Source organism: Bacillus sp. 22446 (assembly GCF_052044955.1).
In the GTDB taxonomy this organism is placed as follows: Bacteria; Bacillota; Bacilli; order Bacillales; family Bacillaceae; genus Bacillus; species Bacillus altitudinis.
Genome location: NZ_JBQEOD010000005.1, coordinates 1 through 57,671 on the forward strand (window position 1 = coordinate 1; position 57,671 = coordinate 57,671).

Consider the following 57,671-nt stretch of genomic DNA (forward strand, 5'->3'; position numbering starts at 1 on the left):
AAAGGTTTTCTATCACGCTGAAAAGAAGACAAAGGGCTAAAATCAAGTTCATTTTAGCCCTTTGTCAACAATCTGGGACGAGTGGTCAACACTCGTCTTTTTTGTGTTTAAATGAACAGTTTTTGAATATGTGTTGATTAATGAACAATGATTGAAAGATTGACAATTGATGATGATGTATCTAGAAAATATAATATAAATAGACAGGTGTTCATAAATGAATAGATGTATAGAAAAAGGTCCAAAGCAGTTAACGGATTCACAAGTTCTTATGTTATGCTTTAGAAAAAGAGAAACCATTCTTTTCCTAGACATTGATTGTCATCATTCTATCTATAGGGGTCGATCGTATGCGAAGTATTCAAAGTTTGTTTGTTGAATGGTTACTTGTACTTACAAAGAAGAAACTGAATGTTGAGGGGTATTTAGAAGAACGAAGAATGGCGAATCAATTACCTTATGTGCTGCCTGAGAAGTTGAAAAAGAAATATCACATCACCAAAAGCAGCACGTTTTCAGTCGATACGTACATGTTGAAATCAGATGTGCAGCCAGATGATCATCAGGTGCTATTTTTACATGGAGGAGGCTATATTGAGCAGCCGCTCGTATGGCATTGGCGTTTCTTGGATCGATTGACGAAGCAATTAAATAGTACGGTGTATGTGCCAGTTTATCCTAAAGCACCGAATCATCAGTATATGGATGCAATCGAGAGTGTTCTCCCAGTTTACCAAGCTCTTTTAGAAAAAGGAACACCAGAAAAAATCGTCATCATGGGTGATTCTGCTGGAGGCGGTTTATCGCTCGCCTTTGCTCAATACTTAGCGAAAAAAGGTCTCCCGCAGCCTGGAAACATTCTTCTATTATCACCATGGCTTGATGTGACATTAAGTAATCCTGATATCGCTAAAATGGTTCCAAAAGAGCCAATGCTCAACCTAGATTTACTAATCGAATCGGGCAAAGCCTATGCAGGTGATACAGATGAAACACATCATTTGATCAGCCCGATCTATGGAGAAATCAAATCGTTAGGACGAATTTCTGTTTTTATTGGCACTCATGAATTCTTTCTCCCAGATGCCCGGAAATTCAAAGAGATGGCAGACAAGCAGGGTGTTCCCATCAACTATATCGAATACCCAAAAATGAATCACGTCTTTCCTGTCTTCCCTATTCCCGAAGCGAACCAAGCGTTAAAACAAATTGTCGCTATTATTGAGAGTAAGACGTTCCCTTTGAGGGATATGACAAAATAGGATGCGAACATGAGGATGGCCAGCAATGCTCTAGCCATTCTCGTGTCTAGTTGGGGGTCAAAAGTTAATTATGAACGAAACAGAACCGTTCTCATTTACAAGTATGCAGGAAGCAGCTCCTGTAGCTATTCCAGAAAGACAGTTCATTCAATCACATGACGGCATACGTCTTGCTTATTATCCGTTTTTATCAGAAACAAACACGCAGACCAATGTGATCATCATTCATGGCGGAGGCGCTCACAGCTTGGCTGGTTATGAGCATATTGCCTATACATTGCAACATGATTTTCACGTGAATGTGTTTCTGCTGGATTTGAGAGGCCACGGATATTCTGAAGGAAAGAAGGGGGATACACCCAAAGTCACTGACGTGTGGCAAGATATTTCGCAAGTTGTGGATGTCATCAAACAGCAGCACGAAGGCGCACTTTATCTTTGTGGTCATTCCTCTGGAGCTGGATTGCTGCTTCAATATCTATCTTGGGATGAAAAAAGAAAAGTAGACGGTTACTTTTTTATTGCTCCTGAATTTGGCTACAAATCTGACACAGCGAAGTCTAATCAAGTCCCTTTTGCCACAGTTCAAGTTTGGAAATTCGTGCTATCTGCGATGACAAAAGGAAGGCTGATGGGGCATTCAGAAGCTGTACGATTTCACTACCCAGCATGGGTGATTGCACAAGATCCACTTCTTTTAACAGGCATTACCATCAATATGTCTCTTGCCTTAACGCCATCTGCACCTCAAAAACAATTTGCAAGGCTGGACCAGCCTTATGGCATGTTTGTTGGAAGCGAGGATGAGTTATACGACGTAGACAAATTTCATCCATATCTGGCGCTTCCAAATCAGCAGGTGAAAAATCAATCTGTTTACCAAGTGATAGAAAACCATACTCATTTGTCCATTTTACTAGAATCGGGAAAAAAGATTGGGCGTACCATCCAAAAGTGGAAAAGTTCCAATTAACCTGAACAACTAGTCAACACTCTACCTTTTTCTTAAAAATTTACATTGACACCATCCTTTTCTATGATAAAATCATAGTGTGATAATGAGAATCGTTATCAAACGATATGACTACATATAGAATGGATAGGTGAGGTACATGTTCAAAAAGTCTTTTTGGTCGCTATTAGTTGTGCTCTCCATCGTATTACTTGCGGCTTGTGGCAGTAATAGCAGTGAAGGCAAGTCAGATAGTAATGAGAAAACAAGAACCGTTGAAAGCGCTATCGGTTCAACTGAAATTAAAGGATCGCCTAAACGTGTGGTGACGTTGTATCAAGGAGCAACAGATGCAGCCGTCGCTATGGGCATTAAACCAGTGGGTGTTGTAGAATCTTGGCTTGAAGCACCTACGTATAAATATTTAAGAGATGATTTAAAGGGTGTCAAAATTGTTGGGCAGGAAACACAACCAAACTTAGAAGAAATTGAAAAGCTGAAGCCAGATTTGATCATTGCATCAAAAATCCGTCACGAGCAAATTTTTGATCAGCTGAAAGAAATTGCTCCAACTGTTGCAACAGAAACAGTGTTCACTTTTAAAGACACAGTGAATTTAATGGGTGAAGCGTTAAACAAGCAAGACAAATCAAAAGAATTGCTGACGAAGTGGGATGACCGTGTCGCTGACTTCAAAGAAAAAGCAAAGAAAGACATTAAAAACTGGCCAATGAGTGTGTCTGTGGTGAACTTCCGTGCAGATCATGCAAGAATCTATCAAACTGGGTTTGCAGGTTCAATTTTAACAGAGCTAGGCTTTGAAGGTCCTAAAAATGTCAAAGATAAAAAGCAAGATATCATTACACTTACAGACAAAGAGAGCATTCCACAAATGGATGCAGATGTGATCTATTACTTCATGGATGATCAGGATAAAGCAGTTGAAAAAGCATATAAAGAGTGGACAAGTCATCCTTTATGGAAGCAGCTTGATGCAGTGAAAGCGAAACAAGTGCATAAAGTTGATGAAATCACTTGGAACATGGCTGGCGGTATCACCGCTGCAAACATGATGCTTGATGATATTTATGATCGTCTAGGGCTTGATAAATAAGTGTAGCAGAGGAGAAAATGTGAAAAACCATTTTCTCCTTTTTCCATAACAGATTGAAAGCGGGAATCAGATGAGAAGTTTATTAAAAAAGGATTCGAGCAAGGCACTGCTATTTGCTGGATTCATCGTGTTGATGTTGGTCTTTTTTATGCTCAGTATTTCTCTTGGGCAAACCTCAATTTCCCTCAAAGCCACCATCCATGCGTTTCTTCAGTTTGATGAGTCAGATCCAAACAGTGTGATTGTCATGACATCCAGATTATCAAGAGCTTTAATTGCGACGGTTGTTGGATCAAGTCTAGCGATTTCAGGTGCACTCATGCAGGCATTGACGAGAAATCCGCTGGCTGCACCAGATCTTTTAGGTATTAATGCAGGTGGACTCTTTTTTATTGTGATTTCGATTGTTTTCTTTTCTACCGAGTCGTTAACAGGTTATATGTGGACGGCCTTTTTAGGCGCTGCCATTGCAGGTATGCTTGTCTTTCTTCTAGGCTCCATTGGAAGAGACGGACTGACACCGGTCAAAATTGTACTCGCAGGTGCTGCGATATCTGCTCTGTTTGCGTCCTTTACTCAAGGACTTTTAATCGTGAATGAACAGTCCATTCAAAGCATCTTGTTCTGGATGGCTGGTTCAGTGTCAGGAAGAAGTATAGATATGCTGCTGCCTGTGTTGCCTTATATTCTTGGGGCGACTGTGGTGGCGCTGCTTCTTGGCCGCTCGATCAATGTCCTTTTATCGGGTGATGATATTGCGAAAGGGCTTGGCCAGCGTACGCTTCTTTTGAAGATGACGATGGGGGTACTTGTCGTCTTTTTAGCAGGAGGTTCCGTCGCTGTTGCAGGATCCATTGGATTTGTTGGTTTTCTTGTGCCGCATATTGTGAAAAAGCTCGTTGGACCTGACCACCGCTGGGTACTGCCGTATTGTGCCGTTGTAGGGGCGTCGCTTTTACTTGTCGCAGACCTTGCCGCTCGTTTTCTGATCATGCCGCAGGAAGTACCGATTGGTGTCATGACGGCGGTAGCAGGAGCGCCTCTATTTGTTTATCTCGTGCGCAAGGGGTTGAAGACAGGTGGCTAAAACATATACAGTGCGTTCAAAGGGCGGACGCATTTCATTTCAATTTTCAAAGCGGACGTTTTTGATTTTACTATTATTGACAGGTATTGCCTTTGGTTTATTTATTCTGAGCCTTTGTATGGGCAGCCGATTTATTCCGCCTACGGATGTGCTGCTGCATATCTTCGGACAAGGCGAGGGAAATACGTTTGTATTAAATACGTTGAGGATTCCAAGGACCCTGCTTGCGGTTTTAGTGGGAGCGGCACTTGCGGTATCGGGGCTTATTTTACAAGGTCTCATTCGAAATCCGCTTGCATCGCCTGACATCATAGGAATTACGAGCGGTGCGTCGTTTGGCGCCATTATGTTCATCGTCTTTTGGATGGGCACTGTGCCTATTGCTTATCAGTCGTTGTGGGCCATTGCAGGCGCTTTTGCGGTATCATGCCTGATTTATTTGCTTTCATGGAAAAAAGGCGTCAAGCCAATCACGCTCGTCTTGATGGGGATTGGGATTTCCGCCATTATGAAGGCGTGTGTGACGTTTACTCTTGTGCTCAGCGATACGATGACCACGACCAAGTCATACATCTGGCTGACGGGCAGTTTATATGGTTCTACAATGAAGGACGTCATCGCAATGCTTCCTTGGGTATTGATGATTTTACCGATTGTCATGGTGCTGGCAAGAACGATGAATGTGAAGGAGCTTGGAGATGATCTTGCAACAGGTCTCGGTGTCAAGGTTCAGGCGAAGCGGTTATTCTTTCTACTGATGAGTGTGACATTAGCCGGTATTGCCGTTGCATTCGCAGGTGGTATTGAATTTGTTGGACTGATGGCGCCGCATGTTGCACGGATGATCATCGGTCGTTCCTTTATTGCGCTTGTTCCAGCATCTGCGCTTGTTGGAAGTATTCTCGTCATGCTGGCAGACTTAGTTGCGAGAACGGCTTTTCTCCCGTTAGATGTCCCGGCAGGTGTGTTTACGGCGGCAATTGGTGCACCGTTCTTTATTTATTTGTTATATCAACAACGAAATCGTTAAACGAAAGATGGGGGTTTTGATATGAAGCCAGAGTGGGTTGAGAGAGAATTACTTGATTTCGGGGTACACATCACAAATGGACCAATGACATCTGATCGCACACTTGCTGCGCTTTTTTCAGAAGCATCTATCAGACGTTTATTAGAAGCTGAAAAGGAAGCGATGCATGCACCGAATATAGCAGTGGCGGCGTCCATGTTTTCAAAACGCTATGCCTATTTAGCTGTTAGTTCTACTTTGTACTTGATGACGATGTATGATGCTGTCTACCGGTTTTCACCAGAGGCGTGTGTCTTTAGAGAAGATCGCAAAATTGAGCTAGATGAAACACTCTGTTCATTTGTTCAGTTAGAAGGAGATCGTCATGAGTGGAGAGAGCAGGTCGTCCGCATGCTATTTACGCAGTGTGTCACACCTCTTTTAGATGTATTGAAACGTACTTCAAGACTTCCGTATTCGATTTTATGGGAAAATGTAGCGGTACGTATCAATTCTCTTTACCGTAGCATGATGCGAGAAACGGAAGAGCCTAAAATGAAAGAGCGCGTACGGGAGGATTATTTGTTTCTGAAGAAGGCATCGGGTGATCTTTTCGGAGCGAAGCAAAATCCTTTTCAGCACAGCTTAAATTTAGAGGAAAGTTTGCTAGACACATCAAATCGAAAGACTTGCTGTATGTATTATAAGCTTGAGAAAAAATCAGAGAGCCTTGATTATTGTCTCGTCTGTCCGCTAAAGTAAAAAAACACCTTATGCAAGGTGTTTTTTTATTAGATTCGATTTTTCTTAAATATTTATACAGTAAATTTAAATATGATATTTATGTTATATTGTTTCATTATATAATCATTTATGGAAGGAACTGATATGAAAAAAATTATCATATATATCATCTTTATTTTCATCATCATCATTGGCTTGTTCTTCATTCAACCACTTAAAAACCACATCTCTTTTCTTAAAGTAAAAAGTACAAATCTTACTGAATTAAAGGTGGGAGAATTGAAGTTGGGATTAATAAAGAGAAACTATAGTGAAAACGAGTGGATTAAAACTTCAAATTCAAATTATTTCAAAGTGAATAATAGAAAAGAAATAGTGGCAATCTCTTTAGAAAATAATCAAAGTAATATAAACAACACAATAAATATTCATTCAACTAAAAAAGATATCTATAATTATCTAGGTGAAAACTATTATCGTAGAAATGACGATCAGGGATATGAAATTTTAGGCTATAAGGATTCAAAGCATGATATCAAAATAGAATTTTTCTGTTTAGATCGCAATGTAGAAAGAATTATTATTAGTAAATTGGGGGAATAAACATAACATAATGATCAGAATCTTTATAAGATGAGAAGTGTGTTTGATGTTGTATGATCATCTTTTATAGAGATAGTAATGGAAAGAGGCACTGCTTGCTCATAGCAGTGCCTCTCTTTTTTATTCCCAAATAGCGCTTACCCATTCAGGGTGATCAATAAAAGGATTGCGATTGTGCTGGTACGTTTGATAGATGATTTCGTTACGATTCCGTTCGATTTGATCGACTGGATCTTGCTTGTGCCATTTCAATAGGACAGACATTTTGCCGTGAAGAGGGGCGCTTCCATTATTCACTTTGTTGTTCAATTCTAAATCTGGGAAACGGTCATCGCCTTCATATCTGACGGCCATATAAAAGAGCATTCTTGCTACATCTCCTTTCACCCGGCTATGAGGTTCAAATGAGTCGCTGTCGTAGAAGTTGCCTGGCGCTCCCTTGTATTCATTTCCGCCTATATCAAAATCTAAATTTCCTCGTGTGCTATTCGTTTGTACGTCTGTTGCCCGAAGGTGATGGAGATCTGTACCAGGTCCCTGGCTCGTCCCAAAATTGCCGTGAGATTTAGCCCACACATGCTCCCGGTTCCACTGTCCCACGTTTCCTCCATTTGCTTGCTTTGACCTAGAGATACCGCTATAGAGCAAGAGCACATTGCTTGGATTTTTTGGATCTTCATCCGTTTTCTTTAATGCATCCCAAACCTGGCTGTAGGATAGCTGCGTATGATCATCAATAATATCGTGTAATGCTTTCTTAAGAGCAGGCCCAGATTTGCCAGCAGCAGATTGGTAGTAGGAATCAATTTGACTTGAAGCGGTTGTTTTCGCATGTTGAGCAGATGTTTCGGTTTGTAGCTGTAACGGGGAAAAGGTGATGGTTTGACTCGGTTCATTCAGTGTAAAGCCTTGAGCATTTGCAGCGGGAGGCAGCGGAGCGGCAAATGTACCGAAAATCATGATTCCGGCGGCCACAGTTCCAAATAAAGATCTTTTCATTCTATTTCCTCCTTCATAGGGAATGTATACTCTTTAGTTCTATCATATTGCCATAAAGAAATAAATGGATTTATCGTAAATTTTATGTAACCAATTCGTAAGAAAAGAGATTGCTATTTTATCAGCATTGCTGTATAAGTGGGCATATAAGGATGGACACAGCAAGGGAGAGGATGGATAACGTGAAAGAACTACACACACCTACTAGAACCATTATGACACCAGGACCTGTCGAAGTAGATCCGAGAGTCCTTCGAGTGATGAGTACACCAATTCTTGGTCAATTTGATCCTGCATTTACAGAGATCATGAATGAAACGATGACCTTATTACGATCACTTTTTCAAACAGAAAATGAATGGGCTTATCCAATTGATGGGACGTCCCGCTCAGGACTTGAAGCTGTGCTTGCCAGTGTGATCGAGCCCGGAGATGTGATGCTTGTTCCGGTCTTTGGACGCTTCGGTCATTTGCTGATTGAAATTGGACAGCGCTATGGTGCTGAGGTACATACAATGGAATGTGAATGGGGAACGGTTTTTAAGCAAGACGACATCATCGCAGAGATGCATCAAGTCAAGCCGAAAATTGTTGCGATGGTTCATGGTGAAACATCTACCGGAAGAATACAGCCGCTTGAGAAAATTGGTGAAGCATGCCGAGCGCTTGATGCGCTTTTTATTGTAGACGCTGTGGCGACAATTGGTGGTGTCGAGGTCAAGGTAGACGAATGGAAAATCGATGCGGCAATTGGGGGCTCGCAGAAATGCTTGTCTGTTCCATCAGGGATGTCACCGATCACATATAATGAACGAGTGGCAGACGTCGTACAATCGAGAAAGAAAGTAGAAAAAGGGATTGCAACACAGGATGAACTGCAAAAACAGGTAGACATTTCTCCAATCAAAAGCAATTACTTTGATCTAAGCCAGCTGCAAGATTATTGGAGCCCGAGGCGGTTAAATCATCATACAGAAGCGACAACGATGCTTTATGCACTGAGAGAAGGGGTTCGACTTGTGCTAGAAGAAGGTCTGGAGGAACGTTTTCAGCGCCACTTGTTTCATGAAAAGGCTTTAATGGCAGGATTTGAAGCGATGGGGCTTGAATTATTTGGTGATCCAGACTGCAAAATGCCGGTCGTGACGTGTATCGTCATTCCAAGTGATATCGACGGAGAAGCGGTCCGGGCTGATCTTCTTCATCATTTTGGAATTGAAATTGCGAGTTCATTTGGGCCGCTTGCAGGACGGATATGGAGAATTGGCTCAATGGGCTATAGCTGCCGAAAGGAAAATATTCTATTTGTTTTAGCAGGCCTTGAAGCCATCTTGATGAAATACGGCGCAGCCATCAATTGTGGCGCTGGGTTACAGGCGGCTCTTTCCATCTATGAACAAGCTGAATAAAAAAGGGATTCTCAAAATACTCGCCACCAGCGGGTATTTTTAATTTGGGAAAAAACGCTGTTTTTTGAAAAACTAGACTTATAGAGAACGATATCGCTATACTGAAGAAGTTCTTATCATTTTTGTCATCATTTTCATTTATTTTGAAGAAAGAGGTTTTAATATGAAAAAAATGGGCAGATTGTACATTTTGATGCTCAATATTTTTATTGCCATGCTTGGATTTGGTCTGATCGTTCCTGTCATGCCAAGTTATATTGAAGCCTTTGGCGCAACTGGGAAAACACTTGGTTTCCTCGTTGCTGCAACTGGCCTCACACAATTTGCTTTATCACCCGTCGCTGGAGCGCTGACTGATCGATTTGGACGCAGAAAATTGATTATTGCCGGGATTGCCGGCTTTACGATTGCCCAGTTTATTTTTGCATTTGCTGATCAGCTTTGGATGCTGTTTGTGTCTCGGTTTTTTGGTGGTGCTGCCGGAGCTTTACTCATGCCCGCCATGTTTGCATACATCGCTGATATCACAAGTGAGAAGGATCGAGGGAAAGGAATGGGGCTATTTAGTGCAGCAATGACGTTAGGCTTTGTCATTGGACCAGGCGTAGGCGGTTATTTGGTTGAGTTTGGGATTGCTTTTCCTTTCCTCATCGCTGGTTCCTTTGCAGCCCTGTCGACGCTGTTGTCTTTCTTGTTCTTACCTGAAACTTTAACAAAGGAAAAGCAGGAAGAAGCACGATTGAATAAAGAGCTTCATTTCAATCCTTTTACGCAGATGATTCAGGCTTTAAAAACACCATACGGTTTTTTGTTTATCTTGGCCTTTGTTTTGAATTTCGGAATCATTCATTTTGAATCGATCTTTGGCTTATATGTGGACCAAAAACATGGCTTTACACCGAAGGATATTGCATTTGTCATTACGGTAGCTGGACTTGCCGGTGTCATCGTTCAAGGGGCTTTAGTAAATACCTTTGTGAAACGATTTGGCGAAATGCGAGTCGTTCGTTATGCCCTTTTAGCTGCGGCATTTATGCTGATTGCCTGCCGCTTTGCCCCTTCCTTTTGGCTAATTTTTACGAGCTCCATTTTATTTTTATCGGCCACCTCGTTTGTTCGTCCAGCTCTCAATACATTACTTTCTAAAATGGCAGGGAATCAGCAGGGGGTAGCAGGCGGTCTCAATACATCCTTTATGAGCCTTGCGAATATCGTCGGGCCAAGTCTTGCGGGTATTTTATTTGATGTGAATATTGAGCTGCCATTTATGTTTGGAACGCTGGTGCTTTGTATGAGTTTCATTGCTTCTATTTTATGGGCGAAAAAAGCGCAGCAACATTCCCATGCCGTATCGTAAAGGCAGCATAGAAAAAACCGATCAGCACACATGGATCGGTTTTTTTTGTCATCGCTCATACTTCACGACTGGTGATTTTTCTTTATGCAGCGCATGAATCAATGCATCGTCTACATGCAAATGCTCCTTCACTAATTGAGGAGGGGTTAAGGCCATCCATTGGTTCAATGAAATATCAGCAAATCGATCGCTTTTAAACATTTCTAGAAACCAAAGGCTCGTTTGCCCAATATTTTGTATGTAATGCCCCATCCCGAAAGGAACATAACCAACATCACCTGCTCTGTAATTAAAGGTGCGAGCTGTCCCGCTTGCTCCAAAAACCGTCATTTTGGCTGTACCGGTTAAATAGTATTGCCACTCATCATTATTCGGGTGCCAGTGCATTTCTCTCATCCCGCCAGGTTTTACCTCTACAAGTGCAGCAGCAATGGTTTTAGATACTGGAAAATTGCGTGAGTCGACGATTCGCACGGTTCCCCCAGAGGTCACGATTGGTTTTTGACGAAGGAGCTGGTGGGTAAATGGCGGTTTGATGCCGCCGTATGGATCAGAGACTGTTTGGCTTTCAATGGATGCCGGTGAAGAGCCTTGAAACATATAGCGCTGTTTATGTGGAATGTGATCAAACAGCTTGATTGGCACGCCGAAATTAGCAGAAAGAATGTCTTTTGGTGTATGAGCAAACCAGTCTGTGATGGTGAACGTATCAAATTCAGAAAAAGCACCATCATCAAACACAAGGAGAAACTCACAGCCATCCTCAAGACCTTGAATGGAGTGCGGAATACCGGGCGGGAAATACCACAAGTCTCCTTCTTCTACATCAGCGATCATATTCCGTCCTTCTGCATCTACAGATGTGATCCGGGCTTTGCCTAAAATCATATATGCCCATTCCGCCTGCTTATGCCAATGAAGCTCACGAACACCTCCGCGCGTAAGCCGCATGTTCACACCAGCAATCGTTGTTGAAACAGGCAGCTCTCGCTCGGTAATTTCCCTCGACCAGCCGCCATGATTCAAGTGCATATGTGTATCAGAATATGAAAATTTTAAATTAGGAATCGTCCCCGCATCCGTTTTAGGGGGAACGAACATATCTGGGTTCTCCATATCGCGCAGAACGTCTCGCGGGCCTAAATCGGTTGCGCCGGCCCCATCGTCTCGAATCGGTTGCGGGATGTGACGAATCTCCTCATCCATTTGACACCACTCCTTGTCATTCACATTTCTCCTCCAAAATATATGAGGCGTAAGAAAAAAAGATTCAATTGGAATCGGATGAAAGGTGCTTTTGAATCCGCAAAGCTAATCGCAAGCGCAATGTTGCATCAGGATCTTTTAGGCTGATCTGGAGCAGTTCTTCACATTTCTCCAGTCGATATATCACGGTGTTGCGATGAACAGATAAACGTTTGGCTGTTTCTGAAATATGGCAATGTGTTTCGACATAAACAGATAAGGTGTGGAGAAGATTTGGATCGACTTGTGATTGTTCATATAATGGGTGGAGGTATCGCTCATAGAATGTTGTTAAATCTTTTGCTGGGATGAGCTTCAGTAAATCTGACACATCTTTTGCTTGATAGAACTGAATATATTCAGCTCGTAATGAGAGCTGGCCTGATTGCAGAGCATGGGCAGCTTCACTGAATCCTTTTGGCAGATCGGTGATAAGATAACCGCTTAAGCTTACACCAAAGGAAATGGTGGTATTCACATGCTGTTTAATAAGGATCTGCATTTGTTTTAAAAAAGAGCAGATCGATTTGTTCATTGCCAGCCAGCCGCCAGTCTCTTCTATAAGGAAGATGCCGATATCACCTTTGACAAAAAGAAAGGCGGGAAATGGACAGTGCGAAAGGGTGCTTTCAAGTAAAGCAAACACATCATCTACAAGGGTTTGCTGCTTAAGGAAACAAGTGAAATGACTGTTCTGATCAAGCTGACAGACGATACATAGATAGGGAATCGTTGTGTTTAATCCAAACATGCGTGCTAGGCGGGTGACATCTTGCTCTGAGGAAATCGTGCCCTCCATCCATTTGCGAAACCATTCATTTTTGGCTCGCTCTGTCGATTGCTTGATGGCATGTTGTTTGATGTGTGAAATGGATATGGCATGTGCAGCTTGTTCAATTATCAAATGCAGCCCCATGTCGTCTTGAGGATGAATGAAGGCTGGAACGACTAAATAATCATAAGCTTGTTCGTTTATATAGATAGGGAAAACAGAAACGCTTTCTTTTGAATGAACCATAGAAAAATAATGCTGCTGCGTACTGTGAAACAAGCGGAGCATTTGTATCCAATCTGGATTTGTCATACCTTGGGGTGAGGTGAAAAGAATACGTCCATACTGATTGATCAAATAGACAGGCTGATGAATTCTTTGGGCCACTTTTTGCAATGCTTCAACATGATGATCGACAATGTTCATATCCACTCATTCTCCTTTTTTTAGAGCTGAAGCCTTTGGTGAAGATGAATAAAAAAATGGACAATCGCTGTCAAAGTCTCTGATATCAATTTTATGTTATCAGCTCCATTCAATTTAGATAGAAAGTTGTGATGTAATATCACAAAAAAGATGGCAGGGCAAAATCACCTCACATCAGTCATCTTCATTCAGAAAAATGGGTAAATATGATATGTTGTAGACAGAAGAATTTCTTTCAGAAAGATGGGTATCCCAAGAAACAAAGACTTTCAATGGGAAAATCCGTTTAGACAAGCAAGTGGCAAGAGGTGAGATAGATGATTTATATCGGATTAACTGGCTGGGGCGATCATGACAGTCTGTACCCACCGAGAATCGGCAGCTCTCAAAAGCTGTTTCACTATGCATCAACGTTTCCCATTGTGGAACTGGATGCAAGCTTTTATGCTGTTCAGCCTGAGCGGAACCATGAAAAATGGATAAAAGATACGCCAGACGCCTTTCAATTTGTTGTGAAAGCATATCAAGGAATGACCGGGCATCAAAGAGGCGAGATCCCGTTTGCTTCAAAGGAAGAAATGTTTGACGCCTTTATTCTTTCACTGACTCCTCTCATTCGAGCAGGGAAACTGGCGATGGTTCTGTTTCAATTTCCACCATGGTTTGATTGCAAAAAGGAGCACGTCCACTATTTAAGATGGTGTAAGGAGAAGATGGGGGACATTCCTTGTGCACTCGAATTCCGAAACCGAACTTGGTTTTCAGACGAGTTTTATGAACAAACCTTATCCTTTATGGAGAAAGAAGGGTGGATTCATTCCGTCTGTGATGAACCGCAAGTCGGAGAAGGGTCTATACCGCCAGTCATAAAAGCCACACACCGTGACAAAACATTGGTCCGTTTCCACGGAAGAAATAAACAAGGCTGGCTTCACCCGGCAGATCATGAGAACTGGCGTGAAGTTCGTTACTTATATTTATATAATGAAGCTGAACTAAAGGAATGGAAAAAGAACCTCGACATCCTGCATCAACAATCGAAAGATGTATTTGTCGTATTTAATAATAACTCAGGCGGAGATGCGGCAGCGAATGGCCAGCAAATGATTGATTTGCTGGATTTGACGTATTCAAGCTTATCCCCGAAGCAGTTAGATTTATTTAGTTAAACGAGAGCTGTGGCTTTCAATTTGAACGATACGGTTCAGTGACAACTTGAGGGAGAGATCAACATGCTGCAGAAGCTATGGTTATATCATACAAACGACTTGCACAGCCACTTTGAAAACTGGCCAAAAATCGCAGCTTATATTGAAGAAAAGCGTCAAGTTCACGATCAGATGCTCTTATTTGATATTGGCGATCATATGGATCGAGTAAACCTTGTATCAGAAGCGGATTATGGAAAAGTGAATGTCAAACTTCTCAATCAGCTTGGCTATGATGGAGTCACAATTGGTAATAATGAAGGCATTACGTTGCCTCATGAGCAGCTCGACCAATTGTACAAAGACGCGCAATTCCCGGTGATTTTATCTAATTTATTTGAAAAAGGCAAAAGACCATCGTGGGCAAAGCCTTATGAAGTGATCACGTTTAACAATGGACTGAAGATCGCCGTCTTAGGGGTGACCATTGCGTATACACCTGTCTATGAAAAGCTGGGCTGGGACATTACAGACCCATTTGAGAGCATACGGGAGATGCTACAAGAAGTGAAAGGACAAGCCGATGTCATTGTTCTTCTTTCCCATCTAGGCATCATCCATGATCGAGAGGTAGCCCATGATTTCCCGGAAATCGACATCATCTTAGGCTCACATACGCATCATCTTTTAGAACAGGGCGAGATGGATAATGGCGTTCTTCTTGCATGTGCTGAAAAGTATGGGCATTATATTGGCTGTGTCGAGCTGACCATTGACACAGCGAGTAGCGAGCTCATCGAGAAAAAAGCGACGGTGCAATCAGTGGACCAGCTGATCAGTGAATCCGATGAAGCGATCACGACTTTACAGAAAGCAGAAAGACGAGCGAAGTCACTCATGCAGGAAAAAGTGACATCCATTAAATCAAAGCTCGAAACAAAGTGGTTTGATGATTCCCAGCTTCCGCAACTTTTAACAGATGCCATTAAAGAATGGTGCGAGGCAGATATCGGCATGATGAATGCTGGGATGGTGCTTGATTCATTAGAGGCTGGCATCGTCACAAGAGAAGACATTCACCGGATATGCCCGCATCCCATTAATCCAATCAGGGTGACACTTACTGGGAAGCAATTGGTCGAAACAGTGTCTCGTGGCTGTGAAGAAAAAATGGAACAGCTACGCATCAAAGGCTTTGGGTTCAGAGGAGAATTAATGGGAAAAATGCTATACAGCGGTTTGACTTATTCATTAGAAGAGGGCGAAGCCAAACGAGTAAAAGAGGTCTATGTAAACGGCGAGCTGATCCAAGAGGACGTGTCCTATACGGTTGGCACAGTGGATATGTATACACTTGGCTCTCTTTTTCCCCATATACGTGACCATGAACACATTGAATATTTCATGCCGGAATTTTTACGTGATGTCCTGAGCTGGCGATTGAAGGACGCAAAGTGAAATCCGCTCCAGCCTAACAACACTTGCCCTCCCTTCACATAGATTGTGTTGAAGGGAGTGAAGGGATATGGTGAATTTAACACCTATTACAATTGATGGCCATTCCTTTACAGCCGTCACCGTCAAACTGCCAAAGACCAATTTCATGGCAGTGACAAATGAGCATGGTTATATTATGTGCGGTGCACTTGATGTCGGGCTCCTAAATGAAAAGCTTGCAGATAGAGGAATCATCGCAGGAAGAGCAGTCGGTGTAAGAACTATCGAGCAATTGCTGGATGCACCTTTAGAATCTGTGACATATGCCGCTGAGTCGCTCGGCATTCATGCTGGCACAATTGGAAGAGATGCATTATTAAAAATGGTGAAATAAAATGAACAGATGATTCCTATCCCCCCGCCTGTCTGCATACACTTGTAATGGAGAAGGGGGGATTTTTTATTGAGATTGAACCGCCGTTATCGCCCCTATAAAAAGGGCCCTCTGCCATTTCGTTATGTCATGCTGCTTGCCATATTATTTTTTGTGCTCTCAACTGTCATTAGCCTATTCTTCATCAATCGTTCCATTAAACCAACGTTGATTCACATTGCTGAACTAGAAACAGAACGAATCGCCAATCATCTTATCCAATATTCTGTTCAGGATTTTGCAGATGATCAGGAGAATATGAAGGATATGGTTGTGATGAATACCAGTGAGAACGGAAAAGTGACAACTATCGACTTCAATGCGCAAGCAACATCGAAAGCAATGGCTGACCTGTCACGTCACCTTCAAAAAAATCTAGAGGACATTGAAAAGGGGAATTTTCAAAAAGAGGCAAAAGAAGCATTAAAGGATCAAACAGATGGACATGATGGCATTATATATAACATTCCGCTTGGGCAAGCGTCCGGAAATGCACTTATCGCCAACCTAGGACCAAAAGTGCCTGTACGATTCAGTGTCATTGGTGACCCGCATACGGACGTTGAAAAAAACATTAAGCCTTATGGCATCAACAATGCCTTGATTGATATTAGTGTGCTCATTGAGGTGAAAGTGAGAGTCATCATCCCATTCGCCTCAGAAACCATCGTCGTCAAAAATTCTGTGCCTGTCTCCATTCAAGCCGTTCAAGGAGATGTCCCAGATTATTATAATGGCAGCGGAACAAATTCAGGCGCTCCATCGATTGTTCTGCCAGAAAAAAAGGAGAAGAAAGAATAACAGCCCAATGGACGACTTGGGCTGTTTTTTTCATACGCTGTGATTGTATATAGTGTTTTTGTGATGAACGTTTTGTTGTTACGAAACAGACAGTCTTGTCCTTGCATCATTTTCATCGGTGATATAGGTCACGTCTTCAAATCCACATTCAACTGCATTCTTGTATAGCCATTCGAGTGTTCCCTTATTTTTGCAATAGATCGTGACATAGGAGCAATCGGCCACTAAAAGAACAAGCTCGCATTGGCTTTCAATAAATTCTTCATAGGTCTTAATATGAGACAATGTCCCTTTTGGATATGCTTGTAAATTGGCGAAAATCATATAATACGTCTTGTTTTCAATGAGGTGTTTGAGTTCTATACCGTCCATTTCTGTTTTACCTTCAGGAAAAAGTTCTTCATCTTTTTGGCCATCAACTAGTATATTCGAGTCTTCGGTATCGATTCGCCAGCTGAATTTGGTGATGTCGATCGGTTTTAGCACTTCTCCAAGGAAGACTCCGTATTCATTTGGAATGGTAAAGGTCATTCCTCTTTTCAAAAAACAACCCCCTAACTCTTTGTGAAGTAATCTTTCATTGGCTGCGATGCTTAGCCTTTTTTTATGTGATCTGTTCATCTTATCCTAATTAACCACTTGATTCCATACGGATCACGTGCCATGATAAATGTTCATTGTTTTCCTTTTCTGAATAGTGGAAGCTATCCTGAAGACTGATTTTTCACGATCGTCAGTTATGAAAGTGAGAGGAGGATTTGATTGATATGAAGAAAATTCAAGTAAGCGGGTTTTGTTTTTTGGTATTTGCCATTGTATTTAGTGCTAAATATATGTCAGCATCGATATTATTAGCTGGGAGTGACAGTTTGAGTGTCGACTTATTTAGAGGGATGTTTGACATGATTCCACTCGAAGTAACAGTTGTGTATCTCCTTTTTTTCATCATGGGTATTCTTTTTTTAGTTTTAGGATTGAAAGAGAAGCATAAGAAGTAACAGTAGACAAGTGATGACCGGGGAAATGTTGATACATATCAAAAGGAGAAGCAAGCGGTATCGCTAAACTTCTCCTTTGATTTAACGACGTTTCCGTTCGGCTCTTTCCCATGCCCTTAAATGAGGGTAAGGATCAAACGACCATTCAGTTCGTCCATTGTCTTTATACATGCCGTAATGAAGGTGTGGCGGAAATTTTCCTGCTGTGCCAGGTGGACCGTAACCGGAGCTTCCGACTGATCCAATGACTTGACCAGGTTCTACAATCTGCCCAGCTTTGAGTCCTTTTGCAAAGCCATTTAAGTGGGCAAAATAATGATAATGATTATGAATATCTCGAATGCCGATTCGCCAGCCGCCAAAGCGGTTCCAGCCTTTCATTTCAATCACGCCGTACGATGTCGCACGAACAGGAAGACCGTAATGAGCAAAAAGATCAGTGCCCTCATGAATTCTTCTGCCTCCAAAGCCTCTCGCATCACCCCATGTACTCCTGTAGCTGTAGTCAGCGCCAACCGGAAGAGGAAACGCATGCTTTCCGAGGTCAAGATGGCCGTAATGCTTATAGAGCTTCATAAAAGATGAAATGATTCCAACGGTTTGATCACGTCCGTAATAATCCCACAGCGCAATTTTTAATTGATCGATGCTGCTGCCGTAATGGAGCAAGTATTGAGCAAACGTGAACAAGACATCTTCATCGTTATCGATTTCCGCTTTTCCATCCCCATTACCATCAAGCCCAATACCGTCGAACACTTTAATACTTAATGGAGAGGTATCCTGCTTATTTGGATTTTCTGGTCCTATCCACATTTCCCGGGGAATGTAGATACCAATCACACCTGTTTGTTTGGGTAAATCTCTTCTGCTTTTGCGTATATTGTGTTCATACTGATCAACCGCAGCAAGTACATACCACGGGACCTGTGTGGTGATGGCGATCTTTTCATACAGTGCCATTCGCTGTTTTAATTCATCAGGCTGTTTGTTTGCCCCTTGTGCTTGGACTGATGCGGGAATCATTGAAAGAGCGATGATGATCGCTAAAACCACTTTCACAAACGTCCATCTCCTTTCTTCGAACATCTCTTCTACCGTTTAGTGTGGTTTGATCACGTTATTTCATAAGAAGAAAATGTTAGTAATTTTCTTCTGTTATTTTAGGAGTCTTTTGGGTATTTTTGCAGCTCATTCCCTTGTTGTTCAATCTGTACTATGTTAAAGTGTCTAAAGAAAAGGCCTTAGGCCGAAGATTCAATTTTTTGCGGCAATAGCTGCATCCATCGTATATAGCAGGAAGATGATTGTATATGCACCTTTAACGAATTCATATGGAGATGATGGAATTGGCAAAGAAGGAAGAGCACGTAAGAAAACCGGACTGGCTTAAAATTAAGCTGAATACGAATGAAAACTATACCGGTTTGAAAAAAATGATGCGGGAAAACAACCTGCATACCGTTTGTGAGGAAGCGAAATGTCCGAATATTCACGAATGCTGGGCAGTGAGAAGAACTGCTACATTTATGATCCTCGGATCTGTTTGTACGCGCGCATGCCGTTTCTGTGCGGTGAAAACCGGACTTCCTACTGAATTAGACTTGCAAGAGCCAGAACGCGTGGCAGATTCAGTGGCTTTGATGAATTTAAAGCACGCTGTGATAACAGCGGTTGCAAGGGATGACCAAAAAGATGGCGGAGCAGGCGTATTTGCTGAAACTGTTCGTGCCATTAGAAGAAAAAGTCCATTCACAACAATTGAAGTTCTCCCTTCAGACATGGGTGGCAATTATGATAATTTGAAAACGTTAATGGATACACGCCCTGATATTTTAAATCACAATATTGAAACAGTACGCAGGTTAACACCAAGAGTTCGTGCACGGGCTACATACGATCGTTCATTGGAATTCTTGCGTCGTGCAAAAGAAATGCAGCCTGACATTCCAACGAAATCAAGCATTATGATTGGACTTGGTGAAACGAAGGAAGAAATCATTGAAGTTATGGATGATCTTCTTGCCAATAACGTTGACATCATGGCAATTGGTCAGTATTTACAACCGTCGAAAAAGCATTTGAAAGTGCAAAAATACTACCATCCAGATGAGTTTGCAGAGCTGAAGGAAATTGCCATGTCAAAAGGCTTTAGCCACTGTGAAGCTGGACCGCTTGTCCGTTCTTCTTATCATGCAGACGAACAAGTAAACGAAGCGTCTAAGAAGCGTCAGGCGCAAGCATAACAAAGAAAACGCCAGAGCTCTCTGGCGTTTTTTCTCGTATTAATTTTGGCCGTAAGGTGCGTTTCGTCTCATGGTCCGATCGGAATTCGTCATGCCATTGGCATCTTCTTTCGTTGAAATATCTCCGCCTTGAGGAGAGTATTTCATTTGTTGAATCGTTTTTGTTAAAATTTGATCAAAATCACGTGAATTGGTTTGAAGACGTGAAAAATTGGCAATGGATTGAAAGTGCTCTGGGTTATCAGAGACGTACACATGATAATAACGAGGGAGAACAGAAACCGCTGTTTTTTTCACTTGATCGGCTGATTCATCTCGGTTTTTGTTGCCTGTTCGATACACAATGAGGGCATCCTCGTCTGTGACAAGTGTTGCTGCATCCTTTATATTTGGCAGCTGGATGGCTAAACTTGTAATCACGTGGGCAAGGTGCTCACGATTTAAAGCAGGGGTTCTTTCCTTTTGATCGGTTACTTGCTGGCGCTGATAACGAACATAGCCTGCTCGATTCGTATCTGCTTCTGGCATGTTGGAATTATTTCCTTCATGACGATCAGACAGGCGGATTGTCTTGCTGGAAGAATCTTCATCCACTTGCCGGTTCATGCCTGATTGAAAGCCGCACCCGCCTAAAAGCATGCATAGGAGAATAGTGGCTGTGAGTTGTTTCATCATAAATGTGACCTCCTTTTTTCTTTAGCTTCGGCTAAATCGGAAAAAACATGCTTTAGCAATTGATGGAGTTGTTCCAATGAATTATCATTAAAGATGGATCGTTTAAAAAGAGGTGAGAAGATGATCGTCATTCAGAATGCTACCTTTGATCTTGTCAGAGAAATCAAAGACGGCTTTGATGAGGAAGAGTTTAAAGCAAGGTACTCAGATATTTTAAATAAGTATGATTATATTGTGGGGGATTGGGGCTACAACCAGCTTAGGCTGAAGGGGTTTTTTGATGACCAAAACCAAAAGGCCACATTCGATACAAAAATCAGTACACTCGATGAATACATTTATGAATACTGTAATTTTGGCTGTGCCTATTTTGTCTTAAAGCGGATTAGAAAATAACGCAAAGGGGAGCGTCATGATGTATTTCGTAGACAGAAAGAAGATTGAAGAGACATTACGTTTTTTTGAGGAGCAATATGATTTGATGCGCAGTCATCAAACATGGTCAAGCCCTTTAGAAAAAAAAGCGCTGGAACGAATTGTTCATTTGCTCGTCGAATGTATTCTTGATACAGGAAATGATATGATTGACGGCTTTATCATGCGGGACCCGGGAAGCTATGACGACATCATGGATATTCTTGTGGACGAAAAGGTTGTACCAACAGAAGAAGGCACTCACCTGAAAAAACTGGTCTCGTGCCGTAAAACACTTGTTCAGCAATACCAAGAAGTGGTTCATCACGATTTGTTGCAGGTCATCAGTGAGGTAGAACAGGCGCTGCAAGTCTTCCCGAATCGAATTCGCACTTACTTGGAGCAGGAGCTTGGACCAGTATCAGCGTTTAAATAAACCATTGGAGTTGTATGCAGCATGAAATACAAAGGCTATTTAATTGATTTAGACGGGACGATGTATAAAGGAACAGAAAAGATTGAAGAGGCGGGGCAATTTGTTCACAAGTTAAATGAGTTGAACATCCCTTATTTGTTTGTCACGAATAACTCTTCACGCACGCCGAAGCAAGTAGCAGAGAAACTGGTTTCATTCGATATTCCAGCAACGGAAGAACAAGTCTTTACAACAAGTATGGCGACGGCAAACTATATCGCAGAACAAAAGAAAGATGCCTCGGTGTATGTGATCGGAGAAGAAGGCATTCAGCAGGCCATCGAAGAAAAAGGCTTGTCGTTTGGTCAAGAAGACGCTGATTTCGTTGTCGTTGGAATAGACCGCGGTATTACATATGAAAAACTAGCAGTAGGAGCCATTGCGATCCGTCAAGGTGCACAATTTGTTTCAACAAATGGAGATATTGCCATTCCGACAGAAAGAGGGCTGTTACCTGGAAATGGATCGTTAACATCTGTGCTGACGGTTACAACAACAGTGCAGCCAACATTTATCGGAAAGCCAGAGTCTATCATTATGGAACAGGCCATGCGGGTGCTCGGGACAGATGTGTCAGAGACGCTCATGGTGGGCGATAATTATGATACCGATATTATGGCAGGGATGAATGCAGGGATGGATACACTGCTTGTCCATACAGGCGTCACGACAAAAGAGCTGCTTCAGAAATATGACAAACAGCCAACCTATGTCATTGATTCATTATCTGAGTGGATTGAACGATTATCTTAATGAAAAGAGGACAAGCGTGAGACGCACGTCCTCTTTTGTGTTTTATTCTGCATTTCTCGCACTATGTGCCAGTCTGCTTGATGCTGCCGCAGCAATAGCACCGACAATGTCATCTAAAAAGGTGTGGCATTCGCCTGAGGATTTATCGTTGAGTTTCCCAAGAATCCCTGGTTTTTCTTTATCGATATATCCGTAATTCGTAAAGCCGATGGAGCCATAAATATTAACGATGGCAAAGGATAAAATCTCATCAACCCCATATAGACTTTCATCTGTTTCAAGAATAGATTGCAGCGGTTCTGTCAGCTTTTTTTGCTCAGCGAGAACATCTAGCTCAACGCCTGTTAAGATGGCATTTTGGACTTCACGTTTTGCGATGACACGTTCCACATTGTGGATGCACTCTGTCATGTCTAAACCAGGATGATATTTTTCCTGTAAAAAGAAGACAAGGTCTGCTATATCTTGAATGGTTACGCCTCGTTCTTGTAAACGGCGTCTTGCTGTTTTTTCTACTTCGTTCATCTCATGATGATGCGGCATGTTCCTCACCCAATCCTCGTAATTTGTCCACAACGTGTGAAAAAGCTTCGGATAGTAAATAGTATTCATAAATCCCTCAACCTGCGACTACGATATGATAAGTGACTGATTTTATGAACGCAGGTGAAATCATGAAAGAAACCATTTATCACACATTTGGTATTGATGTGCGTCAATTTATGCCATATGGCAGTTATCAGAGCTTTCAAACGGCGAAAGCTCTCTTCATCATTGTTCCCGTGTCTCATTTGCGAGAAGAAGAACTCACAGAGCTTTATCATATCAGTCAGTATTTACTGAATGACGGTGACCCATACGTTGCCGTGTTTGAATTAACAAACGAAGAGAAACCGACTTTTACCCATGGAAAAGAACTGTACGCTCTATTAAAGGCAGCACCGCGGGTTACAAGCCGCTCATTTCAGCACGCACCAGAGCTGGCGGCTTTTCATGTCAGAGGGAGAGGGTTTCCTTATGAGGTGTCTGAAACAAAACGTGTCGGAGCTTGGAAGGAATTATGGGCAAAACGGTTAGACCAGCTGGAAGGCTTTTGGATGCAGCAAATGCATCAAAAACCACTTGAACGATTTGAAAAGAAATTCATTGAATCCTTTCCGTATTATCTCGGATTAACGGAAAATGCCATTCAATATTTAGTGGATACAGAGCTTGATGATGAACCGAAAGAATGTGATTCAGGTACTGTTTGTCATCAGCGCTTTTCACGTATGACCTGGCCACACGAGCAGCCGCTTCGTTTACCTGTTGACTGGGTATTTGACCACCCAACAAGAGATATCGCGGAATATTTAAGAGAAACCTTTGTCCAGCATAAGGAGGATTTAATTGAAGAGGGATTCTCCTTTTTGCAGCAATATGAGCAGGTTACGCCTCTTTCATCGTTTTCAAAGCGACTGCTGTACAGCCGTCTTCTGTTTCCGCTTCATTATTTTGAAATTGTCGAAGGTTATTATATGTCAGGAGAAAATGAAAAATCTTATTATGAAGAACGATTAGATTACGTTTTAAATGATGCGAACCGCTACGAATATTTTCTCAAGGTGTTTCAAGAATTGAGTGCCATGCGCAGCGGTGGGCATCTCATTCCTCCTGTTGGATGGATTCATCAATCCGCTGATTTGAAGTTTCAGTGAACAGACGAAACGTCTCTTTTCTCTTGAGGCGTTTTTCGTTATGCTTAAAGAAAGCAACCAAAGGAGTGTTCTTCTTGACGAAACCTTATGTCTATATCACAAGAAAGCTTGATGAAACAACACTTACACCATTAAAAGAAGTCGCTCATATTGACATGTGGACGAGCGAGGATGAGCCGTGTCCAAGAGAAGAGTTAGAAAAACAAGCGGCTCAAGCAGATGGGCTGCTCACGGTGCTGTCAGATCAAGTAGATGAGGCACTTTTATCAAATGCTCCAAATCTAAAAGTGGTCGCGAATCTCGCGGTCGGCTATGACAATATTGATCTAAAGGCAGCTAAAAAGCACAGGATCACGGTATGTCATACACCGGACGTCTTAACAGAATCGACGGCTGATTTAGCCTTTGCGCTTTTGATGGCGTCAGCAAGACGAATTGTCGAAGCGAGTGATTGGATTAAGGATGGGAACTGGACAGGCTGGGGACCGCTTCTTCTAGCTGGTGCTGATGTGCATCATAAAACGTTAGGGATTGTCGGAATGGGCAGTATTGGAACCGCACTGGCCAAGCGGGCAAAAGGTTTTGATATGAATGTTCTGTATCATAACCGTTCAAGAAAGCCAGAAGCAGAAGCGAAGCTAGGTGTGATCTATGCCGCATTTGATGAGCTGCTTGCGCAGTCTGATTTCATCGTTTGTTTGACGCCTTTAACGCCTGAAACGAAAGAAATGTTTAATAAGAAAGCATTTGATCAGATGAAGAACACGGCTTACTTCATCAACGTTTCCAGAGGGCAGACGGTAGACGAAGAGGCTTTATATGATGCTGTCACGACAGGAAAAATTGCAGGAGCAGGTCTGGATGTATTTAGCAAGGAGCCAGTCAGCTCAGATCACCCGTTAACGACATTACCAAATGTGACAGTGCTTCCTCATATCGGAAGTGCGAGTGTTGAAACGAGAAAAAACATGATGCATTTATGTGCTGAAAATATTGCGCTTGTCCTGCAAGATCAGCAAGCCAAAACGCCAGTTCAGGCGTAATCTCAAGCTTCCCGGCTTCGGGAGCTTTTCTTACAAAAATATTTTGAAAATATAGAATCTTGATATAAATAGCTGTTAAGCGGTTTCATTCTCATATTCTCTTATTTTATTACCTTGTCAAAATGAGGATACCCCTTTATAATGTGTGTACATTGAATGTCTGTGTTAGGTTAACAAATGTCTTTTTAGAGAGGACATTTACGGAGAAAGGTGGAATTTCAGGTGAAGGCAATTCGAGTTGGACTACTAGGATTAGGAACAGTGGGGAGCGGTGTCGTTAAGATTATTCAAGATCATCAGGATAAATTAATGCACCAGATCGGCTGTCCGGTATTAATACAAAAAGTGCTTGTGAGCAATCCCGATAAAAAAAGAGATGTGGATGTGGCAAGAGAGGTCTTCACAACTGAAGTATACGATGTGATTCGAGATCCAGAGGTCGACGTCATTATTGAAGTGATGGGCGGCATTGAAGAGACAAAACAATATTTAATAGATGCATTAAATGAGAAGAAGCATGTCATTACAGCCAATAAGGATTTAATGGCGCTATATGGCACAGAGCTTTTACATGTAGCAAAAGAAAACGGCTGTGACCTTTACTATGAAGCAAGTGTCGCAGGTGGGATTCCGATTTTGCGTACACTAGAGGAAGGTTTAGCCTCTGACCGCATCACAAAAATGATGGGAATCGTGAACGGGACAACGAACTTTATTTTAACAAAAATGAATGTCGATAAAAGCGCGTATGAAGATGTATTAAAAGAAGCGCAGGATCTTGGCTTTGCAGAAGCAGATCCGACGGCGGATGTAGAAGGGCTAGATGCGGCAAGAAAGATGGCCATCCTGGCAAGACTCGGCTTTTCCATGAATGTAGACTTAGAGGATGTGAAAGTGAAAGGCATCTCGGACATCTCGGATGAGGACATTAATTTCAGTAAACGTTTTGGCTATACAATGAAGCTGATTGGAATTGCCCAAAGAGACGGAGAGAAAGTGGAGGTCAGCGTACAGCCAACTTTACTTCCTGATCATCACCCGTTATCTTCCGTCAACAATGAATTTAATGCTGTCTATGTTTACGGAAGTGCTGTCGGAGAAACGATGTTTTACGGACCTGGAGCAGGCAGCCTGCCAACGGCAACAGCTGTAGTCTCAGATTTAGTCGCTGTTATGAAAAACATGCGTCTTGGTGTGAATGGCAGTGGATTTATTGCACCGCAATTTGAGAAGAAAATCAAATCATCATCCGAAGTATTTGCTCAGCAATTTTTAAGAATACATGTGAGAGATCAAGTCGGAGCTTTCTCCCGCATTACATCGATTTTTTCTGAAAGAGGCATCAGCTTTGAAAAGATCCTGCAGCTTCCTGTCAAAGGGCATGATGAGCTTGCTGAAATTGTGATTATTACACATCAGACATCAGAAGAAGATTTCTCAAATATCCTGCAAACATTAAACGATCTCGACGTGGTGGTTCAAGTGAAGAGCACGTACCGAGTAGAAGGGAACGGTTTAAGCTGATGAAGTGGAATGGACTCATTGAAGAATTTCAAGAATTCTTACCAGTAAACGAACACACACCTAAACTAACATTAAATGAAGGAAACACACCGCTGATTCATCTCGCAAAGCTATCTGAAAAGCTTGGGATTGAACTTCATGTGAAAACAGAAGGCGTCAACCCTACAGGTTCTTTTAAGGATCGCGGGATGGTCATGGCCGTCGCAAAGGCAAAAGAAGAAGGCAATGATACGATCATGTGTGCATCGACAGGGAATACGTCTGCAGCAGCAGCAGCTTATGCGGCGCGCGCTGATATGAAATGTATTGTCATCATTCCAGATGGAAAAATTGCCTTCGGTAAGCTGGCGCAGGCTGTCATGTACGGAGCAGAGATTATTGCCATTGACGGCAACTTTGATGATGCGCTGAAAATTGTCCGCAGCATCTGTGAAAAAGCTCCGATTGCACTTGTTAACTCCGTCAATCCATACCGAATTGAAGGACAAAAAACAGCGGCATTTGAAATCTGTGAGCAGCTAGGCTCCGCACCGGACGTACTGGCGATTCCTGTTGGAAATGCGGGGAATATTACAGCGTACTGGAAAGGCTTCAAAGAATATCATGAGAAAAAAGGCACGGGACTGCCAGTCATGCGTGGTTTTGAAGCAGAAGGAGCTGCAGCCATCGTTAGAAATGAAGTCATTGAGCAGCCAGAAACAGTCGCAACAGCCATTCGCATCGGAAACCCTGCAAGCTGGAAGCAAGCTGTAGCAGCGGCAGATGAGTCAAACGGGAAAATTGATGAAGTGACAGATGAAGAAATTCTTCATGCCTATCAATTGATCGCACGTGAAGAAGGTGTGTTTGCAGAGCCAGGCTCTTGTGCATCAATTGCAGGTGTACTCAAACAAGTGAAATCTGGAGAAATTAAGCCAGGCAGTAAAGTCGTCGCTGTACTAACAGGAAACGGTTTAAAAGATCCGAATACGGCGATTGATATTTCACACATCAAACCGGTCACACTGGATGCAGATGAAGATCAAATTCTGGAACATTTAGAAAAGGCCGCACGCGTATGAGTAACGCCTCCATGCTTTTTTCAATCACAGTACCGGGAAGCACTGCCAACTTAGGACCAGGCTTTGACTCAGTCGGAATGGCGCTCAGCCGCTATTTGAAGCTATCGGTCTATGACCATGATAGCTGGCTGTTTGAAGCAGAAACAGATGTCGTGTCTGGTATTCCATCAGGCACCGATAACCTGATCTACCAAACAGCTAAAAAGGTCGCAGATGACTTTGGAAAAACACTCCCGCCTGTTCATGTCAAAGTGTGGAGTGATATTCCATTGGCAAGGGGGCTTGGCAGCAGCGCTGCTGCCATTGTCGCCGCTATTGAGCTCGCCAATCAGTTGCTTGAATTAAAGATGACCGATGATCAGAAGCTCTTTTTTGCAAGTGAGGTAGAAGGTCATCCAGATAATGCGGGTGCCTCTTTATTCGGTGGCTTACTCATCGGTCTTCATGAAGAAGACAAGACACATGCCGTTAAAGTACAGCATGTGGATGTAGATGTCGTCGTCGTGATTCCTTTTTATGAAGTGCTCACAAAGGATGCCCGTGATGTCCTGCCAGAGGATTTTTCCTATAAACAGGCCGTGAGTGCGAGTGCAGTGAGTAACGTCCTTGTCGCCGCCTTAATGACGCAGAACTGGCCGCTTGTAGGGGAAATGATGAATAAAGATTTATTTCATCAGCCATACCGCACGATGCTTGTCCCAGAGTTGTCAAAGGTGGAGCACGTTGCTTCATTAAAAGGCGCGTATGGAACGGCATTAAGCGGTGCTGGGCCGACTATTTTGACCTTAGTGGAAAAAGGGAAGGGAGAAGCGCTGAAAAAGCAGCTTGCCCAAAATTTCCCGCATTGTGAAGTGGATGTACTGACGGTGCCGGTAGAAGGTGTCGTCGTCGAGCATCATTCTGTGAATCAAATGAAGAACGTGCTGTGAAGACGCACGTTCTTTTTTTATCCTTGTTTTTCATAACAAAAGCAGGGATTATTATTTAGAGAAGCGAACTATTTTTGATACATAAAAGGAGGAGATCTATTGATGAAGAAATTGATAACAGCAGAGGATTTAACACAAATCGTGTCTATTTCTCATCCAGTTTATTCACCAGATGGAAAGAAGGCTGTTTTTACAAAAGTATCGGTGAATGAAAAAAAGAATGATTACAATATTCATTTATGGGTTCGAGATGAAGAGACAGGGGAGCTGTCTCAATGGACATTTGATGATGGAAAGCATCATCAACCAGCATGGTCAAAAGACGGAAAGCAGCTTGCGTTTATTTTGCAGAAGCCAAAGGAAGTCCCTCAGATCGCACTTATTCAGAGCGATGGCGGCGGAATTCGTACCTTAACGAATATTCCTTACGGCGTCTCTCAACCTGTATTTTCACCGGATGGAGCGTTCATTTATGCAGCGGTCTCATTAAAACAAGAAGAATCTGTTCATGATGAAAAAAAGGAAGAGTGCGATGACTTTGCTCCGGCCGTATATAATGATTTGACTTATAAAGCAGATGGCAGAGGCTTTTTAGACGGGCGTCTGACGCAAATTGTAAAAATCGATGTCCGTTCCGGCGAGGTAGAGATGGTTACGAGTGAGCCCCATCATCATGTGAATCATGTCATCTCTCCTTGCGGGAAGTGGCTTGCGTATATTCAATCAAATCCTCAGACGTTTTACATAAGTGATATCTGTCTCCTTTCCTTAGAGGACGGTACATCCAAGAAAATCACCCAATCAACAGGCGCTTACACGACTGTATCATTTTCTCCAAATGGAGAAAGCCTTTTGTACATTGGACACGAACGTGAATTTGAAAATGCGACCTTCCTGTCATTGTGGCTGCATGACCTGAAGGAGAAAAAGACCGTTCAATTGTCAGAAATGCTCGATATGTATGTAGGAAACTGTATGGCAGGGGATAGTGTTATGGGTGAGGCCAATCAGCTTCCACAATGGACAAAGGATAGTCAGGGGTTTTATGCGCTTGTTTCTGATCAAGGGAGTACCGGAATTTATTATTTCTCTATTGAAGGCTTAGCCTATCCCGTTCGTTTAGAGGCAGAACATGTGACGAATTTCAGTCTTCATCCAGACGAATCAAAAATGCTGATCAGCCGTCTTTCACCTGTCTCGCCTAGTGAGCTGTATGAGCTGACTTTAGGGGAATCCTCACTCAAGCAAATCACGTTTGAGCATGATGACTTTCTAAAGGAACATGTCATATCCGAACCTGAACCAATTTCTTTCCAGTCAAAAGAAGGAGACGTTGTACATGGCTGGTTGATGAAGCCTGCTCAGATGGAAGAGGGGAAGACATATCCACTAATCTTAGAAATTCATGGCGGGCCGCATGCGATGTACGGTCATACGTATTTTCATGAATTTCAAATGCTCGCCGCTGAAGGGTATGCGATTGTGTACATCAATCCTCATGGCAGTCATGGGTACGGACAGATGTTTACGGATCGTGTAAGAGGCAGCTATGGTGACGTTGATTATGAGGATGTCATGATGGCTGTTGATCATGTGCTCGAAGCCTATGACTTCCTTGATGAAACAAGGCTTGGCGTAACAGGCGGCAGCTATGGCGGTTTTATGACCAACTGGATTGTCGGACAGACAGACCGTTTCCGTGCAGCTGTTACACAGCGTTCCATCTCGAACTGGATTAGCTTTTATGGCATCAGTGATATCGGCTATTTCTTTACAAAATGGCAGATTGATGGGGATATTTATGACTCTGTTGATAAGCTATGGGATCGTTCGCCGCTAAAGTATGTAAAACAGGTGAATACACCGCTTCTGATCCTGCACAGTGATGAAGACTACCGCTGCCCAGTTGATCAAGGAGAACAGCTTTTTGTGGCATTAAAGGAGCTTGGAAAAGACACGAGATTAGTCAAATTCCCGAAGGCCTCTCATGATTTATCGAGAAGCGGCCACCCTGGGCAGCGTATTCAAAGACTGACCTTTATTCAAGAATGGTTTAGAGAGAAGTTATCCTAATCAAAAAACGACCCAGTAAGGGTCGTTTTCATGTCATATATGAATTAGAAAACCTGTTCAACTTCTACAACGCCAGGTACTTCTTCTAATAATGCGCGCTCAATACCGGCTTTCAATGTAATGGTTGAACTTGGGCAGCTGCCGCATGCACCAAGAAGGCGTAATTTCACAATGCCATCTTCAATGTCTACAAGCTCACAGTCTCCACCATCACGTAATAGAAATGGACGAAGTTTGTCCAGTACTTCCTGTACTTGGTCTTTCATTTCGACTTCAGTCATTAGATATAATCGCTCCTTTCACAACATATCACCATTATATTCATCTGGACGATAAAAATCTATTGATTGGTTTCAAAGTTTCCTTCTCATTATAGCACAATCTCATCTTGAAACAAAAAGTGATTTTGACTTTTTTCATACAGAAAATTCAGCTAAAATAAAGAAAGAATGGGGGGCTTGTCAAATGAACAAAACCGTTGACCTTTATGTATATGGAAGAGATGTCCTGTGCGCTAGCTGCGTGAATCTGCCTTCTTCAAAAGATACATTTGAGTGGTTAGATGCAGCATTAAAACGAAAATATCCAAATCAGCCGTTTCGCATCACATATATCGATATTGAGCACCCGCCTGAAAACGAACGCCAAAAAGAATTATCTGAACGAATTCTTGATGATGAATTCTTTTATCCGCTTGTCCTTGTTGAGGATCAAATTGTAGGAGAGGGCAATCCGAAATTAAAAGATATTTATCAAGAAATGGAGAAATATGGGTACGAAGAGAGCAGTGAATGAGCTGTTCTTTTTTTAGAAAAATAAATCGAACAAACGTTCCTTTTTAGGTTGATTTAGAACGTTTGTTCGTATATAATGAGATGAAAGGAGCGTGAGCATCATGAATTATTTACTAAAACAATCTCTTCATCAACAAATACCGATTGATATGATTTATATGAAGAAAAATGGAGAGTGCTCGAAACGAAAAATCATTGTACATCGTCAAACTGAACAGTTCATACAAGCTTATTGTTTATCGAAGAAGACGATCAGAACGTTTCGTAAAGACTGCATTCTTGCGCTTGCTCCTATCAAAGTGAACCATCCATTGGCACATGCCGTTTCATAATAAAAGCTCCTTCATTAGAAGGAGCTTTGAGAAAAAATTCACATCATTTTATCCATTGTGATGCTTATACATCCAAAGAAGTCCAGATTTTAAGAGTCTTGGAACACGACCAACAAGCGGGCGATCCGCTACTAAGCCAAAGCCGGCTTTTTTCCCTAAAGAGCCGAGTACGCCTTTTAACTTAAACTGCGGGTAAGCCTCAGGAAGCGGCTCGTTCTTCCAGCGTTTCTGTAGAGATTGCACAATTTGCTCTGCCTGTGCCTCGGCAAGCTGTGCACTTGGTGCGTGCGGCAAGCTTGCGCAGTCACCTACGACATAGACATGCTCATCTCCAGGGAGATTGTGATGAGGAGTTAAGACGACACGGCCTTGGGCGTCTTTTTCAACATCCATATCTCGTACGACTTTACTTGGCTGAATTCCTGCTGTCCACACGATGACATCTGCTTCAATGGCATCGTCATGGTTGTACACAACTCCTTCTTCAACCTTCGTAATATTGGCGCAGTTAATGATCTTTACATCATTTTCTTCAAACCATTTTTGTACATATAAACTTAATCTTTTTGGGAAACTGGATAGAATCAGTTCTCCGCGGTCAAAAAGAATAATGTTTAAATCAGAGCGGCTTTCACGCAGTTCACTGGCTAGCTCTACCCCGCTAAGTCCAGCACCGACAATGCCAACTGTTGCACCTGCGCTCAAATTGTTTAATTTGTTATACGTATGTCTTGACTGATCAATGGTTTGAATGCTGTATGTATGTTCTTTCGCACCAGGGACATTGTGATACTTGTCCTCACAGCCGAGTCCGATTACCGTATCATCATATGGAATCGGTTCACGGTCGCTAAATAAGATCTGTTTGTTTTCAATATCAATTTTTTCTACTTCCCCGTATTGAATATCCAGCTTTGGATGCTCTGGAAAAGATACTCGAATGTGATGATCAGAGATCGTTCCAGCAGCAAGTGCATAATATTCTGTTTTTAAACAGTGGTAAGGGTTTCGATCAATTAATGTGATAGTAACATCATCAGGTAATTGATTTGGCAATAAGCGGTGGAGAACCCGCATATTCCCGTAACCTCCGCCGATCAAGACTAAATTTTTCATGACGATTCTCCTTTTCCCCCTAGACATTGAAAAACACTTATACTAAAAAACTTTAAGTTAAAATACCAAATAAAATTATATCGAATTTACTGTGAAACCACAATAATTGTTTCAAAATAACCTACATATTCATTACTTAGTCCTAAATAGTAAAACATTTTACGGGGAATAGGCGTAACGATTTATTGAAGCTCATGTTTTGACTAATAGAAGGAATTTCGGTAGGATAGTAAGGCAAATGTGAGGTGAAGCACAGTGTTTCCACTGATCGAATTTTGTGTAAGTAATCTTGCACAAGGGTCTCAAGAAGCAAAAGAGAAACTTGAAAAAGACCCAAACTTAGATGTAATGGAATACGGTTGTTTAAGCTACTGCGGCAAATGTATGGACTCCCCATTTGCCCTTGTGAATGGAGAATTTGTTTCTGGAGAAAATGCAGAGCAGCTAGTTGAGCGTATTTATGCTTTTATAGAGGAAAACGACATGTTTTAAATGCACCACATGGGTCATGAGGTGCATTTTTTTCATATATTCAGTTTCCGTTTTTTAGGGGAAAATATAGAAAGCGCATCCAATATGTTATGCTAATAAAATATCATCAAAATGAAGCATCACACGAGAGAAAAAGAGACATATGCATAATAAAAGCCCTTTGCCATGGCAGCAAAGAGCTTCTATGTATGAAAAACGGGGGATGATAAGATTGTCTCCTGAATCGACTCCTTTTATACTATAAAGAAACAACATTTTTGGAGGACGCTCATGACATCATTTCAATTCACGAAAATGCACGGACTAGGAAACAATTATATATACGTCAATCAGATGAAGGAACAGCTTCCAGAAGAGCAGCTGTCAGAGATAGCGATCCGTGTTTCTTCTGTTTATACAGGTATCGGTTCAGACGGAATGATCCTCATTTGCCCATCAGATGTTGCGCCTGTGAAGATGCGCATTTTCAACAATGATGGATCAGAGGGGAAAAACTGCGGTAACGGTCTGCGTTGCGTTGCTAAATATGTATATGAGCATCAAATCGTAACAGACACAACGTTTAAGATTGAGACATTGTCAGGACTTGTTGAGGCGACCGTTCATGTGCAGGATGGTCACGTTCAGTTAGTGACAGTAGATATGGGTAAACCTCGTTTTGAAAAAGAAGCGATGCCAATGCTTGGTGAACCGGCCAGTACAACGATTAATGAACCGCTTGATTTTGGCACGACGACCTTAAATGGAACAGCTGTTTCAATGGGGAATCCCCATATCGTTTTCTATTTAGAAGACATTGAACAGGCGCCGCTCGATTCGCTTGGGCCAATCATTGAAAAGCATGACATGTTTCCAGAAGGCGTCAATGTAGAATTTGTTGAACGAGTCAGTGAAACGGAACTGCATTTCCGCGTGTGGGAAAGAGGATCAGGGATTACGCAAGCGTGCGGAACAGGAGCATGTGCTGCGGCTGTATCAACGATTGTCAATGGACAGGCGAAAAAAGAAACGGATATGACCGTTCATCTAGCTGGCGGAGACCTCATCATTCGCTGGAAAGACAATGACCATGTGCTGATGACAGGACCTGCTGAAACAATTTGTGACGGCACATTCTATCTCTAAACCATTTATTTGAGAAAAGGCAACATCACGTTTATAATTGAAAAGAAACATCCAGTCAAAAGGAGGGATGATCGTGAGTACACCAGTAACGATTACAGAAGCTGCTGCATTGCAGATTAAAGATATGATGAAAGAACATGAAGAAGAAAATGCGTTCCTACGAGTGGGCGTAAAAGGCGGCGGCTGCAGCGGTCTTTCATACGGGATGGGCTTTGACCATGAAGTCTCAGAGAAAGATACGCAGTTCGAACAGCACGGCATAAAGGTTCTTGTTGACTCCGAAAGCCTTGATATCATGAACGGCACCATCATTGATTTCAAACAATCACTAATGGGCGGCGGTTTCACGATTGACAATCCGAACGCGATTGCGTCATGCGGATGCGGTTCTTCGTTCAGAACAGCTACCAATACCGGTACGCCGGAAGAGTGTTAAATTCATAACATTAATAACAAACAACCTTCTCAATTAGAGGAGGTTGTTTGTTATTAATAATGTATATTTGAAATAACACATGGAAAAACACACTTTTTTTCATACAATATTACTATATTTATTTTTACAGTTATTGACTAATGATGAAAATTGTGCGAATCTATAAATAGACACAGAGACTTTCTTCTGGACCTTGAAGTTTTAAAGGTAAGCTAATTTCTTTGGAACATTGATTCTTTAAAAGAATATTAACTATTCAACTTTTTAAAGCTCTGTGTCTAAATAAATTTGGAGAAATAAAAATTATGATAGAGAATATTAAAGAGGACATTGAATCTTTAAAAGACAATAGAATATGGATTACAAAAAAAGCAAGAATGGAAGCTGAAGCAAGATTGAACCGAAATAATCTTTTTGCACAACTCTTAGTTAATTACTATACCTTTGTTGTTTTGGCTTTTTCCATTTGGACTCTAGTTTCACAAGATAAGGTAATGTCTTTATTAACAGTCATTGCTTCAGTAGGGCTTTTTGGAGTATCTATCTTCGTGAGTTCAGCCGGCTTTAGGGAAAAAGCGCTTCAGTTCAAAGACTCTTATTCAAATTTAAATGAACTGGAATTTGAACTAAACAATTTACTGAGAATTTCTGATTCAATCGGAATTTATGAACTTATTAAAAGACTTAAAGAATATGAGATTCAATATAATAATATTTTGAATAAGATAGATAATCATAAAGATGTTGACTATATTAAAGTGCGTTTAAAACATCAGTCAAATATTACTTTTGGGCCGATTGCATATTATTATTTTAACAAGTTTGTATATTATACTTTTATATTATTGTTATTAATTATTCCATTTGTTCTTTCAATAATTTATTTAATCATGAATTTATAAGGAGAAAATTAATTGTCAGCGAGTAGTGAATTTAAAAAATATTATTCTATTTATAAGCTAGAAGAGGTATTTAAACTTTATATTAAACATGATAGTGCACTAGGTATAGATAAGATGACTTATAATAATTTTGTGGAAAATCAAAAACAAATATTTGAAATTATAAATAGGAAAGTCACTCTGGGTACATATAGATTTACTGCTTATAAAGAAAAACTAATATTAAAATCTAGAAATTCATACCCGAGGCTTATTTCAATACCAACTCTTAGAGACAAACTTGTTTTGAAATCGCTACACTTGGTTTTATCTAATACATTTAGTGAAATAAAACAGCCATTACCACAAGAATGTATTCAAGATATAAAAAATTGCAAGGATAAATTCAATAAATTTATTAAATTGGATATTTCTGATTTTTACGGAAATATAAGACATGGAATACTGATTGATAAATTAAAGAAAAAGATTAAGAAAGAAGAAATCTTATCTTTAATTAAAGAAGCAATAACAACACCGACATATTTAGGTGATGGTGGAAAAACTCAGGAGATAATCACCCAGGGGGTACCCCAAGGATTGTCAATATCAAATATTTTGGCAAACTTATATTTGCATAATTTAGATTTAGATTTTCAAGAAAGAGAAGACCTAAAATATATTAGATATGTTGATGACATTATAATTATGTGCACAGAGGAAAACTTTAAAAAAGTTTATAAAGAAATTAAGTATGAATTGGAAGGGATTTACAACCTTCAATTAAATATTGATAAAGAAGAAAAAGGTGATATTAAAGAGAACGGTTTTAATTTTTTAGGCTATGCTTTAAAAAATTCGTCTAATGGTACACCAAAATTAACTGTTAAAGAATCAAATAGTAAACGATTTGAGAATTCAATAGTTAAAATATTCGCGAAATATAAACATTCTAAGAGAATGTCACCTGAACAATTTATCTTTACAATTAATAATAAGATAACAGGCTCTATTAGCAGTAAGGTAAACGGTGATAAAAATAAAGAATTCAGGTATGGTTGGTTATTTTATTTTTCTCAAATGGAGGATACAGAATTTTTATATCATTTAGATTGGTTTGTCAGAAATTTGTTGGATAAATTTCAATTGGATCATATAGATAAAAAGAAGATAAAAAAGTTTTCAAAAGCCTTTAATGAAATAAAATATAATTTTAAAGAGAGTACTTATATACATAGACCTGATGATTTGAATGTTCAAGAAAAAAAAGCACTGTTGGAGAGTATCTTTAAGGTACCCAATAAAGATTTAAATAACGAACGCAACATAGAAAAAATTTATAGTAAATTGGTTTATAAACCTATTTTAGAATATGAAAAAGATATTTCTAGTATTATTTCCTAGAACCTTATTGGATCCCATCTTACTTAGCTTTTAAAATAAATTTAAAGGAAATGAATTTTTAGATTTCAAAATCGCTCAATTTTGTTACAGCTTGTCCTCACAACTGGCTATTTCCACTCGAAAAGAGTATCATGAGAACCAAACATATACTGTCATCAGAAAAGAGGTTGCTGAGGTTTGAGTGAACAAATCAATTGCAGGAACTGTCATGAACTGATTCCGTATCGTTCAAAAACATGTCCGTCTTGCGGGATAGACAAGCCGCTTCCGAAAAAGGAACGTGTGAAGGATCGGGTGATTTTGGTTGTGGCAGGAATTGTTGTGGTGTTACTTGCTGCAATGGTACTTGGAATGGCGAATGCCTATATTGGGATTTTTAAATAAACAAAAAAGGAGTTCCGCAGATGGAACTCCTTTTTTTGATCCGTTCTTATTTATTTTCAAATAAGCTTGTGGAATGAAGAGGCTGTACACGAGCTTTCGGGTCCATGTAAGCTTTCGCGTTGTTCACAGCAGTTGGTGCTTCACCAAATCCGCTTGCGATTAATTTGACTTTTCCTTCATACGTACAGATGTCTCCTGCCGCATAGAAGCCTTCGATGTTTGTTTCCATCGTGGATTTGACCACGATAGAGTTCTTTTCGATTTCAAGGCCCCATTGTTTGATTGGTCCAAGGGAGGAAACAAAACCGAAGTTGACGATCACGTCGTCCACATCTAGTACTTGTTTTTTATCGCCTTTCACTTCTTCAAGCACAATTTGTTCAATGCGGTCTTCCCCAATGAGCTCAGTTGGCACAAATGGTGTCAGCACATTGACTTTCGAGTTGTGCAAGTTTTCTACACTGTGCTCATGTGCACGGAATTTATCACGACGGTGAATAATCGATACTTCTTTTGCGATTGGCTCAAGCATCAGTGCCCAGTCAACCGCAGAGTCTCCGCCGCCAAGAACAGCAACACGTCTGCCAGCGAATTGGTTCAAGTCATTGATGAAGTAATGCAGGTTGCTTCCTTCAAATGATTCTGCTGTATCTAGCTCAAGCTTTCTCGGTTGGAATGCACCGTTACCAGCTGTAATGATGATCGTTTTTGAATAATGAACCTCTTGATTCGTAACGAGTTTGAAGATACCGTCTGCTTGTTTTTCAACCGTTTCCACAGCTTGCTCTAAGCAAATGGTTTGATCAAATTTATCCATTTGTTCCTTTAAATTATCAACTAATTCTTGTGCGCGGATTTTTGGGAAACCAGCCACATCATAAATGTATTTTTCAGGGTAAAGAGCGGATAGTTGACCGCCGAGCTGAGGAAGGCTTTCAATGATTTTCACACTTGCCTGTCTCATGCCTCCGTAAAACGCAGTAAACAATCCGACTGGGCCGCCCCCGATAACGGTAATGTCATATACCTTAGAATCTTCTTGCATTCCTTAATCCTCCCAAATGAAAATTGTTATCACTATATCATATCATACCACATATCGTCGTTTGACTTGTTTTGAAAAACTTGTCGTTTTTTGATGCCGATGCTGTGAAAAGGGGAAAAAAGAGAGAAAGACCGTTTATCCTAAGGATTTTCAGTTTAAAGCCTTGAAAAAAGGAGCAGAACTCGCTATTATTGTTAAGGGAACTAAATATTAATTTTTTATGAATTTTTGTCGGATACGGTCAAATGCTTTCGTTTTTTGTAGGTGAAAGTTCAGATTTTCACATACTTATTTTTTTGTTTAAATTTCATAAAATGCCGCAAAGCGGTTGAGAATAACGATATGTAATTCTTTATCCGTTTTACAGCAAATTTAAAAAAGGTGGATGTGATTCCAGTGAATAAACCGAAAATCGTTGTATTAGGTGCAGGTTATGGCGGATTAATGACTGTAACAAGATTAACAAAACAGCTTGGCACAAATGATGCGGACATTACTCTTGTGAACAAGCATAATTATCATTACGAAACAACATGGTTACATGAAGCAAGTGCAGGTACTCTTCATCATGACCGTTGTCGTTATCAAATCAAAGATGTGATTAACAGTTCCCGTGTCAACTTTGTACAAGCAACAGTTGAAAGCATTAATAAGGAAGAGAAGAAAGTTGTGACATCAGATGGCGAACTTTCTTATGACTACCTTGTTGTTGCGCTTGGTGCTGTTCCTGAAACATTTGGTATTGCAGGACTGAAAGAATATGCATTCTCAATCTCTAACATCAACTCTGCTCGTCAGCTTCGTGAGCACATTGAACTTCAATTTGCGACATATAATACGGAAGCTGAAAAGCGTCCAGAGCGTCTGACAATCGTTGTCGGCGGTGCAGGCTTCACAGGTATTGAGTTCCTTGGTGAGCTTGGAAACCGTGTACCTGAGCTTTGCAAAGAGTATGATATTGATCAAAAAGACGTGCGTATTATCTGTGTAGAAGCTGCACCAACAGCTCTTCCAGGATTTGATCCTGAATTGATCGACTATGCGATGAACTACCTTCAAGGTAAAGGTGTTGAGTTCAAAATCGGTACAGCGATCAAAGAATGTACGCCTGAAGGCATCATTGTTGGAAAAGACGATGATACAGAAGAAATCAAAGCAGAAACAGTTGTTTGGGCTGCTGGTGTACGTGGTAACCCAATCGTTGAAGAAGCTGGATTTGAAAACATGCGCGGCCGCGTAAAAGTGTCTCCAGATCTTCGTGTACCAGAAAATGAAGATGTATTCATCATCGGTGACTGCTCATTAATCATCAATGAAGAAATTAATCGTCCATACCCACCTACTGCACAAATTGCGATGCAGCAAGGTGAAACAGTAGCGAAAAACCTTGCAGCACTAGTAAAAGGTGGCACGCTTGAAAGCTTTAAGCCAGACATCAAAGGAACAGTTGCTTCTCTTGGTGAACACGACGCTGTAGGTGTTGCGTTTGGTAAAAAACTTCAAGGAACAAAAGCTTCTGCAATGAAAAAAATCATCGACAACCGTTCATTATTCATGGTTGGGGGACCAGGACTTGTTCTGAAAAAAGGAAAATTCAAGTTCTTCTAAACCGATATAGACAAAAACGTGTATCCTTGTGGTACACGTTTTTTTTATGTTTTACGGAATATTTTCTCACTTGGTACTGGACAGAAAAATATGTTATGATGAATTATCAGAAAATTTAGATTAAGGAGTGAGCAATATGAATGCACAAACGAAAGAAAAAAAGTCAACTTGTCAGTATTGTTCAGGAAAAGGATATTTTCAGTTATTGCTCGGCGGATCAGAAACATGTGAGGAATGTAAAGGGACAGGAAAGAAGCATTAATCTTACGGCTTTTTCCATTGATTGACTTCATCTCTATTTCCAAGTTAAACTAATGATGGGATATTTGGGGGTGGAGATGAAGTGATCAGTTTACCAGTCGTTATCATTTCAGTTATTTTATTTTTCGTGTTATTCTTCGGCATTGGCTTTTTGCTGAATATGCTGCTGAGAATGTCATGGATTATGGCAATTTTATATCCAATTGTATGCCTTTTCATTATCAATAATCAAAAGATGATCGCTTATGTAAGAGAACCAGGTATTGCTTTTTCCGGGATAGGAGACCGCATCGTTTCTCTTGCTGCAGCAGATATCATCATTTTATTAAGTGGTCTAATTGGTGCCATTGCCTCAGGTTTTGTCATCAATGCCCTTCGTAAAAGAGGCTATCAAATGTTTTAACTCACTTGTCTACACGCAAGTGGGTTTTTTTGTTTCTCCTTTGCATAGTTTCCATTTTGTTTGGAAACAAATAGATGGGTAGAGGAGTGACAAATAGAGATGAAAACATGGATGAAACGATTGTTCATGACAGCCCTTTTTATGCTTGCCTTGATGACAAGCTTTACGGGCATATCTGGCGTAGAGCCAAGTGATTTAGCTGCATGGGTGAAAGAGACCGATGCCGGTAAGCACGTATCTTCTTTTTTAAAGCATCCAAAAAGGCAGACGATGGCGGTGAAAAGTGACGATTTGCGAGCTGTTTCTCTCGAAGAAGCATTTAATTGGAACGATTATCCGAAGCAAAAGGTTGTCGCCACAGGTTATACAGCAGGTGTAGAATCAACAGGTAAGACGAAAGAACATCATGCATATGGCATTACATATTCAGGCGTCAAAGTAAAACGTGATTTATATTCAACCGTGGCAGCGGACCCATCTGTCTTTCCGATAGGAACTGTCCTGTTTATCCCCAATTATGGCTATGGTGTAGTCGCAGATACTGGGAAAGCGATTAAAGGTCATAAGCTTGATTTATATTATGAAACGGTTGATGATGTGTATAGAGAATGGGGTAAAAAAGTGCTGGACGTTTATGTGATTAAAAAGGGTGAAGGAACGCTGACAGAAAAAGACTTAAATCAGTTGAATGAAGCGGAATCGATGCAAGTGTTCCGGCAGCAGTTTCAAGCCAATAAAGAATAAAAAAGCTTTGGATCTCAAAAGGTCCAAAGCTTTTTCGCTTCTACATGAAGTAATAATCTAAGATGAGAGTGAGCAAGATTCCTGTTAAGCCGCCGAAGAAGACTTCGATTGGCTTATGCCCAAGAAGCTCTTTCAATTTCTTTTGCTTCTCTTTTTCTTCCGCATTTGGGAAGTTCTTTGCCTCGGCAACAAACCGGTTAAAATCTGTGACCAGTTTGTTTAGGACAGTTGCCTGTTCTCCTGCCTGTCTGCGAACACCAGTCGCATCAAACATTGTAATAATGGCAAAGATGGCGGAAATGGCAAAAATAGATGTTCCTAGCCCGTGCTCTAAAGCAACTGCTGTTGAGAGTGCTGTTACTGCTGCGGAGTGTGAACTTGGCATTCCGCCTGTGCTTGTAATGAGCGACCAATCTAGTCGTCTAGAAATGATAAATTGAATCGGTACTTTTACAAATTGTGCAAAAAAGATGGCTGCAAGGCTGGCAAGCAGCGGAAAATTCGTCAGTACGCTCATGAACAAGAAACATCCTCTCTTTAAGAAAAAATAACGTGCAAAATGATAAAGTATTTACCCTAGTAAGATAAAAAAATGATGGCAGTAAGAACTGTTGCCAAGTCCATGTTCATTATAACATTAAAGAAAGTAGATGTGGAACGAGGAGACCATGGACAGGCTGCTATTGATCGCTGCCGCTTTTTCATGATGCCCTTCCGCGTGCCAAAATATAAATGTTCTTCAAGAGAAGACAGGCTGGCAATGATCGTATCAGCACATAAATTTTGATATAATAGAAGTTCCAATGTGAAATATGGAGTTCATTGAAGGAGCGTGTGATAAATATGTTTTTCTCGACAAATGAGTTGCAACATAAAGATACACTGGCCATCGGACTTTTTCAAAAGAGCCAATTATCAGGAAAAGCAAAAGAAATGGATGAGTTACATGGAGGAAGAATCACTGAATTATTAAAAGAAGGCGATATTTCATCTAAACGAAATCAGCTTTCGAAATTTTTCCCATCCCCTGAAACCGGCATTAAACGTATTTATTTTGTCGGGCTTGGGAAGGAGTCAGATTACACGTTTGAAGAGGCAAAGGAAGTGTTTGCGCATTTATTTAAAAAGCTTCATCAAGATAAAAAGCAAGCAGTTTCGGTTTTGCTTGATACATTCACAGGAAAGGATCTGCCTGTTCAAGATGCAGCCCATGCCCTTTCTGAAAGCTGCCTTTTAGCTACATATGAATTACAAGATTTTAAACATAAAACGAATGAACCGGATCGCTTTATCGAATTTGTTTATGCAACGACGGATCATGATGCAGCTGAAATTCAGGCAAGTCTGAAAGTGGGCGAAGTCTACGGACAATCGGTCAATTCGGCTCGTACACTTGTGAATATGCCGCCGAACATGCTCACGTCCTCTGATCTTGCTTCCTATGCGGCTGAGCTTGCTTATAAATATGAATTCGAGATTGAAATTTTAGATAAAGAACAAATGGAAGAGCTCGGAATGGGCGGTATTCTAGCCGTTAATAGAGGCTCAACAGAACCACCAAAGCTGATTGTATTGAAATATCAAGGCAAGGAAGAATGGACAGACGTCATCGGCCTTGTCGGTAAAGGGATTACGTATGATACAGGTGGGTATTCCTTAAAGCCAAGAGCAAGTATGGTGGGGATGAAAACAGATATGGGCGGTTCAGCCTCTGTTTTAGGCGCAATGGAAATCATCGGTGAACTTCGTCCAGAGCAGAATGTCATTGCGGTCATCGCCTCAACAGATAATATGGTCTCAGCAGATGCGATGAAGCCAGATGACGTCATTGTCTCACTAAGCGGCAAAACAATCGAAGTGCTTAACACGGATGCAGAAGGTCGTCTTGTTTTAGCAGATGGTGTGACCTATGCGAAGCAGCATGGCGCCTCTGTGCTTGTGGATGTTGCGACATTAACAGGCGGTGTCATTGTGGCACTTGGGAATGAAACAACAGGCGTGATGACCAATAACGATGAACTGTATGCCCAGTTTAAAGAGGCATCAGAAGAATGCGGGGAAATGATTTGGCAGCTGCCAATCACCGAAAAAGATAAAAAACGAGTAAGAAACAGCAAAATGGCTGATCTGAATAACTCACCAGGTCGTGATGGTCATGCGATCATGGCAGGTGCATTCATTGGGGAATTCGCTGAAGACACCCCTTGGGTTCACTTAGATATTGCAGGAACAGCCACGACAGAAAAGCCTTCATGCTTTGGTCCAACAGGAGCAACAGGTGTGATGGTCAGATCATTAGCGACATTTGTGGAACGATTTGAACCGAAGAAATAACAACGGAAGCTCTGCCAACTGGCAGAGCTTTTTATGTAGGACATACGCCATTTGACGAAGTAAATTTTCTATGGTAACATACGTTGGTACTTTAATTATCTACTACATTAGTAAACTAAAGGATTTCGGAGGTTTCACCATGAATGCAGTTGTTTTAGCGGTTGTTTTAATGTTGATATTAAGCTTGCTGCGGGTCAATGTCGTGATTGCGCTGGCACTTGGCGCTTTAGCGGGCGGACTTGCAGGTGGATTAGGTCTAGGGGGAACAGTTCAAGCGTTCACTGACGGTCTTGGCGGAAATGCGACAGTGGCGATTAGTTACGCACTATTAGGTGCATTTGCAGCCGCACTGACGAAAACGGGTCTTCCTGATGCTATGGTCGAAGGAGCAGTAAAGCTTCTTGGAAAAGAAGGCGATTCAAGAAGAAAAACATTATCAAAAGTGCTCATTATTCTGGTCATTTTGATCGTATCTTGTTTTTCTCAAAACGTTGTTCCTGTTCATATTGCCTTTATTCCGGTCTTAATCCCGCCATTATTAAAGGTGTTTAACGAGCTTCAAATTGACCGCAGACTGCTAGCATGTGTGATGACTTTCGGACTTACTGCACCATATATTTTACTTCCGGTCGGTTTTGGACAGATTTTTCATGGAATGCTTCGTGACAACATGAAAGATGCAGGTTTAACAGTGAATTTAGCAGACATTCCGTATGCGATGCTGATTCCTGTAGGCGGCATGGTTCTTGGCTTGATCGTTTCACTCTTTGTCTATCGTAAGCCAAAAACATATGAAAATCGTGACATTACGGATGTAGAAAAATCAGCATATACAAAAAAGAGCTTATTCTTTGCTGGACTTGCGATCCTTGTATCACTTATTGTTCAGTTATATCTCTCTCAAAGCCTTGGAGTCGAAGGGATGATCTTCGGTGCGCTTGCAGGCTTGCTTGTCTTGTTTGTAACTGGAATGATGAAACGTGATGAAGCAGATGCGCTGATTACATCTGGCATGAACATGATGGCATTTATCGGATTTGTCATGCTTGTTGCAGCTGGATTTGCCAATGTTTTAACGAAAACAGGAGATATTGAATCTCTCGTCAAGGCGTCTTCTCAATTTATCGGAAACAGCCAAAGCTTAGCGGCTATTTTAATGCTACTGGTGGGTCTGCTAGTGACAATGGGCATTGGCTCATCATTTGCAACGATTCCGATTATTACGACGATCTTTGTCCCGCTTTGTTTACACTTAGGATTCAGCCCGATGGCGACTATTGCGATTATTGGTTCAGCTGCGGCGGTAGGAGATGCAGGTTCACCTGCAAGCGACAGTACACTCGGACCAACATCTGGACTGAATATGGATGGACAGCATCACCACATTTGGGGTACATGTGTCCCAACATTCGCCTTTTATAATATCCCGCTCGTCTTGTTCGGCTGGCTTGCGGCAATTATACTATAAATGAAAAAAGGTTCCTTACTCATAGAGTAAAGGAACCTTTTCTGATATTAGGAAGCTGTTTGTTCTTTTCGAAAGGATGTGGCTTTTGAAACTGATCGATAAATTTTAGGTGCCAGCATCGCAAGGAGGATGGTCAGCGCGTAGTCTTTTACCATAAACCACATCATGAAGAACCATGTGGTTTGATAAGAGATTGGTGCGTTCAGCCATACATTTAATGCGATGTACGTATAAGTTGTCCCGATCACATATATCACGGTCGTTCCTGCAATGGCTGCAAATAAAAAGCGGCCAAAACCAGGGTTTTGTCTTTTTTCAAGAATGAATCCGGCAAGCCATGCAGCAGGAATGTATGATAACACAAAGCCACCGCTTTTTCCTAAAATAACGCCGAGACCCGCCGAGAACTGTGCGAATACAGGTGCACCAGCAATCCCAACAAGAGCATAGACAATCATGGCCAATGCGCCAAGTCGTCTGCCCAGCAAAAGACCAGCAAGCACACAAAAAAACGGCTGCATCGTAAGTGGGATTCCGCCAACCTGTAAAAATGGCACAATGGATGTGATATTGGCTCCGATAGCCATGAGTGCAGCAAACATCCCGACGAGCACAAAGTCAGCTGTTCTTGTCTTCTTTTGCATGATATTTCCCCCTGTCTTATCTGTACAAATAGATTAAGGGGAAGAGGTTCTTTTGTCAACTCATTTTTATTTTAGGTTAACAATAAAACCCGCCCCTGAAAAGGGCGGGCTAGATATTAAGCTTCGGTCATGGAAGAGGTTTCAAGGGCTTTACTAACAGGCACATAATCATAGCCGAGATCACGAGCAACAGCTTCATAGGTGATATGTCCGTTCATCACATTGACGCCTTCAGCAATCGCCTTGTTTTCTTTGATCGCTTTTGCAGCGCCTTTATTTGCAATCTGCAGTGCGTATGGGACCGTGACGTTTGTTAAAGCAACTGTCGATGTTCTCGGAACCGCTCCTGGCATATTGGCAACAGCATAATGTAAAATGCCGTGCTTTTCATAAGTAGGCTGATCATGTGTTGTAATATGATCGATTGTTTCCACAATCCCGCCTTGGTCAATGGCTACATCGACAATGACAGAACCAGGCTTCATTTGTTTCACCATTTCTTCTGTGACAAGGGTTGGAGCTTTAGCACCTGGGATGAGAACCGCACAAATGAGCAGGTCTGCCTCGCTCACTGAATCTGCAATGTTAACAGGATTAGACATTAACGTTTTCATTTGATGACCAAACTGATCGTCCAGCTGACGTAATCGTTCCGCATTTACATCAATAAGGGTGACATCTGCGCCAAGTCCGATCGCCATTTTCGCTGCATTTGTTCCAACGACACCGCCGCCAATAATGGTGACTTTCCCTCTCGATACTCCTGGCACGCCGGCGAGCAAAATGCCTTTTCCGCCTTTTGGCTTTTCTAAAAATTGAGCACCAATCTGAGCAGCCATTCTACCTGCTACTTCAGACATTGGCGTTAATAGAGGGAGTGATTTTCCGTCCGTTACCGTTTCATAAGCAATGGCTGTTACACCTTTTTGTTTTAATGCTTCAGCCAAGGAGGGCTCTGCTGCAAGGTGCAAGTACGTAAATAAGATCAGACCTTCTCTGAAATAAGCATATTCTTCAGGTAATGGTTCTTTTACCTTCATAATCATATCAGAAGATGCCCACACATCTTTCGCTTGATCAAGAATCTCTGCACCAACAGATACATAATCGTCATCAGTGAAACCGCTTCCAAAACCAGCGTTCGTTTCGATTAAAATCTGGTGTCCAGCTGAAAGCAATTGAGATGCTGCTCCTGGTGTTAATGCGACCCGGTTTTCATTGTTCTTAATCTCTTTCGGAATGCCGATGATCATATCAATTCCTCCTATGCTTATCTATTGATATTGTATGTCTAGTGTATCCTGAAAGTTTAGAAAATTCTTCGGTTGAATGAAAAAATTAAAAAACGCCTCTTTGTGAAATTTCACAAAGGGACGTTTTTTAGCTTCATATCAAGATAAATAGTCATTTTCTCATTCATGTTTTTTAAATCAATTTCTGCAATGTCCGTAATCCGCTTCAGTCTGTAATTCAGTGTGTTGATATGAATATTTAACTGCTTTGCGGCGATATTGGCGTTGCTGTCACAATCAATAAATCGTTCAAGGGTTTCGACGAGGTTGGAATGATGCCTGAGGTCGTAATCCTCAAGCTTTGATAAAGAGTAACTGGAATAAGACGATCCCTTTCGTTTTTCAGCAAGCACATCTAAGTATTGATAAATACCCAGTTCAGAAAAGCTGTTTAATTGTTCTGTTTCCACAGGAAAGCGTTCTTTTGTTTTTAAGACGGCCAGTGCTTCTTTATAGGATGGCTGAATATGAGTAATGTGATCGTAAATACCACCAATGGCCGCCTGAACGTCATGGAGCTGATACCGATCAGACAACTGCTTTAGCATGCCGCTTGTGAATTGTTTAATATCTTGAAGCGGATGTTCTGTTTTTGGCGAGACAAGAATAATGAATTCGTTAAAATCAACAGTCGTTAACAGCACCTGCACTTGCTGCGTTGTTTCAAGCAGATAGGAGAGCTTCTTTTCCGTATCTTCAGTGAGTTCATCACGAAGGCGAAAAATAATAATGGCATACGTGTCTGGACACCTCATCCCAAGCCTCAAGAAGAGATCAAGCATCTCATCCTTTTCATGAATATGTCCTGTGAGCATCTTCCAAAATAGCTCCTGATTGCGTTCTTCTGTTTTCGTTTTTCGAATTTGTAAATTGAGTAATTTGTTTTTCACGGCATGTGCTGCCATCTTGAGAAGGTCCATTTCTTCATCTGAAAAAGGCTGCGTGGATTCAATTGCCCAGATAAAGCCGAGCACCTCTTTGTCTTTCCATATGGAAATGGCAACCCTGCTGGATAGACCGACTTCTGCAATTTGAGGTACGCGAAGCGGTTCATCTGTTTTAAGGAGTGTAGGAATGATACCGTCTTTCCAAAGCCGATTAATGACTTTTTCCGGTACACGGCGGGAGATAATGGTTGAAGTTCTGGCGGGATCAGTGAAATCATTATGTGTGCTATAGGCTAATAATCGATGATGAGTATCTTCTATAGTAATAGGGCAATTGAGCACATCACTAATTTGGTCTGCCACATCCTCTAAACGATCAAGGCTATACTTAAATGGATCTGTCTTTTTTGTCATAAAAAACCCCTGCTTTTTCGAATATTTCACGTACTTACATTATGAAGAGAATCAGGTACGTAAATCAACAAAAAAATGCCATAATCATTAAAAAAACAAAAAGCTTGAGAAATGAGCACATTGGTCATGCGTTGATCACAAAAAGAAATAGTACAATAATAATGTAGTGAAAAATCAATAGGCGGAAAGATTCATCGAAGTGCACGCCCTTTTATTAAGAATATATGACCAAAAAATTGTTAAATACTAGATAAAGAGCGAAAAAACAGTAATTCCATAGACTCATTTTGTAAAATAAAAACAGATTTGTTTGACTGTGTATCATTTCTGTTTTTATAATAATAACGTCAAAAAATAAGTGGATTAGCCCATTATATGGCGGCTATGCACGGGAGGTAATGAGGAATATGTCAGGAATTATTCGCGTAACCCCAGAAGAACTAAGAGCGACCGCTAAGCAATATGGTGTTGAAAGTCAAGAAGTGTTAAACCAAGTTGATCGTCTAAATAGAATGATCTCTGACCTAAAAGGAATGTGGGAAGGTGCTTCTAGTGAAGCATTCGCTGATCAATACGAACAGCTTAAACCTTCATTCATCAAAATGTCTGATCTATTAACAGATGTCAGCAATCAGCTTGATCAAACTGCAAATACACTTGAAAGCACTGACCAAGACATCGCTAGCCAAATCCGCGGCTAATCAAAGGGATTTCCTTTCTAAGTGTGAAAAGCAGAAAAAGCGCCGAGTCTGTCAGTTGATGCCGGCGCTCTTTCTATTTTGTGAGGTGGAAATTTGTGTATATCGATATTACCATCGACTTAAAAAACTATGATGGCAGTGTGTTTGATTTGAGACTATCAAATTATTTACATATTAAACAAGTCATCCATATCGCCTGGCAGGCAAAACAAATCTCACTCCCTAAACGAGATGGCGGATGGGTGCGTGTAGTCAATAAGAAAGCTGTGTTTTCAGGCGAATATAAGCTGTCAGACTGTGGAATCACCACAGGAGACAGGCTGGAAATACTATGAAAGGACTTTTGTAAATGGCAGATAAAAAGAGTTCCTATTTAGAAGAACAATTAGAAGCAGTCATGAAAAAAGAGGAAGGCACTTACACCTTCATTTTTCAAAGAGAGACAATTAAACTCTTAGACGGTTTAGAAGCGGCACCGATTAAAGACATCAATCCTTCATTTAAAAAAGAGATCCAATTAACCGAAGGTGAGGTCATCATTTCGATTCAACCGCCTCCTGCCTATCAGGAATTTCGTTTCATCCATGCAAAGGATGAAAAAAGCAAATGGATTTTTTCATACCAGCTTGTCGATGCAGTGTGCAAACACGACGTGAAGCGGCTGCATCCTATTGTTTCTCCTGAAAACATTGTTTTTCATCAAGGCTTAGCGCCTGCATTTTTGCATTACGGGGTTAAAGAAAGCATCCCGCCATATGAAACCGACCAACATCGTCTGTTAAAAGAGGTCAAAGCCGTCATTCTTCGAGTGGTGGACCATGAATATCAGTTTCAAGAATATTTGGCTTATCATGATACGTTGAAATTATCTGAGCTGGCAAAGGAAATAAGTGATACACAGTCACTGGAAGAATTGTCTGCTTTGATTCAACAAAAAATAGAAGCCATCGAAGCAAAAGAAAAGACGCTCTTAACCATTCCAAAAAAGAAATGGAAGATCGAACGATACATTGGACTTGGTCTCCTTGTTCTTTTGATTCCTGCATTGGTGTATACCATTTACACGTTCTTTTTCGCCATGCCGAAACAAGAAGCGTATGTGGAAGCGAACAAGTATTATCTCAACAAACAGTACAGCCAAGTGGTGGATACGCTCGAAAAATACAAAGCCGATCAAATGCCAGTCTCTCTTCAATATGAACTGGCCATTTCGTATGTGCAAACGAATCAAGGGAATCTATTGCTTGACCAGCACAAAAAAGAAATCACGGATACGTACACATTGCAGACAGACCCGCAATACTTCCTGTTCTGGATTCATATTGGACAAGGCAATAGCAAGGAAGCTCTGGATATTGCAAGGGTGCTCGGGGACGACCGATACATATTCACAGCACTCGTCGCCTACCGCAATGAAATTCAAAATGACGACAGCCTATCTGCTGAAGAAAAACAAAAACAGCTAGATCCAATCATTAAGGAAATGGCAAAATATGAAGAAAAAGAAACAACGGAGACGAGCACCAATGACTCCTCAGATGCAAGCCAAACAGATGAAACAGCTGAACAAAAAGAGCAGTCAAAAGCCGATCAGGAGAAAAAAGAGAAAGAATCTGATGCAAAAAAGAAAACCTCTCAGACGAAAAAAGATGAGAAAAAATAATTCTTTCGATACAACTGACAGTTGGTGCTGTCCGATGAGGAGGTGGAGCGTTTGAGTCTTCTATGGGTTTTTTATGAGGAAGATTATCAAACCGTCCGTTTAGATGAGCAGTTCAACCGGGAAGCTGTGATTGGACCTGAAATAGAGCATACAGTAACGATTCCTTCCCTTTCGTTTGATGAAGGATTGATTCGTTTATCTCCAGATGAAACGAATGGCGGTTTTTCTCTTTATCAGGGCGAAAAAAAGAAAGGTCACTTACTTCCACATGAACCATATCAGGTTGGTTCACTCACACTCATGTTGATGGATTCACATCATGATCAAATCATTTATTACCTAGGAAATAGAGTCGAAGTGACTATTTCAAGTGAAGAAATAGATGAAGCGGATGTGTGGAAAGAAGAAGCCCATTCAATGTTTCAAGATGCCAAATCCTTCACGTTGGAAAAAATAGAAGGCACTTGGTATGTGATTCCCCAAGATGAAACGATCTATGTGAACGGGAAACAGCTGCACGGTCCACAGCAGCTTCTTGCTGGAGATGAGCTGTTTTGGAACTTTTTGACGCTGTCATTGAAAGATGATGATTTATTGCAAGTAACAGCATTTGAACCATTTCAAACACGTTTAGAAAAAACAAGGCCGCCGAGTACCGAAACGAAACAAAAATATCCTTTATATAGACGAACACCACGTTTGATTTACGATCTGCCAGATGACCGGGTGTCTTTCAGCTTTCCTTCACAGGAGAGTGAAAATAACGGCAGAGGACTTTGGCTCGTGGTTCTTCCGCCGCTTGTCATGCTGATTGTCATGGGGATCGTGGCCCTTGTACAGCCGCGAGGTATCTTTATTGTCGTGTCGATGGCGATGTTTATTATGACGTTAATTACTTCGTCCGTTCAATATTTTAAAGAGAAATCACAGCGCAAAAGACGAGAAGAGAAGCGGCAACGCGTTTACTCTCTTTACTTAGAAAATAAGCGGAAAGAGCTGCAAGAGTTGTATGACCGTCAACAATTTATTTTAACGTATCATTATCCGTCTTTTGAACAAATGAAATATTTGACGTCAGAAATCAGCGGGCGTATTTGGGAAAAGACGCTTGTCAGTGATGATTTTTTACAGTTGCGTCTAGGGACAGGTGCAGTTCCTTCAAGTTATGAATTATCGACGAGCGGCGGCGATATGGCCAATCGTGACATCGATGACTTAATGGAACAAACACAGCATATGCAAAACGTCTATCGCGAGGTAAAAGATGTACCGATTACGTTCGGTCTTGCGGACGGTCCAACCGGATTAATAGGAAAACCGGCAATTGTCAAAAATGAGCTTCACCAGCTTGTCGGTCAGCTTGCTTTCTCGCACAGCTATCATGATTTGAGATTTGTTTTTATCTTTAATGAACAGGAGTATGAGAACTGGGAATGGATGAAATGGCTGCCGCACTTCCAACTTCCTCATACATACGGGAAAGGGTTTATATACAACGAACAAACACGTGATCAGCTTTTGTCTTCTATTTATGAAATTTTACGAGAGCGTGATCTGGAAGAGGAAAAAGAGAAAAAAATCTTTACGCCTCACTTTGTGTTTATCGTGACAAACCATGAACTCATTGCGGAACACGTGATTTTAGAATACCTAGAAGGCAGCCGGACGGATTTAGGCATCTCAATTATCTTTGCGGCAGAAACAAAGGAAAGCTTGGCTGAAAATATTTCAACGCTTGTTCGTTACATTAACGAAGAAGAAGGAGATATTCTCATTCAGCATAAGAAGGCCGTACGAATTCCATTTCAGCTGGATGCACATGAGCGAGCGGACAATGAGCTGTTTGCCAGAACCTTAAGAACATTAGATCATCAAGTCGGGATGACCAACTCAATTCCAGAAACGGTCTCCTTCCTTGATCTGTTTCATGCCAAACAGGTAGATGACATTGGCATTCGCGAAAAATGGCTGACATCTGAAACAGCAAAGTCATTATCTGTGCCTATCGGTTATAAAGGAAAAAACGATATTGTCGATCTGAATCTGCATGAAAAAGCACATGGCCCACATGGTCTATTAGCAGGAACAACGGGATCAGGAAAAAGTGAGTTTTTACAGACGTATATTTTATCCTTGGCTGTACACTTTCACCCGCATGAAGTGGCGTTCCTGCTCATTGATTACAAAGGGGGCGGAATGGCGCAGCCGTTCCGAAATATTCCGCACTTACTTGGTACGATCACAAACATTGAAGGCAGTAAAAACTTTAGTGAAAGAGCGCTTGCCTCTATTAAAAGTGAACTGAAGAAAAGACAGCGCTTGTTTGATCAGTATCATGTGAATCATATCAATGACTATACGAAACTCTATAAAGAGAAAAAGGCGGAACAGGCGATGCCTCATTTGTTCTTAATCTCTGATGAGTTTGCTGAATTAAAAAGTGAAGAGCCAGATTTTATTAGAGAGCTTGTCAGTGCCGCGCGGATTGGACGGAGTCTCGGTGTCCATCTCATTTTGGCGACACAAAAGCCCGGCGGGGTCATTGATGATCAAATTTGGAGTAACTCCCGCTTTAAAGTCGCATTAAAGGTACAAGATGCATCAGACAGTAAGGAAATTTTGAAAAATAGTGATGCAGCGTCGATTACCGTGACAGGTCGTGGATATTTACAAGTGGGGAACAATGAAATCTATGAATTATTCCAATCGGCTTGGAGTGGTGCACCGTATATGGAAGATGGCTACGGATCAGAAGATGACATCGCCATTGTAACGGACACTGGACTGATCCCATTATCAGGGGTAAGTACAGAGCCAGCTGTGAAAAAAGAGACAGTGACGGAAATTTCCGCTGTTGTGGATGAAATTGAACGTATGCAGCAGGAGCTTGGAATTGAAAAGCTTCCGAGTCCATGGCTTCCACCGCTTGAAGAGCGTATTCCAAAAACACGTTATGCATCAAGTGAAGAGCACGTCTTCCATTTCGCTCTTGTCGATGAGCCAGATCAGCAAAGCCAGCATCCACTTTCTTATCAAATGATGGAGGATGGAAATATTGGCATCTTCGGTTCATCCGGCTACGGCAAATCACTTGCTGCAACAACACTGCTCATGAGCTTCGCAGAAAGATATTCACCTGAAGAATGGCATGCATATATTTATGACTTCGGTAACGGCACCTTGCTACCGCTTGCCAAACTTCCGCATACGGCTGATTATTTCTTAATGGATCAAATGAGAAAGATTCAAAAGTCGATGAAGCGTCTTCGTGAAGAGGTTGAATATCGCAAGCGTTTATTTAGACAGCAGGAAATGAGTCATATCAAAATGTACAATGCGTTGAATGAGAAAAAGCTTCCATTCATATTTATCGTGATTGACAACTTTGACATTGTGAAAGACGAAATGCATGAGCTCGAATCTGAATTTATTCAGTTAAGCCGTGATGGACAATCGTTAGGCATTTATTTCTTAATCACAGCGACTCGTGTCAACGCAGTCCGTCAATCTCTTATGAACAACTTGAAAACAAAGATTGTCCATTACTTAATGGATCAAGGAGAGGCATACTCCATTATTGGCAGACCGAAATTCAGCTTAGAGCCAGTTCCAGGACGAGTCATTATCAACAAAGAAGAGCTTTACTTTGCACAAATGTTCCTGCCAGTTGAAGGAGAGAACGATCTCGAATTGTTTGAGCATTTAAAACAAGAGATCCAGCTTCTAGATGCTCGCTTTGAATCAGCTGAAAAACCAAAACCTGTACCAATGCTTCCTGATAAGCTGACCATTTGGGAGCTAGAGAGTCGCTTAGAAGGACAAAAACAGCCGTATGAGATTCCAGTCGGACTAGATGAGGAATCTGTTGCACCTGTTTACTTTGACTTGAAGAAGAATAAACACTGCCTCATCATCGGTCAAACGCAGCGAGGGAAAACAAATGTGACCAAACTAATGCTTGATCAGCTATTAGTAGCAAAACCTGAGAAGCTGGCCGTCTTTGATTCGATTGATCGGGGGCTCTCTCATTATGCAAAAGAAGAGAACATTGATTACCTTGAAACAAAGGATGATATCACAGAATGGGCAGAGGAAATAGATCGTTTATTCAAGGTGCGTGAAGAGATGTACGTCGAAGCTGTGCGCCGAGGAGAGACTGATCAGTTGTCGTTCTCTCAAATTGTGCTTGTGATTGATGGCATTACGCGTTTTCAGCAGACAATCGACCCGCGTCTTCAAGATCAATTGGCTGATTTCATGAAGTCATATGCACACTTAGGCTTCAGCCTGATCGCGTCAGGAAATCATACCGAATTCAGTAAAGGCTATGATGCACTCACAAACGAAATCAAACAGGTTCGTCATGCCATGTTACTGATGAAAAAATCAGAGCAAAACATCATACCGCTTCCGTATGCAAGACAAGAACCAGAGATTCAGCCAGGATTCGGATATTTGGTTGAAAACGGGAAAGAGAAGAAAATCCAGGTTCCTTTATGTGCGGTAGAAAGGAAGAGTGTTCAATGACAGAGCAGCAAAAAAGCTCCATCAAAATCGTGTCGACCATGATACTGATTCTCGTCTTGCCGGTTCTATTTTTCCATCTCATTGGGGATGATCCGGCAAAACAGAAAAAGAATGCCACACGTAACATTGCCGTGGTCAATGAGGATATGGGGGCGAGCGAAAGTGAGAATACCGCTCGTTTCGGACAGGATGTGGTGGCGGCATTATCAGAACGTCCAGATTACACATGGACAGTCGTCAATCGAAGTGCGGCAGAAAATGGCCTGAAAAATAGAAAGTACGATGCAGTTCTCTATATTCCATCTGACTTCTCTAAAAATGTGCTGAGCTATGATAAGGATCATCCTGAGAAGGCATCTATCCAATTCTCAATCCAAGATCAGCTCAATGCAGTGAATAAAGAAAAAGTACAAAGAGAGCTAGAAAATGCTCAAAAGAAAATGAATGAACAAATGTCGACTTTATATTGGAGTTTTGTATCACAGGAAATCGGCAATGTCAGAGAAGAGTTTGAGCATATTGTTGGCAAAGAGGTCGAATTCCAAAACACGATGTACAACTTCTATAAGCCAAATTCAAACAAACTATCTGATGCCGTCCAGCAGCAGAAGAAACAAATAGAAGAACTAAAAAATGCGATGGCCGATTCACAAAAACAGTATAAAGACGGTTTAAGTACAACAGAAGAAGCGAAAAGCCAGCTGAAGGATTTCGTAAAAGTAGTCGATCAATATCAGCAGTATCAAGACAAACAAAAGGATCTCTTGATCAAAGCGCAATCGACAAGTAAAAAACAAATCCAGCAAGGACTCAAACAGCTTGCGGAGATTCAAAACCAAAATGCCCGCAGCTTTAGCGATCAAATGGGTGGACTCAAAACCGATATCAATGGGGTCCAAAGTCAGCTCAAAACAACGGACAGTGCGATTCAATCTGTTCAAAAGTCGAGGGAAGAAGCTATTCCTAAGCAATCGACGGGATTAAAGGACCTTGTGAAGACGTCTCAAGAAGAACTGTTGAAGGATTATGAAGGTCAATACTTAGAGGACTATAAAAATAAAATAACAGCTTTGCTGACGAAGCTAAACGTAAAAAGAGAACAGCTATTGGCTGAAACTGAATCGCCAGATGATTCCAGTAACGACGGGCCATCAGATCAAGATAATGAAAACCCAGAAGAGATTGGAATTAACCTCGATGAAGAAACAAATGAGCTCTCTCAAATTTCAACAGAAATGAACGATCTCGCGGATCAATTAGCAAATCAAGAGACACCGCCTTCTATTGAAGGTGATAAAGATGGTGACAACGATGAAAATCCTGCTCAGCCAGATACCGGCAGCACGAATTCATCGAAGGATGACCTTAAAGCACTCTCGACTCGTTTAGAAGAAGTAAAAAAGAAGATTCAAGAGAAAGCTGCTGCTCATAATGAAGAATTAAAAGGCAAAGTGAGTCAAATGAGTAAAGAGCTTGAGAGACTTTCTGAAAAAGTAGGAAAGCTTGAAAAGACGATCCTATTGTTGCAAGATCGATATAATGTGATTCCAAATGAAATCAAAAATCAGGAATCAACTATTTTGAGCAAAGTAAAAGAGTTAGAGAGCAGAAATTCACCGATTGTTAAAGTTTTTAAAGATAATCTTTTTGAGAAAAAGTTTGAAACAAAATCAACAAATACTAAAAAATTAATGGAATACTCCAATCAACTGTCTCAGCTAGAGATGATGCTTGGGAATCTATATCAACCAACAAACAACTCATCTCTACTAGACACAAAAGGAGATGAAATCCAGTCCATTCTTTCCATCAAAAAAGAAGAAACGGAAAACTGGGATACACTCAAAAATCAAATGCTGACGTCAAATGATGATGTGTCTACCTTTATTGATGAGATGCAAAAATTCTCAGATGGCTACGCAGAGTACATTTCGACTCAGCAGGCAAGCATGGAACAGGAGTTAAATGCCATTTCTGAAAGTGCGGACACAGTAGCTGAACAAATGGCTGATCAAGGAGATGCTGTGTAT

The 57,671-nt window shown here is 41.2% G+C and carries 57 protein-coding genes and 1 pseudogene (1 of these 58 running past the window's edge); 44 read left to right on the forward strand and 14 right to left on the reverse strand.

The window, feature by feature from the left end:
* The first annotated feature begins 350 nt into the window (after nt 1-350).
* The 7 genes from ACTJJD_RS11470 to ACTJJD_RS11500 all read left to right on the forward strand — a co-directional run bounded on the left by ACTJJD_RS11470 (nt 351) and on the right by ACTJJD_RS11500 (nt 6,771).
* Nucleotides 351-1,262, forward strand: a complete 912-nt coding sequence (locus ACTJJD_RS11470) for an alpha/beta hydrolase (protein WP_440147895.1) — start codon at nt 351-353, stop codon at nt 1,260-1,262.
* Between the two features lie 70 nt (nt 1,263-1,332).
* Nucleotides 1,333-2,235, forward strand: coding sequence for an alpha/beta hydrolase (locus ACTJJD_RS11475; protein ID WP_284565175.1), 903 nt, complete (start codon nt 1,333-1,335; stop codon nt 2,233-2,235).
* Nucleotides 2,236-2,374: 139 nt separating this feature from the next.
* Entirely contained in the window at nt 2,375-3,328 is a 954-nt protein-coding gene (locus tag ACTJJD_RS11480) for an ABC transporter substrate-binding protein (RefSeq protein WP_007500381.1), read from the forward strand.
* 70 nt (nt 3,329-3,398) lie between these two features.
* Nucleotides 3,399-4,415, forward strand: a complete 1,017-nt coding sequence (locus ACTJJD_RS11485; protein ID WP_007500383.1) for a FecCD family ABC transporter permease — start codon at nt 3,399-3,401, stop codon at nt 4,413-4,415.
* Nucleotides 4,408-5,445, forward strand: coding sequence for a FecCD family ABC transporter permease (locus tag ACTJJD_RS11490; protein ID WP_035389316.1), 1,038 nt, complete (start codon nt 4,408-4,410; stop codon nt 5,443-5,445). The genes ACTJJD_RS11485 and ACTJJD_RS11490 overlap by 8 nt, the downstream gene beginning before the upstream one ends.
* A 21-nt stretch (nt 5,446-5,466) precedes the next feature.
* Nucleotides 5,467-6,186, forward strand: a complete 720-nt coding sequence (locus tag ACTJJD_RS11495) for an IucA/IucC family C-terminal-domain containing protein (RefSeq protein ID WP_019743812.1) — start codon at nt 5,467-5,469, stop codon at nt 6,184-6,186.
* Nucleotides 6,187-6,312: 126 nt separating this feature from the next.
* Entirely contained in the window at nt 6,313-6,771 is a 459-nt protein-coding gene (locus ACTJJD_RS11500; protein ID WP_249116284.1) for a hypothetical protein, read from the forward strand.
* A gap of 120 nt (nt 6,772-6,891) precedes the next feature.
* On the opposite strand, the gene ACTJJD_RS11505 is transcribed toward ACTJJD_RS11500, so the two are convergent.
* Complete coding sequence (locus tag ACTJJD_RS11505) at nt 6,892-7,770, reverse strand: endonuclease I family protein (protein WP_268356786.1); 879 nt, start codon at nt 7,768-7,770, stop codon at nt 6,892-6,894.
* A 173-nt stretch (nt 7,771-7,943) separates the two neighbouring features.
* Here ACTJJD_RS11505 and ACTJJD_RS11510 point away from each other — a divergent pair, with 173 nt between their 5' ends.
* Nucleotides 7,944-9,179 carry a pyridoxal-phosphate-dependent aminotransferase family protein gene (locus tag ACTJJD_RS11510; protein WP_440608420.1) on the forward strand — a complete coding sequence of 412 codons (1,236 nt, stop codon included), beginning with the start codon at nt 7,944-7,946 and terminating at the stop codon, nt 9,177-9,179.
* A gap of 163 nt (nt 9,180-9,342) precedes the next feature.
* Nucleotides 9,343-10,536 (forward strand): MFS transporter, encoded by a 1,194-nt coding sequence (locus ACTJJD_RS11515; protein WP_440608421.1) that lies wholly within the window; start codon nt 9,343-9,345, stop codon nt 10,534-10,536.
* Between the two features lie 48 nt (nt 10,537-10,584).
* On the opposite strand, the gene ACTJJD_RS11520 is transcribed toward ACTJJD_RS11515, so the two are convergent.
* Nucleotides 10,585-11,742, reverse strand: coding sequence for an oxalate decarboxylase family bicupin (locus ACTJJD_RS11520; RefSeq protein ID WP_440608422.1), 1,158 nt, complete (start codon nt 11,740-11,742; stop codon nt 10,585-10,587).
* Between the two features lie 64 nt (nt 11,743-11,806).
* Nucleotides 11,807-12,979 carry a PucR family transcriptional regulator gene (locus ACTJJD_RS11525; protein WP_440608423.1) on the reverse strand — a complete coding sequence of 391 codons (1,173 nt, stop codon included), beginning with the start codon at nt 12,977-12,979 and terminating at the stop codon, nt 11,807-11,809.
* 317 nt (nt 12,980-13,296) lie between these two features.
* On the opposite strand from ACTJJD_RS11525, the gene ACTJJD_RS11530 reads away from it, so the two are divergent.
* The 4 genes from ACTJJD_RS11530 (at nt 13,297) to yunB (ending at nt 16,798) form a co-directional block, all read left to right on the forward strand.
* The gene (locus tag ACTJJD_RS11530) at nt 13,297-14,148 is read left to right on the forward strand and encodes a DUF72 domain-containing protein (RefSeq protein WP_440608424.1); all 852 of its coding nucleotides are present in this window, start codon (nt 13,297-13,299) and stop codon (nt 14,146-14,148) included.
* Nucleotides 14,149-14,211: 63 nt separating this feature from the next.
* Nucleotides 14,212-15,585: a bifunctional metallophosphatase/5'-nucleotidase gene (locus tag ACTJJD_RS11535; protein ID WP_284565171.1), complete on the forward strand. Its 1,374-nt coding sequence runs from the start codon at nt 14,212-14,214 to the stop codon at nt 15,583-15,585.
* A 67-nt stretch (nt 15,586-15,652) separates the two neighbouring features.
* Nucleotides 15,653-15,958, forward strand: coding sequence for a YunC family protein (locus ACTJJD_RS11540; RefSeq protein ID WP_007500404.1), 306 nt, complete (start codon nt 15,653-15,655; stop codon nt 15,956-15,958).
* Nucleotides 15,959-16,027: 69 nt separating this feature from the next.
* Nucleotides 16,028-16,798 (forward strand): sporulation protein YunB, encoded by a 771-nt coding sequence (gene yunB, locus ACTJJD_RS11545; RefSeq protein ID WP_007500406.1) that lies wholly within the window; start codon nt 16,028-16,030, stop codon nt 16,796-16,798.
* 78 nt (nt 16,799-16,876) lie between these two features.
* Here yunB and ACTJJD_RS11550 read toward each other — a convergent pair whose 3' ends face one another.
* Nucleotides 16,877-17,341, reverse strand: a complete 465-nt coding sequence (locus tag ACTJJD_RS11550) for a DUF2691 family protein (protein WP_335350429.1) — start codon at nt 17,339-17,341, stop codon at nt 16,877-16,879.
* A 224-nt stretch (nt 17,342-17,565) separates the two neighbouring features.
* On the opposite strand from ACTJJD_RS11550, the gene ACTJJD_RS11555 reads away from it, so the two are divergent.
* Entirely contained in the window at nt 17,566-17,796 is a 231-nt protein-coding gene (locus tag ACTJJD_RS11555) for a hypothetical protein (protein WP_440600105.1), read from the forward strand.
* A gap of 81 nt (nt 17,797-17,877) precedes the next feature.
* Here ACTJJD_RS11555 and ACTJJD_RS11560 read toward each other — a convergent pair whose 3' ends face one another.
* Nucleotides 17,878-18,822, reverse strand: a complete 945-nt coding sequence (locus ACTJJD_RS11560) for a M23 family metallopeptidase (protein WP_440600124.1) — start codon at nt 18,820-18,822, stop codon at nt 17,878-17,880.
* A 323-nt stretch (nt 18,823-19,145) separates the two neighbouring features.
* Here ACTJJD_RS11560 and lipA point away from each other — a divergent pair, with 323 nt between their 5' ends.
* Complete coding sequence (gene lipA / locus ACTJJD_RS11565) at nt 19,146-20,042, forward strand: lipoyl synthase (protein ID WP_008360456.1); 897 nt, start codon at nt 19,146-19,148, stop codon at nt 20,040-20,042.
* Between the two features lie 39 nt (nt 20,043-20,081).
* Here lipA and ACTJJD_RS11570 read toward each other — a convergent pair whose 3' ends face one another.
* A complete protein-coding gene (locus tag ACTJJD_RS11570) occupies nt 20,082-20,717 on the reverse strand; it encodes a YhcN/YlaJ family sporulation lipoprotein (protein ID WP_007500413.1) in 636 nt (211 codons plus the stop codon).
* A 120-nt stretch (nt 20,718-20,837) separates the two neighbouring features.
* Here ACTJJD_RS11570 and ACTJJD_RS11575 point away from each other — a divergent pair, with 120 nt between their 5' ends.
* The 3 genes from ACTJJD_RS11575 to ACTJJD_RS11585 are packed head-to-tail and all read left to right on the forward strand — an operon-like array spanning nt 20,838 to nt 22,359.
* Complete coding sequence (locus tag ACTJJD_RS11575) at nt 20,838-21,113, forward strand: YutD family protein (RefSeq protein ID WP_440608425.1); 276 nt, start codon at nt 20,838-20,840, stop codon at nt 21,111-21,113.
* A gap of 19 nt (nt 21,114-21,132) precedes the next feature.
* Nucleotides 21,133-21,567, forward strand: a complete 435-nt coding sequence (locus ACTJJD_RS11580) for a DUF86 domain-containing protein (RefSeq protein ID WP_024719757.1) — start codon at nt 21,133-21,135, stop codon at nt 21,565-21,567.
* A gap of 21 nt (nt 21,568-21,588) precedes the next feature.
* On the forward strand, nt 21,589-22,359 hold the full coding sequence (locus tag ACTJJD_RS11585; RefSeq protein WP_008346835.1) for a TIGR01457 family HAD-type hydrolase: 771 nt from the start codon (nt 21,589-21,591) through the stop codon (nt 22,357-22,359).
* A 42-nt stretch (nt 22,360-22,401) separates the two neighbouring features.
* Here ACTJJD_RS11585 and ACTJJD_RS11590 read toward each other — a convergent pair whose 3' ends face one another.
* The gene (locus ACTJJD_RS11590) at nt 22,402-22,902 is read right to left on the reverse strand and encodes a phosphatidylglycerophosphatase A family protein (RefSeq protein WP_024719755.1); all 501 of its coding nucleotides are present in this window, start codon (nt 22,900-22,902) and stop codon (nt 22,402-22,404) included.
* 113 nt (nt 22,903-23,015) lie between these two features.
* Between ACTJJD_RS11590 and yutH the strand changes: the two genes are divergently transcribed.
* The 6 genes from yutH (at nt 23,016) to ACTJJD_RS11620 (ending at nt 30,686) form a co-directional block, all read left to right on the forward strand.
* Complete coding sequence (yutH, locus tag ACTJJD_RS11595) at nt 23,016-24,056, forward strand: spore coat putative kinase YutH (RefSeq protein WP_007500419.1); 1,041 nt, start codon at nt 23,016-23,018, stop codon at nt 24,054-24,056.
* A 74-nt stretch (nt 24,057-24,130) separates the two neighbouring features.
* Entirely contained in the window at nt 24,131-25,099 is a 969-nt protein-coding gene (locus ACTJJD_RS11600; protein WP_284565168.1) for a 2-hydroxyacid dehydrogenase, read from the forward strand.
* A 222-nt stretch (nt 25,100-25,321) separates the two neighbouring features.
* A complete protein-coding gene (locus ACTJJD_RS11605; protein WP_017358915.1) occupies nt 25,322-26,623 on the forward strand; it encodes a homoserine dehydrogenase in 1,302 nt (433 codons plus the stop codon).
* A complete protein-coding gene (thrC, locus tag ACTJJD_RS11610; protein ID WP_048002236.1) occupies nt 26,623-27,684 on the forward strand; it encodes a threonine synthase in 1,062 nt (353 codons plus the stop codon). The genes ACTJJD_RS11605 and thrC overlap by 1 nt, the downstream gene beginning before the upstream one ends.
* Nucleotides 27,681-28,613, forward strand: coding sequence for a homoserine kinase (gene thrB / locus ACTJJD_RS11615; protein WP_007500423.1), 933 nt, complete (start codon nt 27,681-27,683; stop codon nt 28,611-28,613). Before thrC ends, thrB begins: the two co-directional genes overlap by 4 nt.
* A gap of 102 nt (nt 28,614-28,715) precedes the next feature.
* Entirely contained in the window at nt 28,716-30,686 is a 1,971-nt protein-coding gene (locus ACTJJD_RS11620; RefSeq protein ID WP_284565167.1) for a S9 family peptidase, read from the forward strand.
* 44 nt (nt 30,687-30,730) lie between these two features.
* On the opposite strand, the pseudogene ACTJJD_RS11625 reads toward ACTJJD_RS11620, so the two are convergent.
* Nucleotides 30,731-31,030: pseudogene (locus tag ACTJJD_RS11625) on the reverse strand (NifU family protein).
* Nucleotides 31,031-31,151: 121 nt separating this feature from the next.
* Here ACTJJD_RS11625 and ACTJJD_RS11630 point away from each other — a divergent pair.
* Both ACTJJD_RS11630 and ACTJJD_RS11635 read left to right on the forward strand, forming a co-directional pair.
* A complete protein-coding gene (locus ACTJJD_RS11630) occupies nt 31,152-31,481 on the forward strand; it encodes a YuzD family protein (RefSeq protein ID WP_008346819.1) in 330 nt (109 codons plus the stop codon).
* A gap of 100 nt (nt 31,482-31,581) precedes the next feature.
* Nucleotides 31,582-31,812: a WYL domain-containing protein gene (locus tag ACTJJD_RS11635; RefSeq protein WP_136944519.1), complete on the forward strand. Its 231-nt coding sequence runs from the start codon at nt 31,582-31,584 to the stop codon at nt 31,810-31,812.
* 48 nt (nt 31,813-31,860) lie between these two features.
* On the opposite strand, the gene ACTJJD_RS11640 is transcribed toward ACTJJD_RS11635, so the two are convergent.
* Nucleotides 31,861-32,928: an NAD(P)/FAD-dependent oxidoreductase gene (locus tag ACTJJD_RS11640; protein WP_039168948.1), complete on the reverse strand. Its 1,068-nt coding sequence runs from the start codon at nt 32,926-32,928 to the stop codon at nt 31,861-31,863.
* Nucleotides 32,929-33,183: 255 nt separating this feature from the next.
* Between ACTJJD_RS11640 and ACTJJD_RS11645 the strand changes: the two genes are divergently transcribed.
* From ACTJJD_RS11645 to ACTJJD_RS11670, 6 genes are all read left to right on the forward strand, one after another.
* Nucleotides 33,184-33,420, forward strand: a complete 237-nt coding sequence (locus ACTJJD_RS11645) for a YuzB family protein (RefSeq protein WP_008346813.1) — start codon at nt 33,184-33,186, stop codon at nt 33,418-33,420.
* Between the two features lie 270 nt (nt 33,421-33,690).
* A complete protein-coding gene (dapF, locus tag ACTJJD_RS11650; RefSeq protein WP_058213652.1) occupies nt 33,691-34,545 on the forward strand; it encodes a diaminopimelate epimerase in 855 nt (284 codons plus the stop codon).
* A gap of 73 nt (nt 34,546-34,618) precedes the next feature.
* Nucleotides 34,619-34,981, forward strand: a complete 363-nt coding sequence (gene erpA, locus ACTJJD_RS11655; RefSeq protein ID WP_008357254.1) for an iron-sulfur cluster insertion protein ErpA — start codon at nt 34,619-34,621, stop codon at nt 34,979-34,981.
* A gap of 305 nt (nt 34,982-35,286) precedes the next feature.
* Nucleotides 35,287-35,883, forward strand: a complete 597-nt coding sequence (locus ACTJJD_RS11660; RefSeq protein ID WP_284565166.1) for an SLATT domain-containing protein — start codon at nt 35,287-35,289, stop codon at nt 35,881-35,883.
* Between the two features lie 12 nt (nt 35,884-35,895).
* Nucleotides 35,896-37,266: a reverse transcriptase domain-containing protein gene (locus tag ACTJJD_RS11665; protein ID WP_255389743.1), complete on the forward strand. Its 1,371-nt coding sequence runs from the start codon at nt 35,896-35,898 to the stop codon at nt 37,264-37,266.
* Nucleotides 37,267-37,443: 177 nt separating this feature from the next.
* Nucleotides 37,444-37,650: a hypothetical protein gene (locus tag ACTJJD_RS11670; protein ID WP_008346803.1), complete on the forward strand. Its 207-nt coding sequence runs from the start codon at nt 37,444-37,446 to the stop codon at nt 37,648-37,650.
* A gap of 46 nt (nt 37,651-37,696) precedes the next feature.
* Here the strand turns inward: ACTJJD_RS11670 and yumC are convergent, their stop codons facing one another.
* Nucleotides 37,697-38,695, reverse strand: coding sequence for a ferredoxin--NADP reductase 2 (gene yumC / locus ACTJJD_RS11675; RefSeq protein ID WP_039181175.1), 999 nt, complete (start codon nt 38,693-38,695; stop codon nt 37,697-37,699).
* A 390-nt stretch (nt 38,696-39,085) separates the two neighbouring features.
* Here yumC and ACTJJD_RS11680 point away from each other — a divergent pair, with 390 nt between their 5' ends.
* The 4 genes from ACTJJD_RS11680 to ACTJJD_RS11695 all read left to right on the forward strand — a co-directional run bounded on the left by ACTJJD_RS11680 (nt 39,086) and on the right by ACTJJD_RS11695 (nt 41,711).
* A complete protein-coding gene (locus tag ACTJJD_RS11680; RefSeq protein ID WP_160758061.1) occupies nt 39,086-40,303 on the forward strand; it encodes an NAD(P)/FAD-dependent oxidoreductase in 1,218 nt (405 codons plus the stop codon).
* A gap of 136 nt (nt 40,304-40,439) precedes the next feature.
* Nucleotides 40,440-40,565, forward strand: coding sequence for a YuiA family protein (locus tag ACTJJD_RS11685; RefSeq protein ID WP_008346797.1), 126 nt, complete (start codon nt 40,440-40,442; stop codon nt 40,563-40,565).
* A gap of 81 nt (nt 40,566-40,646) precedes the next feature.
* Complete coding sequence (locus tag ACTJJD_RS11690) at nt 40,647-40,967, forward strand: YuiB family protein (RefSeq protein WP_003212933.1); 321 nt, start codon at nt 40,647-40,649, stop codon at nt 40,965-40,967.
* Nucleotides 40,968-41,066: 99 nt separating this feature from the next.
* Nucleotides 41,067-41,711 carry a 3D domain-containing protein gene (locus ACTJJD_RS11695; RefSeq protein ID WP_007500437.1) on the forward strand — a complete coding sequence of 215 codons (645 nt, stop codon included), beginning with the start codon at nt 41,067-41,069 and terminating at the stop codon, nt 41,709-41,711.
* A gap of 40 nt (nt 41,712-41,751) precedes the next feature.
* Here the strand turns inward: ACTJJD_RS11695 and ACTJJD_RS11700 are convergent, their stop codons facing one another.
* Nucleotides 41,752-42,228, reverse strand: a complete 477-nt coding sequence (locus ACTJJD_RS11700) for a divergent PAP2 family protein (protein ID WP_008346791.1) — start codon at nt 42,226-42,228, stop codon at nt 41,752-41,754.
* Between the two features lie 78 nt (nt 42,229-42,306).
* On the opposite strand from ACTJJD_RS11700, the gene ACTJJD_RS11705 reads away from it, so the two are divergent.
* From ACTJJD_RS11705 to ACTJJD_RS11715, 3 genes are all read left to right on the forward strand, one after another.
* The gene (locus tag ACTJJD_RS11705) at nt 42,307-42,498 is read left to right on the forward strand and encodes a hypothetical protein (protein WP_126268982.1); all 192 of its coding nucleotides are present in this window, start codon (nt 42,307-42,309) and stop codon (nt 42,496-42,498) included.
* A 56-nt stretch (nt 42,499-42,554) separates the two neighbouring features.
* Nucleotides 42,555-44,045 carry a leucyl aminopeptidase gene (locus ACTJJD_RS11710; protein ID WP_008346787.1) on the forward strand — a complete coding sequence of 497 codons (1,491 nt, stop codon included), beginning with the start codon at nt 42,555-42,557 and terminating at the stop codon, nt 44,043-44,045.
* Nucleotides 44,046-44,184: 139 nt separating this feature from the next.
* Nucleotides 44,185-45,513, forward strand: a complete 1,329-nt coding sequence (locus tag ACTJJD_RS11715; RefSeq protein WP_217816344.1) for a Na+/H+ antiporter family protein — start codon at nt 44,185-44,187, stop codon at nt 45,511-45,513.
* Nucleotides 45,514-45,560: 47 nt separating this feature from the next.
* Here the strand turns inward: ACTJJD_RS11715 and ACTJJD_RS11720 are convergent, their stop codons facing one another.
* The 3 genes from ACTJJD_RS11720 to ACTJJD_RS11730 form a co-directional block, all read right to left on the reverse strand.
* Nucleotides 45,561-46,157 carry a biotin transporter BioY gene (locus tag ACTJJD_RS11720; RefSeq protein WP_284565165.1) on the reverse strand — a complete coding sequence of 199 codons (597 nt, stop codon included), beginning with the start codon at nt 46,155-46,157 and terminating at the stop codon, nt 45,561-45,563.
* Between the two features lie 116 nt (nt 46,158-46,273).
* The gene (gene ald, locus ACTJJD_RS11725; protein ID WP_017358929.1) at nt 46,274-47,410 is read right to left on the reverse strand and encodes an alanine dehydrogenase; all 1,137 of its coding nucleotides are present in this window, start codon (nt 47,408-47,410) and stop codon (nt 46,274-46,276) included.
* A gap of 110 nt (nt 47,411-47,520) precedes the next feature.
* Complete coding sequence (locus tag ACTJJD_RS11730; RefSeq protein WP_008345900.1) at nt 47,521-48,750, reverse strand: PucR family transcriptional regulator; 1,230 nt, start codon at nt 48,748-48,750, stop codon at nt 47,521-47,523.
* Between the two features lie 407 nt (nt 48,751-49,157).
* On the opposite strand from ACTJJD_RS11730, the gene ACTJJD_RS11735 reads away from it, so the two are divergent.
* The 5 genes from ACTJJD_RS11735 to esaA form a co-directional block, all read left to right on the forward strand.
* Complete coding sequence (locus tag ACTJJD_RS11735; protein WP_003213769.1) at nt 49,158-49,451, forward strand: WXG100 family type VII secretion target; 294 nt, start codon at nt 49,158-49,160, stop codon at nt 49,449-49,451.
* A gap of 95 nt (nt 49,452-49,546) precedes the next feature.
* On the forward strand, nt 49,547-49,786 hold the full coding sequence (locus tag ACTJJD_RS11740) for an EsaB/YukD family protein (protein ID WP_008345897.1): 240 nt from the start codon (nt 49,547-49,549) through the stop codon (nt 49,784-49,786).
* 14 nt (nt 49,787-49,800) lie between these two features.
* Entirely contained in the window at nt 49,801-51,114 is a 1,314-nt protein-coding gene (gene essB / locus ACTJJD_RS11745) for a type VII secretion protein EssB (RefSeq protein ID WP_008345895.1), read from the forward strand.
* Between the two features lie 51 nt (nt 51,115-51,165).
* Nucleotides 51,166-55,641, forward strand: coding sequence for a type VII secretion protein EssC (essC, locus tag ACTJJD_RS11750; RefSeq protein ID WP_440608426.1), 4,476 nt, complete (start codon nt 51,166-51,168; stop codon nt 55,639-55,641).
* Nucleotides 55,638-57,671, forward strand: partial view of a type VII secretion protein EsaA gene (esaA, locus tag ACTJJD_RS11755; RefSeq protein WP_440608427.1) — the 5' portion only. The gene runs 864 nt beyond the window's last position; only the first 2,034 of its 2,898 coding nucleotides appear in the window; the start codon lies at nt 55,638-55,640; its stop codon lies off the right edge, out of view. The genes essC and esaA overlap by 4 nt, the downstream gene beginning before the upstream one ends.

What these genes read in the sequence shown, in the direction of transcription:
- ACTJJD_RS11555 (WP_440600105.1), top strand. Translation starts at nt 17,566, where the DNA reads ATGAAGAAAATTCAAGTAAGCGGGTTTTGTTTTTTGGTATTTGCCATT.
- ACTJJD_RS11505 (WP_268356786.1), bottom strand. Translation starts at nt 7,770, where the DNA reads ATGAAAAGATCTTTATTTGGAACTGTGGCCGCCGGAATCATGATTTTC.
- ACTJJD_RS11520 (WP_440608422.1), bottom strand. Translation starts at nt 11,742, where the DNA reads ATGGATGAGGAGATTCGTCACATCCCGCAACCGATTCGAGACGATGGG.
- ACTJJD_RS11500 (WP_249116284.1), top strand. Translation starts at nt 6,313, where the DNA reads ATGAAAAAAATTATCATATATATCATCTTTATTTTCATCATCATCATT.
- ACTJJD_RS11730 (WP_008345900.1), bottom strand. Translation starts at nt 48,750, where the DNA reads ATGACAAAAAAGACAGATCCATTTAAGTATAGCCTTGATCGTTTAGAG.
- ACTJJD_RS11560 (WP_440600124.1), bottom strand. Translation starts at nt 18,822, where the DNA reads ATGATTCCCGCATCAGTCCAAGCACAAGGGGCAAACAAACAGCCTGAT.
- ACTJJD_RS11510 (WP_440608420.1), top strand. Translation starts at nt 7,944, where the DNA reads ATGGATAACGTGAAAGAACTACACACACCTACTAGAACCATTATGACA.
- ACTJJD_RS11575 (WP_440608425.1), top strand. Translation starts at nt 20,838, where the DNA reads ATGATCGTCATTCAGAATGCTACCTTTGATCTTGTCAGAGAAATCAAA.
- ACTJJD_RS11630 (WP_008346819.1), top strand. Translation starts at nt 31,152, where the DNA reads ATGAACAAAACCGTTGACCTTTATGTATATGGAAGAGATGTCCTGTGC.
- ACTJJD_RS11660 (WP_284565166.1), top strand. Translation starts at nt 35,287, where the DNA reads ATGATAGAGAATATTAAAGAGGACATTGAATCTTTAAAAGACAATAGA.
- ACTJJD_RS11470 (WP_440147895.1), top strand. Translation starts at nt 351, where the DNA reads ATGCGAAGTATTCAAAGTTTGTTTGTTGAATGGTTACTTGTACTTACA.
- ACTJJD_RS11710 (WP_008346787.1), top strand. Translation starts at nt 42,555, where the DNA reads ATGTTTTTCTCGACAAATGAGTTGCAACATAAAGATACACTGGCCATC.
- ACTJJD_RS11700 (WP_008346791.1), bottom strand. Translation starts at nt 42,228, where the DNA reads ATGAGCGTACTGACGAATTTTCCGCTGCTTGCCAGCCTTGCAGCCATC.
- ACTJJD_RS11530 (WP_440608424.1), top strand. Translation starts at nt 13,297, where the DNA reads ATGATTTATATCGGATTAACTGGCTGGGGCGATCATGACAGTCTGTAC.
- ACTJJD_RS11535 (WP_284565171.1), top strand. Translation starts at nt 14,212, where the DNA reads ATGCTGCAGAAGCTATGGTTATATCATACAAACGACTTGCACAGCCAC.
- ACTJJD_RS11495 (WP_019743812.1), top strand. Translation starts at nt 5,467, where the DNA reads ATGAAGCCAGAGTGGGTTGAGAGAGAATTACTTGATTTCGGGGTACAC.
- ACTJJD_RS11525 (WP_440608423.1), bottom strand. Translation starts at nt 12,979, where the DNA reads ATGAACATTGTCGATCATCATGTTGAAGCATTGCAAAAAGTGGCCCAA.
- ACTJJD_RS11705 (WP_126268982.1), top strand. Translation starts at nt 42,307, where the DNA reads ATGGCAGTAAGAACTGTTGCCAAGTCCATGTTCATTATAACATTAAAG.
- ACTJJD_RS11585 (WP_008346835.1), top strand. Translation starts at nt 21,589, where the DNA reads ATGAAATACAAAGGCTATTTAATTGATTTAGACGGGACGATGTATAAA.
- essB (WP_008345895.1), top strand. Translation starts at nt 49,801, where the DNA reads ATGGCAGATAAAAAGAGTTCCTATTTAGAAGAACAATTAGAAGCAGTC.
- ACTJJD_RS11475 (WP_284565175.1), top strand. Translation starts at nt 1,333, where the DNA reads ATGAACGAAACAGAACCGTTCTCATTTACAAGTATGCAGGAAGCAGCT.
- thrC (WP_048002236.1), top strand. Translation starts at nt 26,623, where the DNA reads ATGAAGTGGAATGGACTCATTGAAGAATTTCAAGAATTCTTACCAGTA.
- ACTJJD_RS11695 (WP_007500437.1), top strand. Translation starts at nt 41,067, where the DNA reads ATGAAAACATGGATGAAACGATTGTTCATGACAGCCCTTTTTATGCTT.
- yumC (WP_039181175.1), bottom strand. Translation starts at nt 38,695, where the DNA reads ATGCAAGAAGATTCTAAGGTATATGACATTACCGTTATCGGGGGCGGC.
- ACTJJD_RS11515 (WP_440608421.1), top strand. Translation starts at nt 9,343, where the DNA reads ATGAAAAAAATGGGCAGATTGTACATTTTGATGCTCAATATTTTTATT.
- ACTJJD_RS11590 (WP_024719755.1), bottom strand. Translation starts at nt 22,902, where the DNA reads ATGCCGCATCATCATGAGATGAACGAAGTAGAAAAAACAGCAAGACGC.
- thrB (WP_007500423.1), top strand. Translation starts at nt 27,681, where the DNA reads ATGAGTAACGCCTCCATGCTTTTTTCAATCACAGTACCGGGAAGCACT.
- yutH (WP_007500419.1), top strand. Translation starts at nt 23,016, where the DNA reads ATGAACGCAGGTGAAATCATGAAAGAAACCATTTATCACACATTTGGT.
- ACTJJD_RS11570 (WP_007500413.1), bottom strand. Translation starts at nt 20,717, where the DNA reads ATGATGAAACAACTCACAGCCACTATTCTCCTATGCATGCTTTTAGGC.
- ACTJJD_RS11735 (WP_003213769.1), top strand. Translation starts at nt 49,158, where the DNA reads ATGTCAGGAATTATTCGCGTAACCCCAGAAGAACTAAGAGCGACCGCT.
- ACTJJD_RS11720 (WP_284565165.1), bottom strand. Translation starts at nt 46,157, where the DNA reads ATGCAAAAGAAGACAAGAACAGCTGACTTTGTGCTCGTCGGGATGTTT.
- ACTJJD_RS11635 (WP_136944519.1), top strand. Translation starts at nt 31,582, where the DNA reads ATGAATTATTTACTAAAACAATCTCTTCATCAACAAATACCGATTGAT.
- ACTJJD_RS11480 (WP_007500381.1), top strand. Translation starts at nt 2,375, where the DNA reads ATGTTCAAAAAGTCTTTTTGGTCGCTATTAGTTGTGCTCTCCATCGTA.
- ACTJJD_RS11620 (WP_284565167.1), top strand. Translation starts at nt 28,716, where the DNA reads ATGAAGAAATTGATAACAGCAGAGGATTTAACACAAATCGTGTCTATT.
- ACTJJD_RS11485 (WP_007500383.1), top strand. Translation starts at nt 3,399, where the DNA reads ATGAGAAGTTTATTAAAAAAGGATTCGAGCAAGGCACTGCTATTTGCT.
- ACTJJD_RS11640 (WP_039168948.1), bottom strand. Translation starts at nt 32,928, where the DNA reads ATGAAAAATTTAGTCTTGATCGGCGGAGGTTACGGGAATATGCGGGTT.
- dapF (WP_058213652.1), top strand. Translation starts at nt 33,691, where the DNA reads ATGACATCATTTCAATTCACGAAAATGCACGGACTAGGAAACAATTAT.
- ald (WP_017358929.1), bottom strand. Translation starts at nt 47,410, where the DNA reads ATGATCATCGGCATTCCGAAAGAGATTAAGAACAATGAAAACCGGGTC.
- ACTJJD_RS11580 (WP_024719757.1), top strand. Translation starts at nt 21,133, where the DNA reads ATGTATTTCGTAGACAGAAAGAAGATTGAAGAGACATTACGTTTTTTT.
- ACTJJD_RS11685 (WP_008346797.1), top strand. Translation starts at nt 40,440, where the DNA reads ATGAATGCACAAACGAAAGAAAAAAAGTCAACTTGTCAGTATTGTTCA.
- ACTJJD_RS11715 (WP_217816344.1), top strand. Translation starts at nt 44,185, where the DNA reads ATGAATGCAGTTGTTTTAGCGGTTGTTTTAATGTTGATATTAAGCTTG.
- ACTJJD_RS11540 (WP_007500404.1), top strand. Translation starts at nt 15,653, where the DNA reads ATGGTGAATTTAACACCTATTACAATTGATGGCCATTCCTTTACAGCC.